Source organism: Pseudomonas sp. IPO3749 (genome assembly GCF_013386605.1).
GTDB lineage: Bacteria > Pseudomonadota > Gammaproteobacteria > Pseudomonadales > Pseudomonadaceae > Aquipseudomonas > Aquipseudomonas azotoformans_A.
In genome coordinates this window covers 1-57,671 of record NZ_JACARN010000061.1, presented here as the reverse complement: position 1 = coordinate 57,671, position 57,671 = coordinate 1, and the positions used below count along the sequence as shown (strand labels likewise).

The 57,671-nt window shown below is 61.1% G+C and carries 46 protein-coding genes and 2 tRNA genes (1 of these 48 running past the window's edge); 16 read left to right on the top strand and 32 right to left on the bottom strand.

Going from position 1 to position 57,671, the window contains the following annotated elements; all coding sequences use genetic code 11:
- A protein-coding gene (locus HX812_RS23175) for an aldehyde dehydrogenase family protein (protein ID WP_038851231.1) crosses the window boundary here: on the bottom strand, nt 1-822 show its 5' portion. 669 nt of this gene lie to the left of the window's left edge; only the first 822 of its 1,491 coding nucleotides appear in the window; it begins with the start codon at nt 820-822; its stop codon lies off the left edge, out of view.
- A gap of 154 nt (nt 823-976) precedes the next feature.
- Between HX812_RS23175 and HX812_RS23170 the strand changes: the two genes are divergently transcribed.
- The 3 genes from HX812_RS23170 to nadE all read left to right on the top strand — a co-directional run bounded on the left by HX812_RS23170 (nt 977) and on the right by nadE (nt 4,022).
- On the top strand, nt 977-1,873 hold the full coding sequence (locus HX812_RS23170; protein WP_038851232.1) for a LysR family transcriptional regulator: 897 nt from the start codon (nt 977-979) through the stop codon (nt 1,871-1,873).
- Nucleotides 1,874-1,976: 103 nt separating this feature from the next.
- Nucleotides 1,977-3,191 (top strand): nicotinate phosphoribosyltransferase, encoded by a 1,215-nt coding sequence (gene pncB, locus HX812_RS23165; protein ID WP_016976927.1) that lies wholly within the window; start codon nt 1,977-1,979, stop codon nt 3,189-3,191.
- A gap of 3 nt (nt 3,192-3,194) precedes the next feature.
- A complete protein-coding gene (gene nadE, locus HX812_RS23160; RefSeq protein ID WP_038851234.1) occupies nt 3,195-4,022 on the top strand; it encodes an ammonia-dependent NAD(+) synthetase in 828 nt (275 codons plus the stop codon).
- Between the two features lie 137 nt (nt 4,023-4,159).
- On the opposite strand, the gene azu is transcribed toward nadE, so the two are convergent.
- The gene (gene azu, locus HX812_RS23155) at nt 4,160-4,606 is read right to left on the bottom strand and encodes an azurin (protein WP_010213586.1); all 447 of its coding nucleotides are present in this window, start codon (nt 4,604-4,606) and stop codon (nt 4,160-4,162) included.
- A 332-nt stretch (nt 4,607-4,938) separates the two neighbouring features.
- Between azu and HX812_RS23150 the strand changes: the two genes are divergently transcribed.
- Complete coding sequence (locus HX812_RS23150) at nt 4,939-5,121, top strand: hypothetical protein (protein WP_033897398.1); 183 nt, start codon at nt 4,939-4,941, stop codon at nt 5,119-5,121.
- A gap of 46 nt (nt 5,122-5,167) precedes the next feature.
- On the opposite strand, the gene HX812_RS23145 is transcribed toward HX812_RS23150, so the two are convergent.
- The 6 genes from HX812_RS23145 to HX812_RS23120 form a co-directional block, all read right to left on the bottom strand.
- Entirely contained in the window at nt 5,168-6,058 is an 891-nt protein-coding gene (locus HX812_RS23145) for a transglutaminase family protein (protein ID WP_038851235.1), read from the bottom strand.
- The gene (locus HX812_RS23140; RefSeq protein ID WP_038851237.1) at nt 6,058-8,544 is read right to left on the bottom strand and encodes a circularly permuted type 2 ATP-grasp protein; all 2,487 of its coding nucleotides are present in this window, start codon (nt 8,542-8,544) and stop codon (nt 6,058-6,060) included. The genes HX812_RS23145 and HX812_RS23140 overlap by 1 nt, the downstream gene beginning before the upstream one ends.
- A 148-nt stretch (nt 8,545-8,692) precedes the next feature.
- Nucleotides 8,693-11,983 (bottom strand): DUF2126 domain-containing protein, encoded by a 3,291-nt coding sequence (locus HX812_RS23135; protein WP_038851238.1) that lies wholly within the window; start codon nt 11,981-11,983, stop codon nt 8,693-8,695.
- A 187-nt stretch (nt 11,984-12,170) separates the two neighbouring features.
- Nucleotides 12,171-12,620, bottom strand: coding sequence for a hypothetical protein (locus tag HX812_RS23130; protein WP_038851240.1), 450 nt, complete (start codon nt 12,618-12,620; stop codon nt 12,171-12,173).
- On the bottom strand, nt 12,617-13,537 hold the full coding sequence (locus HX812_RS23125; RefSeq protein ID WP_038851242.1) for a hypothetical protein: 921 nt from the start codon (nt 13,535-13,537) through the stop codon (nt 12,617-12,619). Before HX812_RS23125 ends, HX812_RS23130 begins: the two co-directional genes overlap by 4 nt.
- Before the next feature lie 108 nt (nt 13,538-13,645).
- Nucleotides 13,646-15,949 (bottom strand): YgiQ family radical SAM protein, encoded by a 2,304-nt coding sequence (locus HX812_RS23120; protein WP_038851243.1) that lies wholly within the window; start codon nt 15,947-15,949, stop codon nt 13,646-13,648.
- 212 nt (nt 15,950-16,161) lie between these two features.
- Between HX812_RS23120 and HX812_RS23115 the strand changes: the two genes are divergently transcribed.
- Complete coding sequence (locus HX812_RS23115; protein ID WP_038851244.1) at nt 16,162-20,133, top strand: dermonecrotic toxin domain-containing protein; 3,972 nt, start codon at nt 16,162-16,164, stop codon at nt 20,131-20,133.
- A 6-nt stretch (nt 20,134-20,139) separates the two neighbouring features.
- Here HX812_RS23115 and dnaB read toward each other — a convergent pair whose 3' ends face one another.
- The 7 genes from dnaB to rnr form a co-directional block, all read right to left on the bottom strand.
- The gene (gene dnaB, locus HX812_RS23110) at nt 20,140-21,537 is read right to left on the bottom strand and encodes a replicative DNA helicase (protein ID WP_016976916.1); all 1,398 of its coding nucleotides are present in this window, start codon (nt 21,535-21,537) and stop codon (nt 20,140-20,142) included.
- Nucleotides 21,538-21,647: 110 nt separating this feature from the next.
- A complete protein-coding gene (gene rplI, locus HX812_RS23105) occupies nt 21,648-22,094 on the bottom strand; it encodes a 50S ribosomal protein L9 (RefSeq protein ID WP_003171376.1) in 447 nt (148 codons plus the stop codon).
- Nucleotides 22,095-22,112: 18 nt separating this feature from the next.
- Nucleotides 22,113-23,006 carry a hypothetical protein gene (locus HX812_RS23100; RefSeq protein ID WP_038851246.1) on the bottom strand — a complete coding sequence of 298 codons (894 nt, stop codon included), beginning with the start codon at nt 23,004-23,006 and terminating at the stop codon, nt 22,113-22,115.
- 36 nt (nt 23,007-23,042) lie between these two features.
- Entirely contained in the window at nt 23,043-23,273 is a 231-nt protein-coding gene (gene rpsR, locus HX812_RS23095) for a 30S ribosomal protein S18 (RefSeq protein WP_002551829.1), read from the bottom strand.
- Between the two features lie 28 nt (nt 23,274-23,301).
- Nucleotides 23,302-23,724 carry a 30S ribosomal protein S6 gene (rpsF, locus tag HX812_RS23090; RefSeq protein WP_003236224.1) on the bottom strand — a complete coding sequence of 141 codons (423 nt, stop codon included), beginning with the start codon at nt 23,722-23,724 and terminating at the stop codon, nt 23,302-23,304.
- Nucleotides 23,725-24,037: 313 nt separating this feature from the next.
- Entirely contained in the window at nt 24,038-24,793 is a 756-nt protein-coding gene (gene rlmB / locus HX812_RS23085) for a 23S rRNA (guanosine(2251)-2'-O)-methyltransferase RlmB (RefSeq protein ID WP_038851248.1), read from the bottom strand.
- Nucleotides 24,790-27,417: a ribonuclease R gene (rnr, locus tag HX812_RS23080; protein ID WP_038851249.1), complete on the bottom strand. Its 2,628-nt coding sequence runs from the start codon at nt 27,415-27,417 to the stop codon at nt 24,790-24,792. Before rnr ends, rlmB begins: the two co-directional genes overlap by 4 nt.
- A gap of 224 nt (nt 27,418-27,641) precedes the next feature.
- Here rnr and HX812_RS23075 point away from each other — a divergent pair.
- From HX812_RS23075 to HX812_RS23060, 4 genes are all read left to right on the top strand, one after another.
- Nucleotides 27,642-27,728, top strand: a tRNA-Leu gene (locus HX812_RS23075).
- Between the two features lie 152 nt (nt 27,729-27,880).
- Nucleotides 27,881-27,967: transfer RNA gene (locus HX812_RS23070), tRNA-Leu, on the top strand.
- Nucleotides 27,968-28,126: 159 nt separating this feature from the next.
- Nucleotides 28,127-29,152 (top strand): iron ABC transporter substrate-binding protein, encoded by a 1,026-nt coding sequence (locus HX812_RS23065; protein ID WP_038851251.1) that lies wholly within the window; start codon nt 28,127-28,129, stop codon nt 29,150-29,152.
- Entirely contained in the window at nt 29,152-30,717 is a 1,566-nt protein-coding gene (locus HX812_RS23060) for an iron ABC transporter permease (RefSeq protein ID WP_038851253.1), read from the top strand. Before HX812_RS23065 ends, HX812_RS23060 begins: the two co-directional genes overlap by 1 nt.
- 93 nt (nt 30,718-30,810) lie before the next feature.
- On the opposite strand, the gene HX812_RS23055 is transcribed toward HX812_RS23060, so the two are convergent.
- From HX812_RS23055 to HX812_RS23000, 12 genes are all read right to left on the bottom strand, one after another.
- A complete protein-coding gene (locus HX812_RS23055; RefSeq protein ID WP_038850726.1) occupies nt 30,811-32,745 on the bottom strand; it encodes a methyl-accepting chemotaxis protein in 1,935 nt (644 codons plus the stop codon).
- A 139-nt stretch (nt 32,746-32,884) separates the two neighbouring features.
- A complete protein-coding gene (locus HX812_RS23050) occupies nt 32,885-34,174 on the bottom strand; it encodes an adenylosuccinate synthase (RefSeq protein ID WP_003217505.1) in 1,290 nt (429 codons plus the stop codon).
- Between the two features lie 54 nt (nt 34,175-34,228).
- On the bottom strand, nt 34,229-35,416 hold the full coding sequence (locus HX812_RS23045) for an ATP phosphoribosyltransferase regulatory subunit (RefSeq protein WP_038850728.1): 1,188 nt from the start codon (nt 35,414-35,416) through the stop codon (nt 34,229-34,231).
- A 294-nt stretch (nt 35,417-35,710) separates the two neighbouring features.
- Nucleotides 35,711-36,577, bottom strand: coding sequence for a protease modulator HflC (hflC, locus tag HX812_RS23040; protein WP_010213607.1), 867 nt, complete (start codon nt 36,575-36,577; stop codon nt 35,711-35,713).
- On the bottom strand, nt 36,577-37,752 hold the full coding sequence (hflK, locus tag HX812_RS23035) for an FtsH protease activity modulator HflK (RefSeq protein ID WP_028615515.1): 1,176 nt from the start codon (nt 37,750-37,752) through the stop codon (nt 36,577-36,579). Before hflK ends, hflC begins: the two co-directional genes overlap by 1 nt.
- A 96-nt stretch (nt 37,753-37,848) precedes the next feature.
- Complete coding sequence (gene hflX, locus HX812_RS23030) at nt 37,849-39,150, bottom strand: ribosome rescue GTPase HflX (protein ID WP_016976905.1); 1,302 nt, start codon at nt 39,148-39,150, stop codon at nt 37,849-37,851.
- A gap of 12 nt (nt 39,151-39,162) precedes the next feature.
- A complete protein-coding gene (gene hfq / locus HX812_RS23025) occupies nt 39,163-39,423 on the bottom strand; it encodes an RNA chaperone Hfq (protein ID WP_016976904.1) in 261 nt (86 codons plus the stop codon).
- A 94-nt stretch (nt 39,424-39,517) separates the two neighbouring features.
- On the bottom strand, nt 39,518-40,489 hold the full coding sequence (gene miaA, locus HX812_RS23020) for a tRNA (adenosine(37)-N6)-dimethylallyltransferase MiaA (protein WP_038850729.1): 972 nt from the start codon (nt 40,487-40,489) through the stop codon (nt 39,518-39,520).
- Entirely contained in the window at nt 40,489-42,405 is a 1,917-nt protein-coding gene (gene mutL / locus HX812_RS23015) for a DNA mismatch repair endonuclease MutL (RefSeq protein ID WP_016976902.1), read from the bottom strand. Before mutL ends, miaA begins: the two co-directional genes overlap by 1 nt.
- Nucleotides 42,405-43,826 (bottom strand): N-acetylmuramoyl-L-alanine amidase, encoded by a 1,422-nt coding sequence (locus HX812_RS23010; RefSeq protein ID WP_033898464.1) that lies wholly within the window; start codon nt 43,824-43,826, stop codon nt 42,405-42,407. The genes mutL and HX812_RS23010 overlap by 1 nt, the downstream gene beginning before the upstream one ends.
- 15 nt (nt 43,827-43,841) lie before the next feature.
- Nucleotides 43,842-44,312: a tRNA (adenosine(37)-N6)-threonylcarbamoyltransferase complex ATPase subunit type 1 TsaE gene (gene tsaE, locus HX812_RS23005; protein ID WP_016976901.1), complete on the bottom strand. Its 471-nt coding sequence runs from the start codon at nt 44,310-44,312 to the stop codon at nt 43,842-43,844.
- A complete protein-coding gene (locus HX812_RS23000) occupies nt 44,300-45,160 on the bottom strand; it encodes an NAD(P)H-hydrate dehydratase (RefSeq protein WP_038850730.1) in 861 nt (286 codons plus the stop codon). The genes tsaE and HX812_RS23000 overlap by 13 nt, the downstream gene beginning before the upstream one ends.
- Nucleotides 45,161-45,223: 63 nt before the next feature.
- On the opposite strand from HX812_RS23000, the gene queG reads away from it, so the two are divergent.
- On the top strand, nt 45,224-46,288 hold the full coding sequence (gene queG / locus HX812_RS22995; RefSeq protein WP_038850731.1) for a tRNA epoxyqueuosine(34) reductase QueG: 1,065 nt from the start codon (nt 45,224-45,226) through the stop codon (nt 46,286-46,288).
- Here queG and HX812_RS22990 read toward each other — a convergent pair.
- A complete protein-coding gene (locus HX812_RS22990) occupies nt 46,285-46,899 on the bottom strand; it encodes a trimeric intracellular cation channel family protein (protein WP_028615507.1) in 615 nt (204 codons plus the stop codon). The genes queG and HX812_RS22990 overlap by 4 nt on opposite strands.
- A gap of 63 nt (nt 46,900-46,962) precedes the next feature.
- Complete coding sequence (gene orn, locus HX812_RS22985) at nt 46,963-47,505, bottom strand: oligoribonuclease (protein ID WP_003171343.1); 543 nt, start codon at nt 47,503-47,505, stop codon at nt 46,963-46,965.
- A gap of 108 nt (nt 47,506-47,613) precedes the next feature.
- On the opposite strand from orn, the gene rsgA reads away from it, so the two are divergent.
- Together rsgA and HX812_RS22975 are read left to right on the top strand one after the other, a co-directional pair.
- Nucleotides 47,614-48,645 carry a small ribosomal subunit biogenesis GTPase RsgA gene (gene rsgA / locus HX812_RS22980; RefSeq protein ID WP_033898469.1) on the top strand — a complete coding sequence of 344 codons (1,032 nt, stop codon included), beginning with the start codon at nt 47,614-47,616 and terminating at the stop codon, nt 48,643-48,645.
- Nucleotides 48,646-48,931: 286 nt separating this feature from the next.
- Complete coding sequence (locus HX812_RS22975; protein WP_038850732.1) at nt 48,932-49,327, top strand: type II toxin-antitoxin system PemK/MazF family toxin; 396 nt, start codon at nt 48,932-48,934, stop codon at nt 49,325-49,327.
- 62 nt (nt 49,328-49,389) lie between these two features.
- On the opposite strand, the gene motB is transcribed toward HX812_RS22975, so the two are convergent.
- Nucleotides 49,390-50,409: a flagellar motor protein MotB gene (gene motB / locus HX812_RS22970; RefSeq protein ID WP_038850733.1), complete on the bottom strand. Its 1,020-nt coding sequence runs from the start codon at nt 50,407-50,409 to the stop codon at nt 49,390-49,392.
- Nucleotides 50,410-50,412: 3 nt separating this feature from the next.
- A complete protein-coding gene (gene motA / locus HX812_RS22965) occupies nt 50,413-51,264 on the bottom strand; it encodes a flagellar motor stator protein MotA (RefSeq protein WP_016976894.1) in 852 nt (283 codons plus the stop codon).
- A gap of 166 nt (nt 51,265-51,430) precedes the next feature.
- On the opposite strand from motA, the gene HX812_RS22960 reads away from it, so the two are divergent.
- The 3 genes from HX812_RS22960 to asd are packed head-to-tail and all read left to right on the top strand — an operon-like array spanning nt 51,431 to nt 54,715.
- Entirely contained in the window at nt 51,431-52,966 is a 1,536-nt protein-coding gene (locus tag HX812_RS22960; RefSeq protein WP_038850734.1) for an HDOD domain-containing protein, read from the top strand.
- 57 nt (nt 52,967-53,023) lie between these two features.
- Complete coding sequence (locus tag HX812_RS22955) at nt 53,024-53,839, top strand: rhodanese-like domain-containing protein (protein WP_038850736.1); 816 nt, start codon at nt 53,024-53,026, stop codon at nt 53,837-53,839.
- A 15-nt stretch (nt 53,840-53,854) separates the two neighbouring features.
- Nucleotides 53,855-54,715, top strand: a complete 861-nt coding sequence (gene asd, locus HX812_RS22950) for an archaetidylserine decarboxylase (RefSeq protein WP_038850737.1) — start codon at nt 53,855-53,857, stop codon at nt 54,713-54,715.
- A gap of 49 nt (nt 54,716-54,764) precedes the next feature.
- On the opposite strand, the gene serB is transcribed toward asd, so the two are convergent.
- Complete coding sequence (serB, locus tag HX812_RS22945) at nt 54,765-55,979, bottom strand: phosphoserine phosphatase SerB (protein WP_038850738.1); 1,215 nt, start codon at nt 55,977-55,979, stop codon at nt 54,765-54,767.
- A 133-nt stretch (nt 55,980-56,112) separates the two neighbouring features.
- On the opposite strand from serB, the gene HX812_RS22940 reads away from it, so the two are divergent.
- Nucleotides 56,113-57,618 carry an AhpA/YtjB family protein gene (locus HX812_RS22940; RefSeq protein ID WP_038850741.1) on the top strand — a complete coding sequence of 502 codons (1,506 nt, stop codon included), beginning with the start codon at nt 56,113-56,115 and terminating at the stop codon, nt 57,616-57,618.
- The last annotated feature ends 53 nt before the right edge of the window (nt 57,619-57,671 follow it).

Below are 57,671 nucleotides of genomic sequence, written 5' to 3'. Positions count from 1 at the left end.
GATGGCGCGCACGGCCATGTCCAGGTCGGCACTTGGGCCGAGGATCATCGCGTTGTTGCCGCCCAGCTCCAGGATGCTGCGGGCAAAACGCGCGGCGACTTTCGGCGCCACTTCACGACCCATGCGGGTGCTGCCGGTGGCACTGATCAGGGCGACACGCGGGTCGTCCACCAGTGCAGCACCGGCATCGCGGCCGCCGATGATCACTTGGCTCAGGTATTCCGGGGCGCCGTCGAATTTTTTCAGCACGCGCTCGAACAATGCCTGGCAGGCCAGGGCGGTGAGTGGGGTTTTTTCCGAGGGCTTCCAGATCACGGCGTTACCGCACACCAGCGCCAGGGTGGTGTTCCACGCCCACACGGCGACCGGGAAGTTGAACGCGCTGATCACACCGACCACGCCCAGTGGATGCCAGGTTTCACGCATGTGGTGGCCTGGGCGTTCGGAGGCGATGGTCAAGCCGTACAACTGGCGCGACAGGCCAACGGCGAAGTCGCAGATGTCGATCATTTCCTGCACTTCGCCCAGGCCTTCCTGGGTGATCTTGCCGGCTTCCCAAGACACCAGCTCGCCCAGGTCGGCCTTGTATTCGCGCAACACGTCACCGAACTGGCGCACCAGTTCGCCACGGCGCGGGGCCGGCACTTTGCGCCAGGCTTCGAATGCATGCTCGGCGCGACTGACCTGTTGCTCCACCTCGGCGGCACCTTCCCAGTGCACACTGCCGATACGGCTGCCATCGATCGGCGAATGCACGGGCTGCTTGCCCGACTGGTACAGCGCCGGGTTTACCCCGAGACGATCAAGCAATGCGGCAACCATGGGTCACTCCTTCAATCTACAAACAGAAAAATTGCGCCGCCACCGACACGGCGATCCAGGCCTTATTTGTAGCTGGCCCAAGACTTGCCAACAAACGACGATTAGGCGAGATATCATTCCGTTTATTCATGCAAAGCATAAAAAGAGGCACGCCGTGCTGAACAAAAGACATTTGCCCTCGATCACCGCCCTGCAGTGCTTCGAAGCCGCCACCCGCCACCTGAGCTTCACCCGCGCCGCCGAGGAACTGAACCTCACGCAGAGCGCGGTGAGCAAGCAGGTGGCACAGTTGGAAGAGTTGCTGCAGCACTTGCTGTTCCGCCGCGTACGCCGGCGCTTGCAGATGACCCCGGCGGGTGATTTGTACCTGGTGGAAGTACGCAAGATCCTCACGCAGGTGGAGATGTCCACCCACTACCTGCGCTCCTACGGCGGCGAAACCGAAGTGCTGCGCGTCTCCACGCCCTACACCTTCGGCGCGCGCTGGCTGGTGCCGCGCCTCAAGGGCTGGCGGCTGCGTCATCCGCAGATCCACTTGGACCTGTGCAACGAGCAAGAGCCGGATGAGTTGCTGCAAGGCAAGGCCGACATGGCGTTCTACTTCGGCCAGGGTTCACGCCCCGGCACCGAGAGCCTGAAGCTGTTCAGCGAAGAGCTTGTACCGGTGTGCGCACCCGAGAGCTTGCCAGCGCAGCCCTTCACCGACCCCACGCAACTGAGCAACCTGGTGCTGCTGCAAAACGCCTCACGCCCCCAGGGCTGGCATGACTGGTTCGCCAGCCAGGGCTACCAGACCGAGCACAGCTATCATGGGCCGCGTTTCGACACCTTTTATATGTGCATTCGTGCAGCCCAAGTCGGCTGTGGTGTGGCGCTGCTACCGCGATTCCTGGTGGAAGAGGAACTGGCCGACGGCAAGCTGGTGATCCCCTGGCAGCATGCAATGCCGAGCCAGGATGCCTATTACCTGGCCTACCCCGAGCATTCGGCGGAGGTGCCCAAGGTGCGCGATTTTGTGAAGTGGATGATGGAGCAGGTGGATGCCGACTGAAAAAACACTGGCAAACCGACCCACGTCTATGCGCCACTAGCCCCCTTCCTTAATTGTGCGTAAAGGCCGGCGCCCATCGCCGACCCGTCTGGAGATTCCCGTTATGAGCGAGAGTGTGTTTGCCGATCGCATCGTGCAGAACTTGCTCGACACCGACTTCTACAAGCTGACCATGATGCAGGCGGTGCTGCACAACTACCCCAACGTGGAAGTTGAATGGGAGTTCCGTTGCCGTAACAGCGAAGACCTGCGCCCGTACCTGGCGGAGATCCGCTACCAGATCGAACGCCTCGCCGAGCTGAGCCTGAGCCCCGACCAGTTGGGTTTCCTGGAACGCATCAGCTTCATGAAGCCGGACTTTTTGCGCTTTCTCGGGCTGTTCCGCTTCAACCTGCGCTATGTGCAGACCGGTATCGAGAACGGCGAACTGTTCATCCGCCTGCGCGGGCCGTGGCTGCATGTGATCCTGTTTGAAGTGCCGATGCTGGCCATCGTCAGCGAAGTGCGTAACCGCTACCGCTACCAGACCGTGATCCTCGAACAGGCCCGCGAGCAGCTGTACCGCAAGTTCGACTGGCTGACCGCCAATGCCAGCAGCGATGAACTGTCGGAGCTGCAAGTGGCCGACTTCGGCACGCGCCGGCGCTTCTCGTACCGGGTGCAGGAAGAAGTGGTCAGCGTGCTCAAGCACGACTTCCCCGGCCGTTTTGTCGGCACCAGCAACGTGCACCTGGCCCGCGAGTTGGACATGAAACCGCTGGGCACCATGGCCCACGAATGGATCATGGCCCACCAGCAATTGGGCCCGCGCCTGATCGACAGCCAGATCGCAGCACTCGACTGCTGGGTCCGCGAATACCGTGGCCTGCTGGGCATCGCCCTGACCGATTGCATCACCACCGACGCGTTCCTGGGCGACTTCGACCTGTATTTCGCCAAGCTGTTCGACGGCCTGCGCCATGACTCCGGCGATCCCGTGCAATGGGCAGAAAAAGCCATCGCCCACTACCACAAACTCGGCATCGAGCCGATGAGCAAGACGTTGGTGTTCTCCGACAGCCTGTCACTGCCCAAGGCCCTGGAGATTTTCCGTGCGCTGCGCGGTCGCATTAATGTGAGCTTCGGTATCGGCACCAACCTGACCTGCGACATTCCAGGTGTGGAACCGATGAGCATCGTGCTTAAAATGACCGCCTGCAATGGCCAGCCCGTCGCGAAGATCTCCGATGAAGCGGGCAAGACCCACTGCACCGATCCGAATTTCGTCGCCTATTTGCGTCATGTTTTCAAAGTACCTGCCATCTCTAGCAAGGAGTGAATCATGCAAGCCGTACAGCGTGAGATTGCTGAACAGCTCAAGGTCCAAGCGCCGTTCCACGACCAGGCCGCCCTTGAGGCCGAGGTTGCCCGCCGCGTGACCTTTATCCAAGACTGCCTGCGCAATTCCGGGCTCAAGACGCTGGTGCTGGGCATCAGCGGTGGCGTTGACTCCCTGACCGCAGGCCTCTTGGCCCAACGCGCGATGCAGGAGCTACGCGCCAGCACCGGGGATGACGCTTACCGCTTTATCGCCGTGCGCTTGCCTTACGAAACCCAGTTCGACGAAATCGATGCCACTGCGTCAGTAGACTTTATCGAGCCGGACGAGCGCCACACCGTGAACATCGGCCCGGCCGTCAAAGCCCTGGCCAATGAAGTGGCGGCGTTTGAAGGCAAGGCCGCGGTGTCTCGCGATTTCGTGCTGGGCAACACCAAGGCGCGCATGCGCATGGTGGCGCAGTACACCATCGCGGGCGCAGCCGGTGGCCTGGTGATCGGCACCGACCATGCGGCGGAAGCGGTGATGGGCTTTTTCACCAAGTTCGGTGACGGCGCGTGCGACCTGGCACCGTTGAGCGGGCTGGTGAAAAACCAGGTACGTGCGATTGCGCGGCACTTCGGGGCGCCGGAATCGTTGGTGGAAAAAGTGCCTACGGCGGACCTGGAAGACCTGTCGCCGGGCAAGCCGGACGAAGCGTCACATGGCGTGACCTATGCCGAGATCGATGCGTTCCTGCACGGCGAGCCGGTGCGTGAGGAAGCGTTCAGGATCATTTGCGACACGTATCGCAAAACCGAGCACAAGCGGGTCATGCCGTTTGCGCCGTGAGGTGAACCCTGTAGGTTTGTGTTGATTTTTTAGACCGCCTTCGCGAGCAAGCCCGCTCCCACACTTGACCGTTTTCCAACATGGGAACGCGGTCGAATGTGGGAGCGGGCTTGCTCGCGAAGAACGATAACGCGGTCTTACTTAACAGTCACAGTGCCTTTCATCATCGAGATGTGGCCTGGGAACGAGCAGAAGAATGCGTAATCAGTCCCGGCGGCCAGCTTCGACACGTCGAAGGTCACCGAGTCTTTCTCGCCGGCACCGATGATCTTGGTGTGGGCGATGATGCGGTCGTCACCCGGCTTCAGGTAGTCCTTGTCGATGCCCGCGGCCATGCCGTCGGTAGCAACCGGCTGCATGTTGGCGGCGCTGGTCAGCACCCAGTTGTGACCCATGACGTTTTTCGGCAGGTTGCCGGAGTGGGTCAGCTCGACGGTGAACGTCTTGCAGCTTTTGTCGATTTCAATGGCTTTGGTGTTGAAGGACATTTGGTCGGTGGAGTCGACAGTGACCTTGCACTCTGCAGCAAGCAACTGGCCGCTCGCCAGAGTCAGCAGGGAAACAGCAACGAGTTTGGCAAACATGTGAATCTCCAAGGCAGGGTTTAGAAAACGCGTATTGCGACAAGGGTGCCTGAACCAGGCAGGAATTCTTATGATCTGAATCAACAGATTGTATACAACTTTAGGCTATCAGACTTATCAACACAATCTACCAGCCAAAGTACAACCCCCTGGCTATGATCGGCTCATCACCCATCGGAGTCCGCGCCATGCACCTCAACCAACTGTTCAACGGCCTGCTGGCCGCCTACGCCTGCGGTAAGTGAAGGCCAAGCGCACCCTGAAGCTGCTACCATGTCGTCCCAAGGCAGCTGCGCGCCGCCACCCTCACCTTCGACCCTAGAGGATCGCCCATGGCCAAACCTAATTACTCCTTCGCCAAACGTCAGAGAGACTTGGCCAAGGAGCAGAAGAAAGAGGAAAAACTGCAACGCAAGAAAGCCGCTGCAGATGAAGAGGCCAATGGGCTGAACGCCGATGTTGATGGTGAAGAAACGAGCGACGAGACCGAAACACCAAAAGATCCGGCTGAATAAATTCCTTTGTGCTGAGCCGGCCTGCCCGGCTCGGCACAATCAACTGTTATTCCAGCGGCATCACCGTCACCCGCACCTCCGGGTCATGGCTCCCTCCCCCCAGAATCACCCCTCGCAACGGCGACACATCGGAAAAATCCCGGCCCCAGGCCAGGGTGATGTGCTCCAGCGCCGGCTGCACATTGTTCGTCGGATCAAAATCCACCCAGCCTGAGACCGGGCAATACACCGAGACCCACGCGTGGGATGCATCGGCGCCGATCAGCCGTGGCTGGCCGGGCGGTGGCTGGGTGAGCAGGTAGCCGCTGATATAGCGTGCCGCCAGGCCCCGCGAGCGCAGGCAGGCGAGCATCAGGTGGGCGAAGTCCTGGCACACGCCGCGGCGGCGCTCCAGCACTTCCACCAGCGGCGTGGCGACCTGGGTGGCCTCGGCATCGAAGGTGAATTCGCTGAAGATCTTTTCCATCAGCGCCTGCACGCCCAGCAGCAAGGGTTTGCCAGGAGGAAAACAGCTTTCGGAGAATTCGACGAAGGTTTTCTTCAAGTGCACGTAGGGCGATTCGAAACGGTAGCGGCAGGCTTCGATCAGCGCATCGGACATCGGCTGGCTGCTGTAGGTCAGGCTGTCGCGGGTCTGGTCCCAGGCGGGCGACAGCTGGAAGTCCAGCGCAGGCCGCGCCAGTACTTCCACGGTCAGCCCGGCATTCACCAGCAATTCATCATGGGGCCGCTCGAATGCCAGGCGCGTGATCGGGTTGCCAAACACGTCCAGCTCATCGCGGCGCGAGGTCGGTTCCGGGCTGATATCCAGTTGCTGCAGGCTGCAGCGCTGCCAGGCGCACGGCCGTGGCCACAGGTGCGCGAGCTGCTGGGCCAGGGACACCGGGCTGTCGTAGTGGTAGTGGGTATCGTGGAAAATCTGGTAGCGCGCACTCATCACACCGACACCGTTTGCTGGCTGACATCATCCACATGGGCAAAGTGACGCAAGGCCAGACGATCCGACACTTGCCCACTCTCATCGGCCACCGCTTGCAGCAGGTCGGCCAGGCCATCCAGCGCGGCACGTACGCTGGATTCGCCGAACAACGGGTTCTCCAGGCAACCCAGGTCGAATCGCGCCAGGCGCTCCACCAAGGGGCCCAGGCCGGTTTCCCGAGGCACACCAAAGTCATCGTTGAGGCGACGCAGGGTGCGGCTCACCAGCTTGAGTTGGAACAACACTGCGTGCGGGTTCTGCTCGTCCAGCAGCAGCAAATCGAGCACCGGGATCAACTGCGGCACCGCGAGGTAGCGCGAACGGTAGGTGATGCTGCTGTTGCCCAGTTCCAGCAACCACTCCAAACCGGCCTGATCGAACACCGCCACACCGCGCAGGAACGCCGCCAGGCTACTGCTCAAGAATTGCAGGCGCTCGATACGCCGGCCCATCATCAAAAAGCGCCAGCCTTCATCGCGGGTCATGTCGTCCAGGGCAAACCCGGACAACGCCGCCAACGACATCACCAGGCGATTGAGGAAATCCAGCAACTCGCCAAAATCCGGCGATTCGCTTTCCAGCTCCATGGCTTCGCGCTGCAGCTCCACAAGGGCCTGCCAGTTTTCCCGGGACAACTTGCCGCGCACTTGCGACGCCGCCCACTGCAAGCGTTGCAGGTTGGCGCGCAGGCTCGACGGCCAGTCATCACCGAGCAGCGCCGCCAGCAGGCGTTCGGGCAATTCGCCCTCCTCCGGCAGCAGGCGCAGGTTTTCGCCCAGCTCGACGGCCGCCTGCAACGCCAACGGGTCGTCACCGTCCACATAACGCGCCAGCACGATACGCAGCCAGCGCGCGCTGTCGTCGCAGCGCTCGCAGTAACGACCGAACCAGAACAGGTTTTCCACCACGCGGGACGGCAGATAAGGATCGCGGCGCACCAGGTCATGGGCGCCAATCGTGCGTTGCGCGCGCCACTGCTCATTACCCGGCGCACGCTCGCCAAGCACCCAGGTGTCCTTGCTCGCACCGCCGCGTTGCATCGACACCACTTCGGCGTCGGCCTCGGCGGCCACTCGCGTCAGGCCTCCGGGGAGTACGCGGTAACCCTCTTCGCTGGCCACGGCGTACACGCGCATGCCGATGGCGCGGTGTTGCAGGTGGTCATCCACGGTGTGCCACACCGGCGCCTGGGACAATTGGGCCAGCTCCTGGGCAACGTAGGCGTAAGGCCGCGCGCGCATGCGCTCAGCCAGGGCCTGGCGTTGTTCGTCGTTGAGGTCGCGGCCGAACACCGGCGCAAAACTCTGCGACGGAAACGCCGGTTTGATCAGCAACTCCGGCAGTTTCTCCAGCGCTTCGGCCAGCACCGGCGCCTCACCGCACCACCAGGTGGCAATGGACGGCAGAATCAGTTTTTCACCAAACAGGAATTCGTTGATCTTCGGCAGAAAGCCCAGCAAACCCGGAGATTCCAGCACGCCGCTGCCCAGGGCATTGGCCACCAGCACGTTGCCTTGGCGCACGGCATCCAGCAAACCCGGCACGCCGAGGGCCGAGTCGGTGCGCAGCTCCAGCGGGTCGCAGAAATCATCGTCGAGGCGACGCATGATCGCGTGCACCCGGCGCAGGCCACTGAGGGTTTTCAGGAACACGGTGCTGTCGCGCACGGTGAGGTCGCCACCCTCCACCAGCGGGTAGCCGAGCTGGCGGGCGAGGTAGAGGTGTTCGAAGTAACTTTCGTTGAACCGGCCGGGCGTGAGCAGCACGATCAGCGGCGGCTGGTCATCACCGGGCGCTTGGCGGGCCAGGGTTTCCTGCAAGGTGCGAAAGAAACCGGTGAGGTGCTGCACCTGCAGGTCACGGTAAAGATCCGGGAAGGCGCGGGACACGATGGTGCGGTTTTCCAGCGCATAGCCGGCACCGGATGGGGCCTGGGTACGGTCGGCGGTGACCCACCAGCGGCCGTCCGGCGTGCGCGCCAGGTCCACGGCGTACAGGTGCAGGAACGCACCGTCCGGCGGCTGGATGCCCTGGCACGGCCACAGGAAGTTGTTATGCCCGAACACCAGCTCCGCTGGCAGCAAGCCTTCCTTGATCAGCCGCTGCGGGCCGTACAGATCCGCCAGCACCGCATTGAGCAGGCGCGCACGCTGGGCGATACCCGCCGACAAGTGCTGCCATTCATCAGCCGCCAGCACATGGGGCAGCAAATCCAGCTCCCACGGGCGGTCGGCGCCCTTGGGGTCGGCGTAGACGTTATAGGTCACGCCGTTTTCCTGGATCTGCCGGGTCAACAGCGCCTGGCGCTGGGCCAGTTGCGCAGGCGTGCTGCGTTGCAGGTGATCCAGCAAGCGCCGCCAATGGGCACGCACTGCGCCGCTGTCATCCAGCAGTTCGTGATAAGTGCCCGCGGTCAGCGGGTAACGGTCGAGCAAGTCGGACATGGAACGCTCGGCAGAGGCAAGGGGGCTCAGGTTAACTCAACAAACACTGCAAATCCCCTGTAGGCCCCGGCTTTTGTGGTGAGCGGGCTTGCCCCGCGCGAGGCAAGCTCGCTCACCACAAAAGCTGGCGTCCACAGAGGGATCGCGTTCAGTCATTTTTATGGGGGAAGCGGCGCAGATCCAGGGTCATCGGCAGTTCATCGTTCACGATCACGCTCGGCACGTCGAGCTTCCCTGGGCTATGCCCCAACCGGAAAAACCGCGCCATGCGCCGGCTCTCTGCCTCATTGGCATTCACCGGCAAGCTGTCGTAATTGCGCCCGCCCGGATGGGCGACATGGTACTGGCAGCCGCCCAGCGAACGCTGCATCCAGGTGTCCAGCAGGTCGAACACCAGCGGCGCATGCACCGGGATGGTCGGTTGCAGGCAGTTGGCCGGTTGCCAGGCGCGGTAACGCACGCCGGCGACGAACTCACCGACTCGCCCGGTGGCTTGCAGCGGCACCGGGATGCCGTTGCAGGTCAGCAAGTAGCGTTGCGGTGGCAGCCCGGTCAATTTGACTTGCAGACGCTCAAGGGACGAATCCACGTAACGCACCGTGCCGCCCACTGCACCCTCTTCGCCCAGTACGTGCCAAGGTTCCAGGGCCTGGCGCAGCTCCAATTCGATCCCGCTGACGGCGTAGTCACCCACTTTGGGGAAACGGAATTCCAGGTGCGCGGCAAACCACTCGGCGCGCAGCGGGTAGCCAGCGGCGTTGAGTTCGACGATCACGTCGGCAAAATCTTGCTCGATGAAATGCGGCAACAGGAAACGGTCGTGCAGCTCGGTGCCCCAGCGCGCCAGCTTTGGCGGCGCGTAGGGTTCGCGCCAGAAACGCGCGACCAGCGCCCGTAGTAGCAACTGCTGGGTCAGGCTCATGCGCGCATGGGGCGGCATTTCAAACGCGCGCAGTTCCAGCAGGCCGAGGCGGCCGGTGGCGCCGTCCGGCGAGTAGAGTTTGTCGATGCAGAATTCGGCGCGATGGGTGTTGCCCGTCACGTCGATCAGCAGGTTGCGCAGCAGACGGTCCACCAACCACGGCGGGCATTCTTCGCCGGGCTCTGGCATTTGTGCGAAGGCGATTTCCAGCTCGTACAACGCGTCGTTGCGCGCCTCGTCCACCCGTGGAGCCTGGGAAGTCGGGCCGATGAACAAGCCGGAAAACAAGTAGGAAAGCGAGGGGTGGTTGTGCCAGTAGCTGATCAGACTGCGCAGCAGATCGGGTCGGCGCAGGAACGGTGAGTCCTTGGGCGTCGCGCCGCCCAACACGAAGTGGTTTCCGCCGCCGGTGCCGGTGTGGCGCCCGTCGATCATGAATTTCTCGGTGGTCAATCGCGTTTGCCGCGCCTCTTCGTAGAGGAATTCGGTGCGTTCCACCAATTCGTCCCAAGTGGCGGACGGCTGCACGTTGACCTCGATCACACCTGGGTCCGGCGTCACGCGGAAGTTGCTCAGGCGTGTATCGGCGGGTGGTTCATAGCCTTCCAGCAATACCGGGCAATGCAGCTCCTCGGCGGTGGCTTCGATGGCGGCCACCAGCTCCAGATAGTCTTCAACACGCTCCAGGGGCGGCATGAACAGATAGAGGCGCCCTTCCCGCGCTTCGGCGCACAGGGCGGTGCGAGTCAGCCAGTCGGCGGACTCGTCCACCTGGGGCACACGCTCATCGCTCGGCGCGGGCTCATCGTGGTTTTGCAGTTGCGCAGCGGACGGCAGCTCCGGCTGATCCTGGTTCGGGTCAGTCGGGTGCACAAAGGGGTACTCCGCCGCCGTCACCCACGGCTGCGAGGCCAATGGCAGGCGATAACCCAGCGGCGAATCCCCCGGCACCAGGCGGCAGTGGTTGTCACGCAGGTACCAGCGCCCACTTTGCCAACGGTCATTGGCCGCCGTGCGCGCCAACGGCAGCACTTGGCCGATGACTTTATCCAGGCCCTGGCTGAACACCTTGCGCAGGCGTTCGCGCTCCAAGTCGTCGCTGAGGCGCGGGTCCTGGGCGGTGACGTTCTGCGGCAGCGCGCCTTCGCGCCACAGGTAGTAGAAATTATCCTCGAAGGCCGGGAACACAAAACGCGCCGGTAACTTGAGGCGCTCTGCGACGCTGGCCAGGAAACGCCCGGCCAGCGCACCGTCCGCGCCGTAGTCCTCCTGCTCATCGGCAATCAACGCGCTGTTGTGCCAGATCGGCACACCATCGCGCCGCCAGTAGCAATTGAGCGACCAACGCGGCAATTGCTCGCCGGGGTACCACTTGCCCTGGCCGAAATGCACCAGGCCCTTGGGCGCGTAATGCTTGCGCATGCGCTGGAACAACTCGGCGGAGAGCCGACGTTTGTCCGGCCCGAGCGCGGCGGTGTTCCATTCGGCGCCGTCGGGATCGTCGATGGAGACGAAGGTGGGTTCGCCGCCCATGGTCAGGCGTACGTCGTCCTTGAGCAGGTCACCATCAATCTGACGACCCAAGGCCTGGATCGCCAGCCATTGTTCTTCGGTGTAGGGCTTGGTGACGCGCGGCGCCTCCCAGATCCGCTCAACCGACATTTCGTGGGTGAATTCACACTCGCAAGGTTCCACCAGCCCACTGATCGGTGCGGCGGACGATGGATCGGGACTACACGCCAACGGGATATGGCCTTCACCGGCGAACAACCCAGAGGTAGCGTCCAGGCCGATCCAGCCGGCGCCAGGCAAATACACTTCGCACCAGGCGTGCAGGTCGGTGAAGTCCACTTCGGTGCCGGAGGGCCCGTCGAGGGCTTTTACATCGGCGGTGAGTTGGATCAGGTAACCGGAGACGAAACGTGCTGCCAACCCCAGGTTACGCAGGATCTGCACCAGCAACCAAGCCGAGTCGCGACACGAGCCGGAGGCGTTTTCCAGAGTGAACTCAGGCGTTTGCACACCCGGTTCCATGCGAATCAAGTAGCCGATATCAGCCGCCAGGCGCTGGTTGAGGCCCACCAGAAAGTCCACGGCCGGCAGCGGCGTGCGGTCGATACCCGCCAGGTACGCGGCGAACCGGGGCGTCAGTGGCAAGGTTTCCAGGTACGGCGCCAGCTCGCGCTGCTCATCGGCGGCGTAGCTGAAGGGAATTTTCTCGGCGTAGGGTTCGAGGAAAAAGTCGAAGGGGTTGAATACGGCCATCTCAGCGACCAGGTCGACTTCGATGCGCAGCTCGTCAGTCTTTTCCGGGAACACCAACCGCGCCAGGTAATTGCCCTGGGGGTCCTGCTGCCAGTTGATGAAATGCTGCTCGGGCAGCACTTTCAGCGCATAGGACAGAATCCGCGTGCGGCTATGGGCCGCCGGGCGCAAGCGCACGATCTGTGGGCCGAGTTCGACAGCGCGGTCGTAGCGGTAATGCGTAACGTGGTGCAACGCGACATGAATCGACACGGCGGCCTCCTGCGAGCCAGGGCATGGAAACAAAGCGCGCAAGACTTATGCCAGAGCGGCGGTCATTGCGCTTTATCGTAAGACCCGGTGCAGTACAGCACCAAAACAGCGCCAACGGCGGTGCCATGGTGCAAGTGACGCACATATTTGTGGCGTCGGTGTGAAGGTGGGTGGGGAATCTACCCAATCACAGGGATTTGTGGCGGGCAATCACGGCTTCACGCAGGAGGCGCACTTTGTGCAGCTTCTGGCGCATTTCGCGGTGGCGCTGGCTGTTGAGCAGTAGCAGCCCGATTAACGGGAACAGCAAGCCCAAGCCAAACATGAACCGGTGCGGCTGATCACTGAAGGTGGGCAATACACCCAGAAAACAGAGCCCCAGTAGCCCTACCAGTGGCCATACCCACTGCGGATGTCCACGGGCAATCATGAAGTTGCAATGCACAACGACCAAGGTAAGTGCTATGCCTCCCAAGAAGGAATACTTGGCGTTGTCCTCCATGGAAAGGCCGGGTAAATAACTGTCGAAAAACTGCGGCACCGCAAATACCAAGGTAAAAATGGAGGCGAATATCGCCCCCATGAACACCGGAAAATAGGCCGATAGAAAGCTGCGGATACTGGGAAATTCACTCATTGCTCGGCTTCCTCATACAACCCCACAGCAATCGTGCGCACGTTCCCCGAAACCGCGCTGCCGGTGAAACCGATGGCAGCGCCCAAGGCATCCTTGATTTGCGTCACAGTCGCGTGCTTGACCTCGGTGGGCGTAAACCGTTTTGGCAGCTCACCCGACAGTTGCTTCAACTTGATCATCTTCGACGTCAGGCGCGGATCGTTGATGCTCAATAGCTCCTTTGTGAGTTTGGCACGCTCCTGACGGTTCAAGCCACGGAGCACCTCTCTCACACTTTTCCCGGTGGTCGCTTTGTTCAGCCGGACCAGTTTGAGCGTCGCCAGCGACGATGCACCTACCCCGACCAACGAGGCGGCATCCAGCGCAATCATGGTGTATTGGTACCACTCTTCGCTGTCGAGCTGATCATTCTTGGCAGGGTTGCGGACTTCATTGACGGTGCGATAGCCGCTGGCGAAACATTGCACTGAACTGGCGGCGGCGGCGGTGTAGCCGAGTGCCACGACCACCGAACTGGCCCCCGCCGAAAACGGAACCGCGACCGAACCACTGAGCACCACAATCCATCCGATCACCGCTCCAGCACATGACAAGGTGGTATTGACCGCTTCGCCCACTAATCGCGATTCGCGCGGGTTGTCTTGCACCTGCTGGGCGAATTGCGTGGGTGCGATGTACTTCTGCGCCTCACGCAGGATCAACCGCTTGGGCGCGATGCTGCAGATGGGTTGGAATTCGCGCAGGGTCACCACGTTGAAATCGGCGTCGATGTACACGACACCCGCGCCGACGATGGCGGGATCGGCGTCGATGGCTGCAAACAGGCGCGGCAGGTTGATCTGGCTTTCGATGCGCTGGCGCGCCATGAATTGGGAGCGGTTGGAGTCCATGCCGATGCCGGCCAGGGGGTTAGCCATGTTTTTCTTCCTTGAACTGAATGGGCGCCACCTTAACAAACCGCCCACCCAGCGCCTAGAAAGCAAAACGCCAGCACGAGGCTGGCGTTTTGCATGTTCAGGCTGCGATCAACGCGGCACCACCGGCTTGCGCGCAGGCTTGCCGCCCTTGCCCTTGGCCGCATCGCTGCGTTCCTTGGCGGCTTGCTTGTTGCGCGCCTGGGCGGCGGCCTTGGCTTGCTCGCGCTTGTCCCACGGGTTGCTGCCGTCGCTGCCACGTGGCGGCAGGCCGGTGTGCTGGGTGAGGATCTTGGTGGTGGTTTCTTTCGCGACCTTATGGCTGCCAGCCGGCGTCGAGTTCTTGCGACGGGCGCTCTGGTAGCTGTCGGTGCTCGGCTGGTGCAGCGGGATCAGTTGGTCCTTGCCCGGCCCGATCAGGTCGGCACGGCCCATGCGAGTCAGCGCTTCACGCAGCATCGGCCAGCCTTTCGGGTCGTGGTAGCGCAGGAAGGCCTTGTGCAGACGGCGCTGGTCTTCGCTCTTGACGATGGTCACCGCGTCGCTCTTGTAGGTGACCTTGCGCAGCGGGTTCTTACCCGAGTGGTACATCGCGGTGGCGGTGGCCATCGGCGACGGGTAGAACGCCTGCACCTGGTCGGCACGGAAGCCGTTACCCTTGAGCCACAGGGCCAGGTTCATCATGTCTTCATCGGTGGTACCGGGGTGGGCGGCGATGAAGTAAGGAATCAGGTACTGCTCCTTGCCCGCTTCCTTGGTGTACTTCTCGAACATGCGCTTGAACTTGTCATAGCTGCCAATGCCCGGCTTCATCATCTGGTTGAGCGGACCTTCCTCGGTGTGTTCCGGGGCGATCTTGAGGTAGCCACCGACGTGGTGGGTGACCAGCTCTTTCACATACTCCGGCGACTCGACGGCCAGGTCATAACGCAGGCCGGAGGCGATCAGGATTTTCTTCACGCCCGGCAACGCACGGGCGCTGCGGTACAGCTGGATCAACGACGAGTGATCGGTGTTCAGGTTCGGGCAGATGCCGGGGAACACGCACGACGGCTTACGGCACGCGGATTCGATTTCCGGGCTCTTGCAGGCGATGCGGTACATGTTCGCGGTAGGGCCGCCGAGGTCGGAGATCACGCCGGTAAAGCCTGGCACTTTGTCGCGGATCTCTTCGATCTCGCGGATGATCGACTCTTCGGAGCGGTTCTGGATGATGCGGCCTTCGTGCTCGGTGATCGAGCAGAAGGTGCAGCCGCCGAAGCAGCCACGCATGATGTTCACCGAGAAACGGATCATGTCGTAGGCCGGGATCTTTTCCTTGCCATACGCCGGGTGCGGGACGCGGGCGTAAGGCATGCCGAACACGTAGTCCATTTCTTCGGTGGTCATGGGAATGGGCGGCGGGTTGAACCACACGTCCACTTCACCGTGCTTCTGCACCAGGGCACGGGCGTTGCCTGGGTTGGTTTCCAGGTGCAACACGCGGTTGGCGTGGGCGTAGAGCACCGCGTCGCCACGGACCTTTTCCACCGACGGCAGGCGGATCACGGTCTTGTCGCGGGTCATGCGCGGGCTGGCCAGGATCTGTACGACCTTGGCCTCTTCTGGGTCATCCACCGGACCTTTTTCCTGCTCGATGGCGCAGGCCTGGGTGTCCTGGGTATTCACGTAGGGGTTGATGATCTTGTCGATCTTGCCCGGACGGTCGATACGCGTGGAGTCCACTTCGTACCAGCCCACTGGCGTGTCACGGCGAATGAACGCGGTGCCGCGCACGTCGGTAATGTCTTCGATCTTGTGGCCCCACGACAGGCGCTGGGCAACCTCGACAATCGCACGCTCGGCGTTGCCGTACAGCAGGATGTCGGCGGTGGCGTCGATCAGGATCGAGTTGCGCACGCGGTCCTGCCAGTAGTCGTAGTGGGCGATGCGACGCAAGGAGGCTTCGATGCCGCCGAGTACGATCGGCACGTTCTTGTAGGCTTCCTTGCAACGCTGGCTGTACACCAGGCTGGCGCGGTCCGGGCGTTTGCCGGCCATGCCGCCAGGGGTGTAGGCGTCGTCGGAACGGATTTTCTTGTCGGCGGTGTAGCGGTTGATCATCGAGTCCATGTTGCCGGCCGCGACGCCGAAGAACAGGTTCGGCTCGCCGAGCTTCATGAAGTCGTCTTTGGACTGCCAGTTCGGCTGGGCAATGATCCCGACGCGAAAGCCCTGGGACTCCAGCAGCCGGCCGATGATCGCCATGCCGAACGACGGATGGTCAACGTACGCATCACCGGTGACGATGATGATGTCGCAGGAATCCCAGCCAAGCTGATCCATCTCCTCCCTGCTCATCGGCAGGAATGGCGCTGGGCCGAAACATTCGGCCCAGTACTTGGGATAGTCAAATAACGGCTTGGCTGTTTGCATGACGGTGACCGGTGTTGAGATGGAAAATCGCGGGCGCGGAATATAGCACAAATTTTGACCAATTCCGACGGTAATGGTCGGCTTTGCGCGAGGCGCCTGAAAGCGGCGTCTTATACCTGATTTTGCGGGGCGCCAGACGCTATCGGGTTAGCAGTTGGCAAATACATCCATGGGTAGTCTGCCGTATATCGACCCCCACCCTGGATACAGCGATGAACGGAACCCCAGCACCGGCCCTATCAGTTCATGCGGGCTTCATCAAAACTCAACTACCTGCGTGGCTAACCCGCGCACCCGAGACCGTGCGCAAGGCATTGCGCAGCAGCTTGATAGAAAGCAATCGATCAAGGCATGAACTCAAAACCTTCCTGAACCAGCTGAAAAACCCGGCCGACTTCGCTCGCCCACTTTTGAAAAGCGCCCTGAAACGCAAATTCCGCGGGCTATTGAATGATGAAACGGCGCTGCTGGTACGCGAATGGAAACACCATCATTTACTTGGGCTAATCAAAACTCATGCTCGAACCACCGAGCACACCCTGCTGGACGCTGCCCTGCAAAACTTTGAAACCTCGGAAGCTGACAATGGCGGCATGGAGAAGGGCTCCGCGCTGTACATGTTCATTCAAGGCACGCGGGTGCGCAATCCTATATTGCCTACCTGGTTTGCGGGGCTCTGTCGTGACTTGGATATTGGCCGCCTGTATCAGGCACACCTCGACCAGGTACTGGGGCCGACGTATTCGCTCCGTATGACCAGCAAGGTCCAGAAACTCTTCGTTGAACAAGCGAAAAATGCATTCACGGTGGCGCTGCACCTGGCGTTTATGCACAACATTCTGTCGCAAGCTCAATACGGCTGCCTGCTGGTACTCGCGCAGGACGGAAAACATCCGGACCTGACGTGCAGCCACCTGACCCTAGATAACGTTGTGTTACCCGACGTACTGGTGATTGAGTTCCGGAGCGACATCACGCTACAGCTCCTCTACACCCCGGACGACCCCCTCGCCCCCATACGCCTGCACCCCTCGCTTGATGACCTGGAAAGCAAACTGGCAGAGCGCCTGGATACAAACCCCGAGTACCTGGCCTTTTTCAAGCGCCGGGTGCCCTTGCAACGCCAGGAAACGTTGTTGGAGATAAGGCCTGCCTGGGTGGACTGGATCTCGGTAGGCGCCACCGGCAAACACGTGCCTATCAGCCTGGAGCTGACGGTCAGTTGCACGCCGATTAAGGTCCATTTGTTTCTGGCGATAACACGTCGCAGGATCGAGCAGATAAAAGCGGACGGCCGCGAATTGGCAGTGCCCACAGCGGATATTGACGTGGTCAGCCGACAAAAACGCCTGCAATCCTATATCGACCTCGGCAAATCCCTGCTTTTTTTTGCGGCTTCGTTCGTCCCGATTGTGGGAGAAGTGCTATTGGCGGTCAGCGCAGCGCAGTTGCTCGGCACTATCTACAGTGGCTTTGCCGCCTGGGGCCGAGGCGATAGCGACGAGGCACTCAATGACTTGATGGACGTGGTGGACAATGTCGCGCTGGCCGTCGCCACCGCCGGCGCGGTCAAGACGGTCGGTTTTACCGCCAGGCTGGTCAAAGTCAAGCTGCGCCAGGGAGAAGAACGCCTATGGAAGCCGGACCTGACCCCTTATCGCCATCTGGACAAAACTTTGCCGGGCGGCGTGCCCGCAGACGCGCAGGGCCTCTACCTCCACGACCAACAACACTACCTGAAACTTGATGATCACCTGCACAGGGTGACGCACGACCCACATAGTAAGCAGTGGCAGTTGCAACACCCCAGCGACCCTCACGCCCATACCCCGCCCTTAGTGAGCAACGGTGTTGGCGGCTGGCGCATGGCCCATGAAACTTCGCATGACTGGGATGAACTCAAGCTGATCAAGCGCCTGGGGCCTGACGCCACGAACATCAGCCAGCCCCAGGCGGAAACGCTCCTGCTGGTCAGCGGTGTGGACAGTACGACCTTGCGCCAAGCCCATCAGGAAGGGCTACGCCCGCCTCCCGTGCTGCGCGATACGTTAAAACGCTTCAACCTGGATCAGGAAATCCAGGACTTCGACATCGCCCGGGCCGAAGGCGCGACCGTAACGCCCATTTCGCCATACATTCAGATGCACTTGGTGTGCTCATTGCCTGAGTGGCCTGCAAGTCGCAGCGTGAAAGTAGTCGATGAGCAGGGCACTACACTGGTCAGCCATGGCACAGGGCGTACCGAAATAAAGGTGCCACTGGCACGCTTCAGAAAGGGAGAGCTGTTGTTTCACCTGGAAGAGCAAATGCCCAGCAGAGAATTCAACGAGCTTCTGCCACCCTCTCCAGCGGGCTACCTGAGCAAGGTAGAAAACCTGTCGCAGCGCCTGGTCACAAGCGCACACCAACACCGAGCACGACTATTCGCCTGGCTGACCCTGACGCTGGACACACCCGTCACGGCCATTGAGCAGCAAATCGGCCGGTTCGTGCCCGATGCATCCACCAGCCACCTGCAGGAAATGGCAGCGGTACTCAGCCCTGAACAACAACTTACACTGCAACGAGAAAAGAGCCTGGCACCAGAACAGCTCTGGGAAGCCGACCAGTATGTGCAGCAGACGCGGGCCAGCCGGGCGCGAGGCAGCCTGCACCTGCATTGCGCGCCCACCGACGATACCCCCGTGATGGTGCTGTCGACGCTCAGCCACATGCCCGGCTGGCCCGAAGGACGTCGCATTGAAGTACGTGACAAGAACACCACCGGCCGTGTGCTGGGCAGCAGTGGTGCCGAGGACGCCAGCCCAGGCTACGTGGTGACGCGTGAAGGCGAACAGTATTGTCTGCGCGACATGCAAGGCAAGGCGCTGCACAAACCGACCGACCTGCTCAGCGCTATTGCCCAGACGCTATCGGCCGACGAGCTCGATGACATGCTACGCCCATCGGGCGCCTCCAGCCTGCGCCACGCTATCCGTAGGACCAATTTGCAGGTGATGGCCCGCAAGCGGGCCGCCAAGCGCGCGACGCTGACCCGCAGTGCGTCCTTTCCAACAGGGCGCACGCTTGACCCCTTGTTTGCCGAATCAACAGCACCCGAAGGTTTGTCACTACGCAGTGATGGCATCTACCAGACCCCCATCCTGCCTGATGGCAGCTATCGCTACTATGTGCTGGAAAATGCGCGGCATTACCAGGTACAGGCTGACAGCCAGGGCTGGCGCCTGGTGGATGCGCGCAGCCGTTTCAGGGCCTATCAACCCTACATCCGCAAAAAGCCCGAAGGTGGCTGGGCGCTAGAAGACAGCCTCGTTGAACATCCAGGCGCAGACCTGAAGAGCACACCCAGTTCCAGCGAAGAATTCGTGTCGGCCGAGTCTGACAACGATTACGAGTCAGCGGACGAAGGCAAAACGGTGTACACGGCGCGAGAGTTGCGCCATATGCGTTCGAGCAAAAGCTTCCAGCACAATCAGAACTACCTGCGCGTATTTGATCGCGCCAACAACGGCCGCTATCCGCTGCGCGATATAGAGGGCCGGCCAATGCGTATCCGGTTTATCCAGTCCATCGGCACCTCCCTCAGGACCGGCGAGCGATTTAGCAAGAGCCTGGTCATGCCATTTATCCAATGGGAGGGGTTTGAGAAAGTCGCGGCGCTGTATGACGACAGGCTTGAAGTGATCCCATTTACCCAAGCCCACCAAAAATTCCCGGAGGAGTCGAGCCTGCTGGGCCAGGCAACAGTTGTTACCACTCGTGATATTCGCAAGGGCGAAGCGTTGGGCGTATATGGCGGGGAACTGTTGCCCTACTTCGTCGCCGACAACCGCGAGGATCCTTATCTGTTCGATGTGTTCGTATCGAATCGCAAGGGCCAGTGGGGTGCCTCAACGTCCAAGCAACTGAGCCCAAGCCTGGTGCTGTCAGGCGACAACACACTCTCGCGGATCAACACCCTGTTCGAGTACCAAGAAGGCCAGCCGGTCAGGCAGGCCAAAGCAGGCTACAACGTGGTCGAGGCAGGTTTTGAAGTGGACACCCAAGTTGGCACACAACCCATGGTGAGGCTGCGGCTCACCGCATTTTTTGCCGCCGAAGACCTCGCCCCCGGTACTGAGTTGCGATGGAACTACGGCTATAGCGAAGAAGCCATCAGGCGGCTGTTTGGTCCAGCGGATTAACCCGCCTTACTCGTCGTCGTCGAAGTTGTAGCTGCCCGGCGCGAGGTTCTCGAAGCGGGTGTACTTACCGATGAAGGCCAGGCGGATAAAACCGATGGGGCCGTTCCGCTGCTTGCCGATGATGATCTCGGCGATGCCCTTGTGCTCGGTCTCGGGGTGGTACACCTCGTCGCGGTACACGAACATGATGACGTCGGCATCCTGCTCGATCGCTCCGGATTCCCGCAAGTCGGAGTTCACCGGGCGTTTGTTGGGACGTTGTTCCAGGGAACGGTTGAGCTGGGACAGTGCCACCACCGGGCAGTTGAATTCCTTGGCCAGGGCTTTCAAGGACCGGGAGATCTCGGAAATCTCGTTGGTCCGGCTGTCACCGCTGGAGCCCGGGATCTGCATCAACTGCAGGTAGTCGATCATGATCAGTGCGATGTCACCGTGTTCACGCACCAGGCGACGGGTACGTGCACGCATCTCCGAAGGGCTGATGCCCGCGGTGTCGTCGATGAACAACTTACGGTCATTGAGCAGGTTGACCGCTGAGGTCAGGCGCGGCCAGTCGTCGTCTTCCAGCTGGCCGGAACGCACCTTGGTCTGATCGATACGGCCCAGGGACGAGAGCATCCGCATGATCAGCGATTCACCTGGCATCTCCAGGGAGTACACCAGGACGGTCTTGTCGCTACGCAACACGGCGTTTTCCACCAGGTTCATCGCAAAGGTGGTCTTACCCATGGATGGACGACCGGCGACGATGATCAAGTCTGACGGCTGCAGGCCGCTGGTTTTCTCGTCCAGGTCGGCATAACCGGTGGAAATACCGGTGATGGCCGCGTCGGTGTTGAACAGCGTGTCGATACGGTCGATGGCCTTGGTCAACAGCTCGTTGACGCCGACCGGGCCGCCGGTTTTCGGGCGGGCCTCGGCGATCTGGAAGATCTGGCGCTCGGCTTCGTCAAGGATCTCTTCGGCGGTACGCCCTTCCGGGTTGAAGGCGCTGTCGGCGATCTCGGTGCTGATGCCGATCAACTGGCGCAGCGTGGCCCGCTGGCGGACGATCTGGGCATACGCCTTGATGTTGGCGACGGACGGCGTGTTTTTCGCCAGTTCGCCGAGGTAGCCGAGGCCGCCGACCTGGGAGGTCTGGCCTTCCTTGTCCAGCTGCTCGGCCAGGGTCACCACGTCGATGGGTGAGTTCTGGTCGGCCAGCTTGGCGATGGCGCGGAAGATCAGGCGGTGGTCATGGCGATAGAAGTCACCGTCCGAGACTTGATCCAGCACGCGTTCCCAGGCGTTGTTGTCCAGCATCAAACCACCGAGTACAGCCTGTTCGGCCTCGATGGAATGCGGCGGCACCTTCAGGGCAGCGGTTTGCAGATCGTATTGCTCAGGAGCTGAAATATCGTTCATGGCCACTTGGAATTAGGGGTGTGTAGAAAAACAAAAGGCACGACCTGTAAACAGGATCGTGCCCGATGTTAACTGCCTGGCACGCGAGGTGCCAGTCAGTTAGGTATTGCTTAAGCTGCTACCACGACAACGCGTACGGTGGCTTCAACTTCGGCGTGCAGGTGCACGGCTACGTCGAATTCGCCTACGTTGCGGATGGTGCCGTTCGGCAGACGAACTTCGCTCTTCTGCACTTCAACGCCGGAGGCGGTCAGTGCATCAGCGATGTCGTGGGTGCCGATCGAACCGAACAGCTTGCCTTCGTCACCGGCGGTGGCAGTGATAGTCACTTCCAGCTCAGCCAGTTGGGCAGCGCGAGTTTCGGCCGAAGCTTTTTTGTCTGCTGCTGCTTTTTCCAGCTCAGCACGACGCTCTTCAAACGCAGCCAGGTTGGCAGCGGTTGCAGCGGTGGCTTTGCCGTATGGCAGCAGGTAGTTACGACCGTAACCGGCCTTAACGTTCACTTTGTCGCCCAGGTTGCCCAGGTTGGCGACTTTTTCCAGAAGGATCAGTTGCATGTGAAAATCCTCTAACTTTTAACCTTCACCGTTCGCGTTATCGGCGTCTTTCGACGCCAGACGACCGCGAAAATCAATCAGGCCGTCGACAATGGCCAAGACCACGAGTAACGGATAGATCAGTTGCATGAACACCAGCATCGTTACGTACATCCCCACCAGCCAGAACTTGGCCAGGCGCTTCTGCGCGACCAGCCCGTGAATCAGGGCCAGTCCGGAAAACACCAGCGGTACGCTGCAAAACAGCACTAGCAAGGTGGCTTGTGAACCGAAGTACGGTCCGACCATCATGAGTGCCAGCAGCAACATCGCCGGGCCCACGGGGATTCTGATACTGCGAAATTCGCGACCAAAACCACCCGGGTTGTACAACAACGCCTGCCAATATCGCCCAAGCATCAGGCTCAGCAAACTGACGATCTGCATCATTACCGCCATCAGGCCGATCAGGGCCGGTGCAATCAGTGTTGCCAGTCGCGCTCGCTCTTCTACCGAAAGCTGCTGGTAGAGTTCCCCGAGGGCCATCGGCAGGATCTTGGCGATCTCTTGCGACAGCGCCTCGATTTGCGGGCGGAAAGCCGCGTCAATCAACACCGAAAACACCAACCCCAATGCCACGCTGACCAGCAGCGTGCGGACCCAGGACTCACTTGCGCGCAAAACCAACGCAAGGCTCGACGACCCCAGCAGCACCAAAAGCACTTTGGGTTCGCCCAGTTGCAGCCACCAGATCAAGGCAGCCACGACTCCCAGGGCCAGGATACCCAGGGCATCCTGCAAACCGCGCCGCAGGAGCACAAGGCACCCAGCGGCAGCAGCCAACCAATACAACAACGGCAATGCTGCACATCCAGCCACTACGAGAGTGGCCTGCACACGACCGCGCATGATGAACTCAGCTAAGGCGCGCATGCATTCAATCCCTTACTACTTGTCGACTGCCCGGTCTCAGCGGCCGTGGCTGTCGGTGTAGGCCAGCAGGGCCAGGAAGCGGGCGCGCTTGATAGCGGTGGCCAGCTGACGCTGATAACGTGCTTTGGTACCGGTGATACGGCTTGGAACGATTTTGCCGGTCTCGGATACGTAGGCTTTCAGAGTGTTGAGATCTTTGTAATCGATCTCTTTCACGTCTTCAGCGGTGAAGCGGCAGAATTTACGACGACGGAAGAAACGTGCCATTTGATAGGCTCCTTAAAAGGTCCGTGGATTACTCGTCAGCGTTATCGCTGTTGTCGCTGTCATCACTATCAGCGCTATCAGCGCCTTCGTGCTCAGGACGGTCGCGACGCTCACGGCGCTCACTGCGGTTTTCTTCAGCCTTGAGCATCTCGGATTGGCCGGTAACGGCTTCTTCGCGACGGATGACCAGGTTACGGATCACAGCATCGTTGTAGCGGAAGTTGTCTTCCAGCTCGGCCAGGGCCTTGCCAGTGCACTCAACGTTCAGCATCACGTAGTGAGCCTTGTGAACATTGTTGATTGCGTAGGCCAGTTGACGACGGCCCCAATCTTCCAGACGGTGGATTTTGCCGCCGTCTTCTTCGATCAGCTTGGTGTAACGCTCAACCATGCCGCCGACTTGCTCGCTTTGATCCGGGTGGACCAAAAAGATGATTTCGTAATGACGCATGAATGCTCCTTACGGGTTGTAGCCTGCCGCTCAAAAACGGTCAGACAAGGAGTGAATGACACTTATGGATCTTGCCGCAGGGAGGCACATCGGTGCCCGCCAGGAAGGCAAGGGGCGCAATTGTAGAGAAGGGGGAGGAAGCGTGCAAGGTGATTGGTGATTATTTGAACAATCACCCTCTCAGGCCAAACACAAAACCAATGTGGGAGCGGGCTTGCTCGCGAAAGCGGTGTATCAGTCACCCAAAATGCTGACTGAAGTACCGTATTCGCGAGCAAGCCCGCTCCCACATTTTGACCTGCGCCAAACTTGATTACTTCTTCGGTTTGGCCTTCGCACCGCGCTGGCGCTGGGCTTCAAACAGGCACACGCCGGTGGCAACCGACACGTTGAGGCTGCTGACGCTACCGGCCATCGGCAGATGCACCAGGTAATCGCAATGTTCGCGGGTCAGGCGACGCATGCCTTTGCCCTCGGCGCCCATGATCAGGATGGTCGGGCCGGTGAGGTCCTGGTCATAAATGCTGACCTCGGCCTCGCCTGCCGTGCCCACGACCCACAGGCCACGCTGCTGGAGTTTCTCCAGGGTGCGCGCCAGGTTGGTCACGGCCACCAGCGGAATCACTTCCGCCGCGCCGCAGGCGACCTTACGCACAACCGGCGTCAGGGTCGCGGACTTGTCTTTAGGCACGATCACCGCCAGCGCGCCGGCAGCGTCCGCCGAGCGCAGGCAAGCGCCGAGGTTGTGCGGGTCGGTCACGCCGTCCAGCACCAGCAGCAACGGCGCACCTTCGGTGCGATCGAGCAGCTCGTCGAGCATCGCCTCGCCCCAGACCTGGCTCGGGCTGACGTCCGCAACGACGCCCTGGTGGACGCCTTCGACCCACACGTCCATTTCGCGACGCTCGGCCTGGCCGATGGCAACCTTGTTTTGGGTCGCCAACTCGACCAGCGCTTGCACGCGCGGCTCGCTGCGGCCTTCGGCCAGCCACACTTGCTTGACGCGTTTCGGGTGGTGACGCAGCAGTGCTTCTACGGCGTGGACGCCGTAGATTTTTTCCAGACTCATGACTTGGCCTTAGGTTTGCGCGACCCGCCGCTCTTGGCAGGGCCCGAACCCGCTTTTGGCGGGCCTTTACGGTGCTTACTTGGCTTGCTCGACGGATTTTCCGCCCCGCGGGACTTTCCCCCAGACGCCGCTTTACCACCGCTTTTGGCTTCGTTGAGCAACTGCTGCTTCAACTCGCGGCTCTTGCGCAGCTCGGCGTTTTTCGCCGCCGCATCGCTTGGACGGTAGGCTTCGGGGGCCTTTTCCTTCGCGGACGGACGACGACCGGCCTTGGCAGGTGCAGGCTCGGCGGTCGCTGCTTTAGCGGGCGCTGCCTTGCCTTTGCTGGTCGGTTCGCTGCCGCGTTTTTTACGGCTGCCCGGCGATTCGGCTGGTTTGTCGGACATGCCGAAGTCGATCTTGCGCTCGTCGAGATCGACGCGCATGACCTGCACTTCCACGGTATCGCCAAGACGGAAGCTGCGACCGGTGCGCTCGCCCGCCAGGCGGTGGTGCACAGGGTCGAAGTGGTAGTAGTCACCCGGCAACGCGGTGACGTGCACCAGGCCTTCGACGTAGATGTCGGTCAGCTCGACAAACAGACCAAAGCCGGTCACGGCCGTGATCACACCAGGGAAAGTCTCGCCTACGCGGTCTTTCATGAACTCGCACTTGAGCCAGTTCACCACGTCGCGGGTGGCTTCGTCGGCGCGGCGCTCACTCATGGAGCACTGCTCGCCCAGCTGTTCCAGGGCCGCTTCGTCGTACGGATAGATCCGTGCTTTCGGAATGGTCATGGCACCGGCGCGCTTGACGTGCGGGGTGTTCTGCTTGGAGTGGATCACGCTGCGGATCGCGCGGTGCGTGAGCAGGTCCGGGTAACGGCGAATCGGCGAAGTGAAGTGGGTGTACGCCTCGTAATTCAGGCCGAAGTGGCCTTGATTATCAGCGCTGTACACCGCCTGGCTCAGGGAGCGCAGCATGACGGTCTGGATCACGTGGTAATCCGGACGGTCCTTGATGCTCGCGAGCAGAGCCTGGTAGTCCTTCGGCGTCGGGCCGTCCTTGCCTTTGTGCAGGGACAGGCCGAGCTCGCCGAGGAAGGCGCGCAGTTTTTCCAGACGTTCCGGCGGCGGGCCGTCGTGCACGCGGTACAACGCAGGAATCTCATGCTTCTTCAGGAATTCAGCGGTGGCCACGTTGGCCGCCAGCATGCATTCCTCGATGAGCTTGTGCGCATCGTTACGCGTGGTCGGGGTGATTGCGGCGATCTTGCGCTCGGAACCGAAGACAATCCGGGTTTCCTGAGTTTCAAAGTCGATCGCGCCACGTACGTGACGAGCGCCCAGCAATACTTTGTACAGCGCATAGAGCTGCTTGAGGTGCGGCACCACGCCAGCGTATTCGCCACGCAGGGCCTTGGCTTCGCTGGTCTTCGGCGTTTCCAGGATGGTGCTGACCTTGTTGTAGGTCAGGCGCGCCTGGGAATGGATCACCGCTTCGTAGAACTGGTAGTCGGTCATTTCGCCGGTTTTCGAGATGGTCATCTCGCACACCATGGCCAAACGGTCGACTTTCGGGTTCAGGGAGCACAGGCCGTTGGACAGCTGCTCAGGCAGCATCGGAATCACGCGCTCAGGGAAGTACACGGAGTTGCCGCGCACCTGAGCTTCGTTGTCCAAGGCCGAACCGATCTTCACGTAGCTGGACACGTCGGCAATCGCGACGAACAACTTCCAGCCACCGGAGAACAGGCGCAGCTTGCCAGGCTTGGCTTCGCAGTAGACCGCATCGTCGAAGTCGCGGGCATCTTCGCCGTCGATGGTGACGAACGGCAGATGGCGCAGGTCGATGCGTTTTTCTTTGTCTTTCTCTTCCACTTCAGGCTTGAGCTTGCCGGCTTCTTTGAGCACAGCCTCAGGCCAGACGTGGGGAATATCGTAGGTGCGCAGCGCAACGTCGATTTCCATGCCCGGCGCCATGTAGTTGCCGACCACTTCAACGATATCGCCCTGGGGCTGGAAACGTGCCGTTGGCCAGTGGGTGATCTTCACCTCGACGAACTGACCGACTTTGGCGGCGCCATTACGGCCCGGAGTGATCAGCACTTCCTGCTGGACCTTCGGGTTATCCGGCACCACAAAGCCGATGCCGCCTTCTTCGAAGTAACGGCCGACGATGGACTCGTGGGCACGGGACACCACTTCGACGATCACGCCTTCACGGCGACCGCGACGGTCCAGGCCGGAAACGCGCGCCAGGGCACGGTCGCCATCGAACACCAGGCGCATTTGCGCCGGGCTCATGAACAGGTCATCGCTGCCGTCGTCGGGGATCAGGAAGCCGAAACCATCACGATGGCCGGCAATGCGGCCCAGAATCAGGTCGAGCTTATCCACAGGCGCGTAAGTGCCACGGCGGGTGTAGATCAGTTGAGCATCACGTTCCATGGCACGCAAACGGCGGCGCAGGGCTTCGAGCTGGTCTTCGGTGGTCAGACCGAATTCTTCGACCAGCTGCTCGCGGCTAGCAGGCGAACCCCGATCGGCGAGATGCGCCAGGATCAGTTCGCGGCTAGGAATAGGGTTTTCATATTTTTCCGCTTCACGAGCGGCCTCGGGATCGAGGGACTGCCAATCGGCCATTAGAGAGTTTTCACCTTGTCTATATGCGGGTTAGTTTGGCATACGCGTATTGAAACGGGAAATTTCAGACGCCAACAAGCCTTTTAAAGCCCTTTGCAGCCCCCGGCGGGCACCTTGCACGACCATTGGCGAAATTTTCCAGGCTTTTTTCGTGGCAGGGCTTTACAGCTTAAAATCCCCTCCGTATAGTGCGCGCCATCGACGACGGCAACGTTGTTGATGCTGCCCAGGTGGTGAAATTGGTAGACACGCCAGCTTCAGGTGCTGGTGATCGCAAGGTCGTGGAAGTTCGAGTCTTCTCCTGGGCACCAAATTCAGATCAAACCCGCGAAAGCGGGTTTTTTCGTTTCAGGTCTTTGATTTTTAACGGAAAACTTGATTTATTTTTTCGAATCAGGGGTTTACAGATCAAAAAGCCCTCCGTATAGTTCGTCCCATCAACAGCGCAAGCGCTGCTGATAATGCCCAGGTGGTGAAATTGGTAGACACGCCAGCTTCAGGTGCTGGTGATCGCAAGGTCGTGGAAGTTCGAGTCTTCTCCTGGGCACCAAATTCAGATCAAACCCGCGAAAGCGGGTTTTTTCGTTTCCGGGCTTTAAAAACCTCATCTCGGAAACTTTCCCAGCGATTTGCCCCCTCGCCCGCACCTGAGAAACTTTATCGTTTATCCTTGTAAGTATTTGTTGCATACAAGTGAGGAACAACCCGGATGATGATCCGCGATACCCATCTCAAGACATCCCTTCTGCGCGGCCTGACCATCACTCTGCTCGGCCTGACCCTGCTCTCGCCCACCGCGTATTCCGCCGACAAGGTTTCCCTGACCCTGTACAACGGCCAGCATAAAGAAGTCGGCGATGAACTCGCCAAGGCCTTCGAAGCCAAGACCGGCATTCACGTCAACGTGCGCAAAGGCAGCAGCAATCAGCTCGCCAGCCAGGTCGTGGAAGAAGGCGACCGCTCGCCTGCCGACGTGATCTACACCGAAGAATCGCCACCGTTGAACAAACTCGGCGAACAAGGCCTGCTGGCCAAGATCGACGCCAGCACCCTCGACGTATTGCCCAAGGATTACGTCGGCGCCAACGGCGACTGGATGGGCGTGACCGCACGCACCCGCGTCGTGGCGTTCAACCCGAAATTGATCGCTGAAAAAGACCTGCCCAAATCGGTACTGGATTTCGCCGGCCCCGAGTGGCAAGGCAAGGTCGGCTTCGTACCTACCAGCGGCGCGTTCCAGGAACAGGCCGTGGCGATCATCAAGCTTCACGGGCGTGAAGCCGCCGAAGAATGGCTGACCGGCCTGCGCGCTTTCGGCAAGGTCTACAGCAACAACATGGTCGCCCTCAAAGCCGTTGAAAATGGCGAAGTGGCCACCGTGTTGGTGAACAACTACTACTGGTTCGCCCTGAAGAAAGAAAAAACGAACCTGGACTCCCAACTGCATTACTTCACCGATGGCGATGCCGGTGGCTTGATCACCGTGTCTTCGGCGGCGGCGCTGAAATCCAGCAAGCATCCGAAAGAAGCCCAGCAACTGCTGGCGTTCATGGCCAGTGAAGAGGGTCAGCGCGTCATCACCAACACCTCGGCCGAATACCCGCTGCGCAAAGGCATGGAATCCAACCGTGGCCTCAAGCCTTTCAGCGAACTGCAACCGCCGAAAGTCACCCCCGCCGACCTGGGCAACGCCGAAGAAGCCTTGGATCTGGAACGTGACGTTGGCTTGAACTGATGAACCCATCGCTACCCGCCCCCGCCCTGTGCGGGGGGTTGCGCCCAAGGCGCAAGCGCCCGTCGATCTGGTTGTTGCTGCCCGTTCTGTTGCTGGTCGGCTTGAGTCTGCTGCCGCTGGCTTATGTGGGGCTCAAGGCGTGGCAAGCCGGCTGGGCGGAGGCGGTGCACCTGCTCTGGCGGCCGTATGTGTTCGGGTTGCTGCGCAATACCTTGGCGTTGATGGTCGGGGTGACGGTGACGTGTGGCGTGATCGGCCTGTCCCTGGCCTGGCTGCTGGAGCGCAGCAACCTGCCGGGGCGACGCATCTGGGGCGTGATCCTGTGCCTGCCGTTTGCAGTACCGGCGTTTGTCAGCAGCTTTACCTGGGTATCGCTGAGCGCCAGTTTCGAAGGGCTTGGCGGGGCGATCCTGGTGATGAGCCTGTCGAAATACCCGCTGGTGTTTCTGCCGGTGGCAGCGACGCTGCGCAATCTTGACCCCTCCCTGGAAGAGTCGGCCCGCACCCTGGGGCTGAATCGCTGGGGCGTGTTCTTTCGCATCACTTTGCCGCTGTTGTGGCCCTCACTGCTGGCCGGGGCATTGTTGATTGCGCTGCATATGCTGGTGGAGTTTGGCGCACTGTCGATCATCGGTTTGCAGACCTTTACCACCGCGATCTACCAACAGTTCGAGCTTGAGTTCAGCAATGCGAATGCCGCAATGCTCTCGGCAGTGTTGCTGGTGATGTGCCTGACGCTGCTGTGGCTGGAGCTGCGTGTGCGCGGCAAGGGCCGGCATGTGCGTATCGGCCAGGGCGCGGCGCGGCATGCGGAGCAGGTTCGCTTGGGTCAGTGGGCACCATTGGGCCAGGTGTATTGCCTGGCGCTGGCGATCATCGGCAGCGGGATTCCGCTGGGGATGCTCGGTTATTGGCTGGCAGTGGGATCTTCTGCCGCCTTCCCGGTAGCAGAGATCGGTGAAGCGTTGCTGTCCTCATTGGCGCTGTCCTTGGGCGGCGCCGCGCTCTGCCTGGTATTGGCTGTACCGGTCGGACTGCTGGTGGTGCGCTACAAAGGCCAGTTGGCGATCTGGGCCGAACGCCTGCCGTATCTGCTGCACGCCCTGCCCGGCTTGGTGATTGCGCTGACGCTGGTGTACTTCGCCCTGCACTATGTGCCGGCGCTGTACCAGACCTCGGCATTGTTGTTGATTGCTTATGCGCTGCTGTTTTTGCCGCTGGCCCAGGCGCCGATCCGTACCGCGCTGAACAAGGCTGCGCCGCAGCTTGAAGAGGCTGCACGCACGTTGGGCGCCTCGTCGTTCAGTGCGTTTTGCCGGGTGACCTTACCGATTATTTTCCCGGCATTGGGGGCGGCGTTTGCGCTGGTGTTTCTGGATGCGATGAAGGAATTGACGGCGACGTTGCTGCTTAGCCCAACGGGGCTGAATACCTTGGCGACGGCGGTGTGGGCGCATACCTCGAATGTGGAGTTTGCGGCGGCAGCGCCATATGCAGCGTTGCTGATTCTGGTGTCGGGTTTGCCGGTGTATCTGCTAACGACTCGGATGTATCTGAGCCGTTAAGATCGCTTTCGCGAGCAAGCCCGCTCCCACATTTTGAAAAGCATTCCAAATGTGGGAGCGGGCTTGCTCGCGAAGGGGCCGGCACTGACGGCACTAAGCCCTGAACTGCCCCAGGCTCGCCTTCAACTGCGCCGCCAGCCCATCCAGAACCTTGCCACTGGCGGTGGTCTCCACCACCGCCTGCGCCGCACGCTCGGCCTGGGCATGGATCACCTCGACTCGACCCCGCACCGCATGAGCACCCTGGGCTTGATGCTCGGCCGCGCGTGTCGCCAAGCCAATCGCCGCGTGCACCTGCTCCACCGAAGCCTGCACCGTCTGCTGCAAGCGCACGCTGTCGCGCAGCACCAGCAAACCTTCATTAGCCTGACGCCCGGCCTTGCCGATGGTTTCCACCGCCTCCCGCGCGCCCTGCTGCAACGCCACGATATGCGCCTGGATATCGCCGGTGGAGCTTTGGGTCTTGCTCGCCAGCGCCCGCACCTCATCGGCCACTACGGCAAAACCACGCCCGGTTTCACCGGCACGCGCCGCCTCGATCGCGGCATTGAGGGCGAGCAAATTGGTCTGCTCGGCAATGCCGTGAATCACGGTCAGCACTACCTCGATCTGCTGGCTTTGCTGGGCCAGGCGCTCGATGACGGTGGAACCCGCTTGTACTTGGCCCGCCAGCGCCTCGATCAAACTGCCGACCTCAGCCGAGGTGCGCGAGTTTTCATCCGTCGCCTGGCGAATATCCACCACTTGCTGCAACGCCGCCTGCATCGCATGGCTTTCGGCCTGCGCCTCGTCGGCCATCTGCGACAACGCGCGCAAGCTTTCGGCCACCTCATCGCGCTGCAAGCCGGCCGCTGCGTCGGCACCGGCATTGCGCAAGGTCATCGCGCCGATTTCCACGCCAGTGCGCTGGGCCACATCCCCCGCCTCGCGAACGATGGGCTGCAACTTATCCACAAAGCGATTGACCGCCGACGCCATGTCGCCAATTTCATCCTTGCTGCTGATTTGCACACGCTTGGTGAGGTCACCCTCGCCTGCAGCCAAGTCGTCCATGGCCGCGATCAGCAGCTTCAGGCGATTGACCACACGGCGCCCGAGCACGATGGCGATCAACAGCAACACGCCCAAACCGACCAGCGCCAAGCCCATGCCGATGCGCCAGCGCAAGGTGCCGGCGGCGTCCTGGACGGCGCTGGTGGTGTTGGCGGTCATCTGTGTAGCGGTGGCTTGCGCGGATTGCAGGCGCGCGCCCATGGCGGCAGCGCTATCGGCCGCCGCGCCCTTGAGGCTGTCGCCCACCAGTTGGTCACCACTGGCGATCAGTGCGGCGAAACGCTTATCCAGCGCGGCCAGATCCGTCTCCACTGCAGCAGTGGAAACCCCCATGCGCACCTTGCCAATCTCCACGCCGTTGGGGCTGATGGACGCCTCGACATAGAACACCGAAGGATCATCTTTGGCCGCATCCAACACTTTATCCAGGGCGCGGTCACCCTTGCCTTTTTCCAACAGTGCCTGGTTGATCGGATTTTCACGGTTGAGGTAGCGGGTCAAGTGCTCACCCGCCGCGTCGTCATAGACCACGAACAGCACGTTGGGATTGCGCTGGGCACGCCGGGCAAATTCCGACAGCGTCGGCACGTCACTGTCCCACATGGCGCGGGGTGCCACCGAGGCCAGCAGCTGCGCCATGTCATTGGCGGAGTCTTTCAGGTCTTTTTCCAGGGTCGCACGCAGTTGCTTCTGCTCTTCCTGCAGGCGGGTTGAAAGCCCCGCTGTCAGGCGTTGACGGGTACTGCTCGACAAGCTGTCCAGACTGGACGTGACTTCTTTACCGGCTTGGGCCAATTCACCCGACAGTTTCTGGCTGTCGATACCCAGGCGATTACCCAAATCAGCTTCCAACGCGGTGACGGTGCTTCGCGTCAGGGCGACGGCCACCAGCACTTGCACCAAAAGGGCGATACCTAGGGTAACGAACACTGGCCGCAACAGACGGCTTTGTAACAATGAGAGAACGGCAGACATCGGGAATCCCTCCACCACGGGTGCCATTAATTTGATAGCACCGCGAAAGAAAGAACCAAAGCAAGGGTCGTGCCGTCCAGGCGACAGAAACGACAAAGGGCTCCCGAAGGAGCCCTTTGCTTTTTACATCAACAGCTTATTAAGCGAACGGGTGACGCAGAACGATGGTTTCGTTGCGGTCCGGACCTGTCGAAATAATGTCAATCGGCGCACCGATCAGCTCTTCGACACGCTTGATGTAGGCACGGGCGTTAGCCGGCAGCTCTTCCAGGGTCTTGGCGCCCACGGTCGATTCGGTCCAGCCCGGCACTTCTTCGTACACAGGCTGCAGGCCCACGTAGCTGTCGGCGTCGGTCGGAGCAACGTCCTTGCCTTCGGCATCTTTGTAGCCGATGCAGATGTTGATGGTTTCCAGGCCGTCGAGGACGTCCAGCTTGGTCAGGCAGATGCCCGAGATGCTGTTCACATCGATAGCGCGACGCAGGATAACGGCGTCGAACCAGCCACAACGACGGGCGCGGCCAGTAGTTGCGCCGAATTCGTGACCTTGCTTGGCCAGGTGAGCGCCGACGTCGTCGAACAGCTCAGTCGGGAACGGGCCCGAACCTACGCGAGTGGTGTAGGCCTTGGTGATGCCCAGGATGTAGTCCAGGAACATCGGGCCAACGCCGGAACCGGTCGCAACGCCACCCGCGGTGGTGTTGGAGCTGGTCACGTACGGGTAGGTGCCGTGGTCGATGTCCAGCAGGGAGCCTTGGGCACCTTCGAACATGATGTCTTTGCCAGCGCGACGCAGGTCGTGCAGCTCGGCGGTCACGTCCAGCATCAGCGGCTTGAGCAGCTCTGCGTATTCCTTGCACTCGGCCAGGGTTTTCTCGAACTCGATGGCTGGCTCTTTGTAGTAACCGACCAGCATGAAGTTGTGGTAATCCACCAGTTCACGAAGCTTGTCTTCAAAGCGCGGCATGTTGAGCAGGTCGCCCACACGCAGGCCACGACGCGCAACCTTGTCTTCGTACGCCGGGCCGATGCCGCGACCGGTGGTACCGATCTTCAGCTCGCCACGGGCCTTTTCACGGGCCTGGTCCAGCGCAACGTGGAAGGACAGGATCAGCGGGCAGGACGGGCTGATACGCAGGCGCTCGCGCACCGGTACGCCTTTCTCTTCCAGCTTGGTGATCTCACGCAGCAAGGCGTCAGGTGCAACCACCACGCCGTTGCCGATCAGGCACTGCACGCCTTCGCGCAGCACGCCCGATGGGATCAGGTGCAAGACGGTTTTTTCGCCATCGATGACCAGGGTGTGGCCAGCGTTGTGGCCACCTTGGTAGCGCACTACGGCGGCAGCATGTTCGGTCAGCAGATCAACGATCTTGCCTTTGCCCTCATCACCCCATTGGGTGCCCAGGACTACGACATTCTTACCCATAACACTTGTCCTCATTCGCGCAAACTTGGTGCCGGCGATGGCCGGCAGGAAAACTCAAGAAGCCAGTGGCGATACTTGCCAAAGCCCGTTCTGCAGAATCAATTGCCGGTCGCAGTCCGCATCACGGGCGGCGGCCAATGGTTGCCCAGGCAAGGCCTGGACGACACGCTGACCCTCACTGCGCAACTGGCAAACCTGCTGCCAGAGTGCTGCGTCCGTACTGTCGGGCATCCAGATGCCACCAGACGGCAGCTCGACCTCAGCACGCCCCAGGGTCACCAGGGTTTTCAAATCGGTGGAGAAACCAGTGGCCGGACGCGCACGACCAAAGTCGGCGCCGATATCGTCATAACGACCACCTTGGGCGATGGCTTGGCCAACACCCGGTACAAAGACGGCAAACACCACACCGGTGTGGTAGTGGTAGCCACGCAACTCACCCAGGTCAAAGTACAGCGGCAGCTCCGGGAAGCGCGCCGACAACTGCTCGGCAATCGCGAGCACGTCGTCCAGTGCAGCCAGGACCGGCGCCGGCGCCTTGGCCAGGCGCTCACGGGCAGCCACCAGCACTTCACGGCCGCCGCACAGGTTCACCAATGCACGCAGCATGTCGGCCAAGTCGGCAGGCACGCCAGCGGTCAGGGCAATCACTTCATCGATGGCCTTGCGTTGCAGGGCATCGAACAGTTGTTGTTCCACTTCACCAGACAAACCGGCCGCACGGGCCAGGCCACGGTAGATACCGACGTGACCCAGGTCCATGTGGACATCCGGCACGTCGGCCAGTTGCAGCATGGCCAGCATCAAGCTGATCACTTCAACGTCGCTGCTCGGGCTGGCATCGCCGTACAATTCGGCGCCCAACTGGATCGGGCTACGGGACGACGACAAGGCACGCGGCTGTGCATGCAGCACACTGCCGGCGTAGCACAGGCGGCTCGGACCTTCGCGGCGCAGGGTGTGCGCATCGATGCGCGCCACTTGCGGCGTGATGTCGGCACGGAAACCCATTTGCCGGCCCGATTGCGGGTCGATAACCTTGAAGGTGCGCAGATCCAGGTCCTGGCCCGCGCCGGTCAGCAGGGATTCCAGGTACTCGATATGGGGAGTCACGACAAATTCGTAACCCCAGCTCTGGAACAGATCCAACACCTGGCGACGCGCTACTTCGATGCGCGCAGCTTCTGGTGGCAGTACTTCTTCGATGCCATCTGGCAGCAGCCAGCGGTCTACCGTTGCCATTACGCCATTCCCCTTTGATCCGGGCGGCCAGCCCTCGGCCGAGCCTTGAGTGAAGCAGAAAATACCCGCCCCCTGCATAAACCACGCGCAAGAGCGACGTGACGAACGGCCTGTAATCGGCCTCGTCGGGCACTTTCCTCGAAAAACCTGTCACGCCTGCCGAATCAAACATGCAGACGCAAAAAAGCCGGGAATTTCCCGGCTGCCGCATCATACACCCGTTTTCTGAAAGGATCACCCCGCCAGGCGTTTTAGCCGCCCGACGGGAGTGAAACCTACAGAATCACAGGCTGGTTACTTGGACTTTTCCAGGTAGCGGAAGAAGTCGCTGCTTGGGTCCAGCACCATGACGTCGGTTTTGTTCGCGAAGCTTTCACGGTAGGCGCGCAGGCTACGGTAGAACGCGTAGAACTCCTGGTCCTGGCCGTAGGCCTTGGCGTAGATCGCCGCGGCTTGAGCATCGCCATCACCACGAGCCTCTTCAGACTCGCGATAAGCTTCGGCCAACAGTACACGGCGCTGACGGTCGGCATCCGCACGGATACCTTCTGCCAGCTCGTTACCCTTGGCGCGGTGCTCACGGGCTTCACGCTCACGCTCGGTGCTCATACGCTCGAACACGCTGCGGTTCACTTCCTTCGGCAGGTCGATCGCCTTGACCCGGACATCAACCACTTCAATGCCCAGTTCTTTCTCTGCCATCGTGTTCAGCGAACGCGTGATGTCAGCCATCAACGCGTCACGCTCACCGGATACCACCTCGTGCAGGGTGCGCTTACCAAACTGGTCACGCAGGCCCGATTCCAGACGGCGCGACAAACGCTCGTCGGCAATTTGCTTGAGGCCGGAGGTCGCGGTGTAGAAGCGCTCGGCATCCTTGACGCGCCACTTGGCGTAGGCGTCAACCATCACGGCTTTCTTTTCCAGGGTCAGGAAGCGCTGTGTCGGTGCATCCAGGGTCATCAGGCGGGCGTCGAACTTGCGCACCTGGTTGACGTAGGGGACTTTCACATGCAGGCCCGGCTGGACATCCGCCTGGACCACGCGACCGAATTGCAGCAGCACCGCACGCTCGGTCTGAGCCACGATGTAGAAGCAGTTCCAGGCAGCGATGACCACGACGACGCCCACAATCAGGGCGGTCAGCGATTTATTGCTCATCAACGACTCTCCCTGGTACGTGTTTGCTGTTGCAGCAAGTCAGCGGCCGCACGGGCGCTCGCTTCGTTGGCAGCGGCATTGGAACCGGTGGACGGTGCGCTGGTGCTGCTACGACCACCTTCGATCATCTTGTCCAGCGGCAGGTACAGCAGGTTGTTCTGCCCACCCTTGCTGCCGGTCACGAGAACCTTGCTGGTGTTGCTGAAGACTTCCTGCATGGTGTCCAGGTACAGACGCTCACGCGTAACTTCCGGCGCCTTGCGGTACTCGGCGACCAGCTTGGTAAAGCGATCCGCCTCACCCTTGGCGCGGGAGACCACTTCGTCGCGGTAACCGTTGGCATCCTCGAGGATGCGCTGGGCCTGACCACGGGCTTCCGGCACGACACCGTTGGCGTAGGTTTCAGCCTGGTTACGCGAACGCTGCTCGTCTTCACGGGCACGGATCACATCATCGAAGGCTTCCTGCACTTCACGCGGTGCAGCTGCGCTCTGTACGTTCACCTGGGTAACGGTGATACCGGTGCGATAGGTATCGAGGAACCGTTGCAGGCGCTCCTTGATCTCGCTGGCCATCAATTCACGACCTTCGGTCAGCACCTGGTCCATCGCAGTCGAACCGACGACGTGGCGAAGGGCACTTTCGGTGGCGTGTTGCAGGCTGATTTCCGGCTGATCAACGTTCAGCACGAAGTCCTGCAGGTTGCTGATCTTGTACTGCACGGTCAGCGGCACTTCGACGATGTTCTCGTCTTCGGTCAGCATCTGGCCTTGCTTGGTGTAGGCACGCTCACGCGTGACGTTTTCCATGTACTTCTTGTCGATCGGCGGGAAGTAGATGTTCAGGCCAGGGCCGACAGTCTCGTAGTACTTGCCGAAGCGCAGCACCACGGCTTGCTCCTGCTCGTCCACCACGTAGACAGCGCTGTACAGCCATACGGCCGCCAGCACGACAAGCCCCAGGCCCAGCAGGCCATAGCCGCCGCCCTTGCTTGTGCGACCGCCGTCGTCACCACCGCGTTTTTTTCCACCACCGAACAACCCATTCAGGCTTTCCTGCAGCTTTCGGAAGGCCTCGTCGAGATCTGGTGGCCCCTTGCGGTCGCCATTATTGCGGCGTTTACCACCCCAAGGATCCTGATTATTCGAGTTGCCACCCGGCTCATTCCAAGCCATAGCGCTCTCCATCTGATAAAGCAAAGACGCACCCACGGCGCGCCGACCAATGCTACAGAATGCCTGCCACTGCGGCACAACCGCTTTAGGAGGCTTTTATTGCAAAGTGTGTTGTTCGATGAACTCTGTCGGTACAACGCCCTCACGGCTGACCAGCCGATTGAGCTCCGAGCGCGGCAATCGAACGGCCAGCAAGCTGACACCTTCTTCGTCGTGTTCTTCTTTCTGTACCGCGCCCAACTCGAAAAACTGTGCACGCAGTCGAGCAAAACGCTGGGGCAAGCGCAAGGTGCCAACGAACAAATCGCCGCCGAGCAACTCGGCAATGGCCTGTTCAAGCAACTCAAGACCACTGCCATCACGCGCCGACAGCCAGACCCGCTGGGGCTTGCCGTTCTCATCGCGCTGGATTTGTGGCTCAACGCCTTCAAGCAAATCGAGTTTGTTATAGACCTCGAGGATCGGCAAGTCCTGGGCGCCAATCTCGCCCAGTACCAGCATCACCTGTTCAATCTGCAACATGCGATCCGGTTCAGCCGCATCGATCACGTGCAACAGCAGGTCGGAATTGCTCGACTCTTCGAGCGTAGACCGAAATGCCTCGACCAGCTTGTGCGGCAAGTGACGAATGAAGCCCACGGTGTCGGCCAGGACAATCGGCCCCAGGTCGTCCAGATCCAGACGGCGCAGGGTCGGGTCGAGGGTGGCGAACAGTTGGTCGGCCGCGTACACGTCCGATTTCGTCACATTATTGAAGAGTGTGGATTTGCCGGCGTTGGTATAGCCCACCAGGGACACGGTCGGGATATCCGCACGGGTACGCCCACGGCGCGATTGCTCACGCTGGCTGCGCACTTTCTCGAGGCGACCCTTGATCTGGCGCAGGCGAACCCGCAACAGGCGTCGGTCGGTCTCGAGCTGGGTTTCACCCGGCCCGCGCATGCCGATGCCGCCACCTTGACGTTCAAGGTGAGTCCAGCCGCGGACCAGGCGGGTGCTCATGTGGTCAAGCTGGGCCAGTTCAACCTGGAGCTTGCCTTCATGGGTACGGGCGCGCTGGGCAAAAATATCGAGAATCAGACCGGTACGGTCAATCACGCGACACTCGAAGACACGTTCGAGGTTACGTTCCTGACTGGGCGTGAGGACGTGATTGAAGATCACCAGATCGGCTTCTTCGGCATGGACCAGGTCGCGCAGTTCCTCGACCTTGCCGCTGCCAATCAGGAATTTGGCGGTTGGCCGATGACGCGGCACGTTAAAAAACGCAACGGTCTCGGCGCCGGCCGAATTTGCCAACTCCTGAAACTCCTGCGGATCTTCGCGCGCCTCAGGGTCCTGTCCATCCAAGTGAACGAGGATTACCCGCTCACCACCACCGTGGCGCTCAAAGAACAAAGGAGACTCCTATCAGGCGTTACCTGGCTCAGCGTCAGCTGCTTCATCACCGGCGGCGCTAGGCAGACGGATTGGACGAACAGGAACGACTGTCGAGATAGCGTGCTTGTAGACCATCTGGCTGACGGTATTTTTCAGCAGGATCACGAACTGGTCGAACGACTCGATCGTGCCTTGCAGCTTGATACCGTTGACCAGGTAGATGGAAACCCCCACTTTCTCTTTACGTAAAGTATTCAAGTAAGGGTCTTGTAGCGAATGCCCTTTTGACATGTGCCGCACTCCTTTAAGGATCAATAATAAAAAATCGGAAAATAGATAGCTTATGGCCGTCACACCCCCAAGGATAGACGGCAATTGCAAGGACTCAGCTCAATATGGAGACCGATCCCAAGTATTTCAAGGCGCGTGACAGATTGTCGCTGTCCAGGCTGTCCAGCCAGTGCAAATCGCTCCAGCTGCGCAACCAGGTGAACTGGCGTTTCGCCAATTGGCGCGTGGCAATGATGCCGCGTTCCTGCATTTCGGCTGACGTCAGCTTGCCATCCAGATGATCCCAGACTTGGCGATAGCCTACAGCACGTATCGAAGGTAACCCTGGATGCAGGTCACCTCTGGAACGCAGAGCTACGACCTCGTCCACAAACCCCTGTTCCAACATAATTGTGAATCTTTGTGCAATTCGATCATGCAGCACCTGGCGATTTGCCGGAGCGATGGCCAGATTCGCCACAGTATAGGGCAATTGTGACGCGCCAGATGCGCCTGCGTCAGCACTTTGCGCACTTTGTTTCAGGCGATGTTCAGTCATGGTCTGCCCGCTCACGCGCCAGACTTCCAGGGCGCGAGTGAGGCGCTGGGGGTCATTGGGGTGAATGCGCGCGGCGGACACCGGGTCCACGGCGGCCAACTGGTCGTGCAAGGCTTGCCAGCCAAGGCGTGCAGCCTCTTCTTCGAGTTCGGCGCGCACCTGGGCGTCGGCCGGCGGCATATCCGCCAGGCCTTCCTGCAAAGCCTTGTAATAGAGCATCGTACCGCCCACCAGCAGCGGAATATTGCCCCGCGCAGTAATGTCGGCCATGGCCGCTAGGGCGTCGGTGCGAAAATCCGCCGCCGAATAGCTCTCTGACGGGTCGATGATGTCAATCAGCTTATGCGGATATTGGGCCAACAGCTCCTTGGAAGGCTTGGCCGTGCCGATATCCATCTCCCGGTAAACCAGGGCAGAGTCGACACTGATCAGCTCGCACGGCAGCACCTTGGTCAGCTCGATGGCCAGGTCGGTCTTGCCGGCGGCCGTGGGGCCCATCAGGAAGATCGCGGGGGGCAAGGCACTCATCAACGGCCGCGCAAGAACAGTTTGTCCAGATCGTCCAGGCCCATCTGGGTCCAGGTCGGTCGGCCATGGTTGCATTGCCCGCTGCGCTCGGTGTTTTCCATGTCGCGTAGCAGGCCGTTCATTTCCGGCAGGGCCAGGCGGCGATTGGCGCGGATGGCGCCGTGGCAGGCCATGGTGCCGAGCAACTCGTTGATGTGCGCCTGGATACGGTCACTGGTGCCGTATTCCATCAGGTCCGCCAGCACGTCGGCGACCAGACGGTTGGCCTCGGCCTGCTTGAGCAGCGCAGGAATCTGGCGGATGGCCAGGGTTTCCGGGCCCAGGCGCTGCAATTCAAAGCCCAGCTTCTGGAACACACCGTGGTGTTCCTCGGCACAATCGGCCTCACGCTGACTGACCGCCAGGGACTCCGGCACCAGCAGCGGCTGGCCGCTGAGACCTTCGCTGGCCATGGCGATCTTGAGGCGTTCGTACATGATCCGCTCGTGGGCGGCGTGCATGTCCACCAACACCAGGCCATGGGCGTTTTCCGCCAGAATGTAGATACCCTTGAGCTGCGCCAACGCGTAGCCCAGCGGCGGAATATCCCCGCCGCCTTCCGGCAAGGCCACAGGCGCGCCCGTTTCGGCACCTGGCAACGGCGCGAAAAACTCGCGATAAGCCGCTTGGGCTTCAGCCACAGGTACTGCTGATTGCGGGCGCGGCGTGTATTGGTATTGATAACCCGAGCCGGCGCCAGCATTCGGCGCGGTATAGGCAGGTTGCGACTGCGGCGATTGCAGCAGGTTGGCCGCCAGGCTCATTTCGCCCTGAGGGCCGAACTCACCGGCTTGCGGGCCACTCGGACGGACCACGGCCGTCACAATCGGCGCAGACAACTGATCATCCGGGCGCACATCACCCAGGGTGCGGTGCAGAGTGCCGTACAGGAAATCATGCACCATGCGCCCATCACGGAAGCGCACTTCGTGCTTGGTCGGGTGCACGTTGACGTCCACCACCGACGGGTCGACCTCGAAGAACAACACAAACGTGGGGTGACGCCCGTTGAACAGCACATCGCGATAGGCCTGGCGCACCGCGTGGGCCACCAGTTTGTCGCGCACCGCACGGCCGTTCACAAAGAAGTACTGCAAGTCCGCCTGGCTGCGGGAGAAGGTCGGCAAACCGACCCAACCCCACAGCCGCAGGCCATTGCGCTCGATTTCAATCGGCAGCGCCTGCTCCAGGAAACCCGGCCCGCAAATCGCTGACACCCGGCGAGCACGCGCGGCGTCATCGTGGGCTTCGTGCAGGCTGAGAATGGTCTTGCCGTTATGCCGCAGGTGGAATGCCACATCGAAGCGGGCCAGGGCCAGGCGCTTGATGACTTCCTGCAGGTGATCGAATTCGGTTTTCTCGGCCTTGAGGAATTTGCGCCGCGCCGGGGTGTTGAAGAACAGGTCGCGCACTTCCACCGACGTACCGACAGGATGGGCTGCCGGCTGGACCCGAGGCGCCATGTCGCGACCTTCGGTTTCCACCTGCCAGGCCTGCTCGGCGCTGCGGGTACGGGACGTCAGGGTCAGGCGCGCCACGGAGCTGATGGACGCCAGCGCCTCACCGCGAAAGCCCAGGCTCATCACCCGCTCAAGGTCTTCCAGGTCGCGAATCTTGCTGGTGGCGTGACGGGCCAGGGCCAGCGGCAGGTCGTCGGACGAGATGCCGCTGCCATCATCCCGCACGCGCAGCAGCTTGACGCCGCCCTGTTCCACGTCGACATCAATGCGCTTGGCGCCGGAGTCGATACTGTTTTCCAGCAGCTCCTTGATCACCGAGGCCGGACGCTCCACCACCTCACCGGCCGCAATCTGGTTGGCAAGGCGCGGGCTGAGCAGTTCGATGCGTGAGCCGTTATCCAGGATCGAGTCGCTCATTACTGCGCCGCCAATTCGGTGCCAGGGATGGTCAACACCTGGCCGACTTTCAATTCATCGGTCTTCAGGTTGTTGGCGCTGCGCAAGGTAGCGGCCGACACCTGGAAACGCACAGCCAGCATGGCCAGGGTGTCGCCGGGCTGTACGCGATGGTCGCGCGGGCCCTGGGCGATTTTCCCGGAGTCACGCAGCCAGGCGATGTAGGTGCCCGGTGGCGGATTCTGCTGGAAGAACTGGCGCACACCGGCACTGATGGAACGCGCCAGCGCTTGCTGGTGGCTGGCGCTGGCCAGCTTCGAGGCCTCGTTGGAGTTGGAGATAAACCCGGTCTCCACCAGGATCGATGGGATATCCGGCGACTTCAACACCATGAATCCTGCTTGTTCCACGCGCTGTTTGTGCAGCGAGGTGACCCGGCCGATGTTACTCAGGACCTTCTGGCCCACGTTCAAGCTGGACGTCAGCGAAGCGGTCATCGACAGGTCGAGCAGTACGCCGGCGAGCATTTTGTCTTTGTCATCAAGGGAGACGTTACCCGCCCCGCCGATCAAGTCGGAACGGTTTTCACTGTCGGCCAGCCAGCGGGCGGTCTCAGACGTCGCGCCGCGATCCGACAGGGCAAACACCGAGGCACCAAAGGCTGCGGTAGAAGGCGCGGCGTCGGCATGGATCGACACGAACAGGTCGGCGCCTTTCTTGCGGGCAATTTCGGTACGGCCGCGCAACGGAATGAAGTAGTCGCCGGTACGGGTCAGCTCAGCGCGGTAGCCTTTCATCGCGTTGATCTGGCGCTGCAGTTCACGGGCAATCGCCAGCACCACGTCTTTTTCATGCTGACCGCGCGAACCGGAAGCGCCCGGGTCTTCGCCACCATGACCGGCGTCGATCACCACGATGATGTCACGCTTGCCGGCGGGAGCCGGTGGCGGCGGAGGCAGCTTGACCTGCGGTTGCGACGGGTTGACCGGCACCGCCGGGACAGTCGCGACGCTTGGAGGCGGTGCAGGCGGCGGATTGGCATCGGCGGCATTGTCGAACAGGTCGACCACCAGTCGGTTGCCGTACTGGGCGTTGGGCGCCAAGGAGAAGCTTTTCGGGGTCACGACCTTTTTCAGGTCGATCACCACACGCAGGTCGGTCGGCGTGCGTTGGGCCGAGCGCATGGCGGTAATCGGGGTATTGGCGGTGGACACTTTCAACGGCGCAGCCAGGGTCGCGCCGTTGATGTCGATCACCAGGCGATCAGGCGCCGTCAGGGTAAAGACGCTGTGCTGGACCGGGCCAGACAGGTCGAACACCAGTCGCGTGTTATCCGGCGCTCGCCACAGGCGAACACTTTTCACCTGTGAAGCAGCCAGAGCATTGACAGTCATTGCCGCAAGCAACACCCCCACGACAGCAACCAACGCGCGAAAGCGCATACCTAACCCCACCAATTATTTGAATTCCAATGCCAAAGCGGCGCACCACGACTGGCCGCGCGCGCTCTGGGGCAACAACTTCAACTGACGTCCATGCTCATGCGGCGTAATGGTAATGGTCATGTCAGGCTTTGGCAAAAAGCCTGTGCCTTTATCTGGCCACTCGATCAGGCACAACGCATCTTCATCGAAGTAATCCCGGATCCCCATATATTCGAGCTCTTCGGGGTCAACCAGACGATAAAGGTCAAAGTGGAAGGCGCGCACTGCACCAATCTCGTAGGGTTCTACCAGGGTGAACGTAGGGCTTTTTACTGCCCCTGTATGGCCCAACCCTCGGATAATCCCTCGGGATAGCGTGGTCTTGCCCGCCCCCAAGTCACCTTCCAGAAAGATCAGCCCTGCACCCGCCGTCACCTGCGCAATGCGTTGCCCGAACGCAACCATGGCTTCTTCATCGGCCAGGAAAAGGATTACTTCAGACACGGCGATTGCTCCTCCAGCAATTGACGAATGGCGGGTATCAAGTCGCTGGCAGCCAAGCCGCGACCAAAGGTGCCCTGGCGATCACCCGCCGTGGCATGCAACCAAACTGCCAGGCAGCTTGCCTCATAAGCCGGCATGCCTTGGGCCAGCAACGCGCCCACCAGCCCGGCCAGGACATCACCGAGCCCCGCCGTTGCCATCGCCGGATGGCCTTGGTCACAGCGTGAAACACGTCCGTCCGGACTGGCAATCAAACTGCCAGCCCCCTTGAGGATAGCCACTGCATTGAATTTCTGAGTCAACGCGCGCGCCACCTTAAGACGATCGGCCTGAACCTCGGCTGTCGAAAGGCCCAACAACCGCGCAGCCTCCCCCGGATGCGGGGTGATCACGCTGTTGGCTGGCAAGCTGATGCCGCCATTGGCGAGCTGATTCAAGGCGTCGGCATCCCAGACTTGCGGCTGCCTGGCGTTGGCAGCGACGGACAGCAGGCTTTTGCCCCAGGACGCCTCACCCAGCCCAGGCCCGATCACAATGACCGAGATCTTTTCCAACAAGCCCATCAGTTGGTTGGCCGAGCTGACGCCGACGGTCATGACTTCCGGCAAGCGGGCCAAAGCGGCTGGCACGTGTTCTGGGCGCGTCGCCAGGGACACCATGCCCGCGCCACTGCGCAAGGCACTTTCGGCGCTCAGCAAGGCGGCGCCGCCAAAGCCGTGGTCACCGCCAATGACCAACAGGTGGCCAAACTGGCCTTTATGGGCGTCCGGGGAGCGGGCCGCCAGTTGCGGCAAATGGCCGTGCAACAGGGGCTGTACGTCGGTTATCGCGTGTTTTGTCTGCGGCATGCGTCTTCAAGCTCCGATGTCTGGCAGAATTATACGCATCTAACCTGTGGTTTCCCGTGTCTCATGCCTGCTATTACGTCCGATCTGCCCGCCCTCGCCCAATCGATCAAAGACTGGGGCCGCGAGCTGGGCTTTCAACAAGTCGGCATCAGCGGCCTGGACCTGGCCGAGCATGAGCAGCACCTGCAACGCTGGCTCGACGCGGGCTATCACGGCGAGATGGACTACATGGGCGCCCATGGCAGCAAACGCTCCCACCCCGATGAACTGGTGCCGGGCACCTTGCGCGTGGTGTCGCTGCGCATGGATTACCTGCCGGGCGACACGCAAATGGCCCAATTGCTGGCCAAGCCGGAAAAAGCCTATATCTCGCGGTACGCCCTGGGCCGCGATTATCACAAGCTGATCCGCAAGCGCGTGCAGCAACTGGCCGACCGCATCCAGGCGCAGATCGGCCCATTCGGTTTCCGTGCCTTTGTCGACAGTGCGCCGGTGCTGGAAAAAGCCATCGCCGAAAAAGCCGGGCTGGGCTGGATCGGTAAAAACACCCTGGTCCTCAATCGCAAGGCCGGCAGCTATTTCTTCCTCAGCGAGCTGTTTGTCGACTTGCCACTGCCGATCGACGCGCCCCACAGTACCGAACATTGCGGCCGCTGCACGGCTTGCCTGGACATCTGCCCCACCAATGCCTTCGTCGGTCCTTACGTGCTGGACGCGCGACGCTGCATTTCCTACCTGACCATCGAGCTGAAAAACGCGATCCCCGAGGACCTGCGTCCCCTGATCGGCAACCGTGTGTTCGGCTGCGATGATTGTCAGATCGTGTGCCCGTGGAATCGTTTCGCCCGCTCTACCGCCGAAAGCGATTTCAAACCGCGCCACAACCTGGATAACGCGGAGCTGGCCGAACTGTTTATGTGGGACGAGGATAAATTCCTCAGCAGTACCGAAGGCTCACCGCTGCGTCGTGCCGGCTACGAGCGCTGGCTGCGCAACCTGGCGGTGGGCCTGGGCAATGCGCCGTCGAGTATTCCGGTGCTGGAAGCCTTGAAGGCGCGCCGGGATTACCCGTCGGAGCTGGTGCGCGAACACGTGGAATGGGCGCTGAACCAGCACGCTACGCGCTAGTGCACGTCGTCGTTGTAGACGAACTTGGGCATTTCCCAGTGAAAACGGATCGCCAGCAGGCGTAATAGAAAGCCGCTGAACAGGGTCAACAGGATCGACTGCTCGCTGGGCAGTTCCAGATAAAGGCAGAGCATGTAGAACCAGGCGGCGAGGAACGACACGCTGGCGTACAGCTCACGACGGAAGATCAGCGGGATGTCGTTGCAGAAGATGTCGCGCAGGATGCCACCGAAAACTCCAGTGATCACACCACTGACCGACGCCACCAGCATGCCGTGGCCCATCTCCAACGCGGTCATGCAGCCGATCAGGGTGAAGGCCACCAGGCCCACGGCGTCCAGTGCCAGGAACAGCGAGCGCAGGCGGCGCATCAGCGGTGCAATAAAGATCGTCACCAGTGCGGCAATAGAGGTCAGCACCAGGTATTCCGGGTGCTTGACCCAGGTCAGTGGGTAATGCCCGAGCAGCACGTCACGCACCGAACCACCGCCCAACGCTGTGACGCAGGCGATCAGCACTACGCCAAACCAGTCCATGCCGCGTCGCCCGGCCGACAGCGCGCCGGTCATGGCTTCGGCGGTGATGGCGATGAGGTAGAGCATCAGCAGCATGAGGGCGATCCTTGCATTGAGGCCGGCAGTCTAATCATTTGCTGACGGCACCAAAAGGGGGCGTCACGCTTTGATGAAATGCTTGCGGTAATGCTGCAACTCGGCAATCGACTCGCGAATATCATCCAGCGCCAAATGCGTGCTGCCTTTATGGAAGCTGTCTTTGACTTCCGGCGCCCAGCGCGCGGCCAGCTCTTTGAGTGTCGACACATCCAGGTTGCGGTAATGGAAGTAGCTTTCCAGCCCTTTCATGTGGGTATAAAGGAAGCGACGGTCCTGGCAGATGCTGTTGCCGCAGATCGGCGACTTGCCCTTGGGCACCCATTTTTCCAGGAAGGCGATAGTCTCGGCTTCGGCTTCGGCCATGCTGATGCGGCTGTCGCGCACGCGCTGGGTCAGGCCGGAGTTGCCGTGGGTGCGGGTGTTCCACTCGTCCATGGTGGCGAGGACGGCATCGCTGTGGTGGATGGCGATCACCGGACCTTCGGCCAAGGTGTTGAGGTTGCTGTCGGTGACAATCGTCGCCATCTCGATGATGACGTCGGTGTCGGGGTTCAGACCGGTCATTTCCAGATCGATCCAAATCAGGTTCTGTGGGTTTTGCATGGCTTGATTCTCTTGGCACCTTGGCGTAGCTGCGCAGTTTAGCAGGCGGGGGCGTGCTAGACTCGCGACCGTTTTACCCAACCTTTGCATTATCGACACGGAACACCCATGGCCAAACGCCAGCTCAACCGTCGCCAAAACTGGCGCATCGAAAAGATTCAAGGTGAACGCGCCGCTCGCGCCGCCAAACGTGAATCCTCCGCCGTGGAAGCGCTTGAAGGCGGCGACCTGGGCCCTGAACAAACAGGCCTGGTGATCGCGCACTTTGGTGTGCAGGTCGAAGTCGAGGCGCTCGAAGGCGAACTCGCAGGCCAAGTGTTCCGTTGCCACTTGCGCGCCAACCTGCCTGCGCTGGTGACCGGCGACCAAGTGGTCTGGCGTGCCGGCAACCAGGGCATCGGCGTGATTGTCGCCCAGCTGCCACGCACCACCGAACTGCGCCGCCCCGACAGCCGTGGCCAGCTCAAGCCGGTGGCGGCCAACGTCGACATGATCGTCATCGTGTTCGCGCCACTGCCCGAGCCCCATGCCAACCTGATCGACCGCTACCTGGTCGCTGCCGAGCATGCTGGCATCCGCCCGCTGTTGCTGCTGAACAAATTCGACCTGATCGACGAGCAGAACGCCCCGGCACTGAATGCCCTGTTGGCGGTGTACCGCACGCTCGGCTACCCGGTGCTGGAAGTCTCGGCGCATCACGGCAATGGCATGGAACAGCTGCAACAGCAGTTGGACGGCCGCATCAGCGTGTTTGTCGGCCAGTCGGGCGTGGGTAAATCCTCGCTGGTCAACAGCCTGCTGCCGGAAGTCGAAACCCGCGTGGGCCCGCTGTCGGAACTGTCCGGCCAGGGCACTCACACCACCACCACCGCGCGTCTGTTCCACTTCCCCGGCGGCGGTGAGTTGATCGACTCCCCCGGCATCCGAGAATTCGGCCTCGGCCACGTCAGCCGCAGCGATGTGGAAGCAGGCTTCATCGAATTCAACGATCTGATCGGCACCTGCCGCTTCCGCGACTGCAAACACGACCGCGAGCCGGGCTGTGCATTGCTCAAAGCGCTGGAGGATGGGCGTGTGCAGCAGCAGCGGATGAATAGCTATCGGTCGATTATTGCGAGCTTGCCGGAGAGCAGTTACTGAGCCGCCATGCCTTGATACACATAAAGTAAGGCACAGGTCGGCCTAGTCCATTGATTTAACGGGGTTTGGCATCAAGAATTCAGAACAACTGGGCGGCCAGTCGACACGAGCCAGCTTGAATTCGGAATTTCTGATGCGCATAATTGCTCCGTCACCAGCGAAAGCTGGCAGGAGTCTGGATCCTTTTCGGGGTTGATCCAGCGGCGCAGAAGGGGCGAAGCAAGCTCCACTGCGTGTCGAATGAAGCCGCCTTCGGGCGGCTTTGCTTTTTGTGGGGAATTAACGATTGCCTCTCTACTATCACCCCAAACAAGGCGATGTGCTGCTCTGCGACTTCACGCGAGGCTTTGTTGCACCAGAAATGTTGAAGATCCGCAAAGTCGTAGTGATATCCCCGACGGCTACCCACAACCGCAAGCTCTGCACGGTAGTGCCGATCTCTTCTACCGCTCCCGAGATACAGCACGACTGGCATCATTTACTTCACACCAATCCACTTCTAACGGATGGCTACAAAGAGCTGTGGGTGAAGTGCGACATGATTTACACCGTCAGCTTCGAGCGGCTCGACAAACTCCACAGAAAGACCCGTTCCAAAGGGCGAGAGTACTTCGTACCGAGGTTATGTACCGACGACATGCAAGGCGTGATCAGCGGTGTGAAAGCCTATCTTCCGCTCTGACGGATACGAAAACGCCCCAATGAGTTGGGGCGTTTTCACCGACGAAGTTTGTCGAAAAGGGCCTACGACCCGGTACCCGGCACCGTAGGATCCTTCACCCCACCATCATCAAACAAGTTCAGCTTCTGACGCAGTTCATGCGCCGGCAACGGCTCCTGTCCTGGTGGATTCGCGTTCGGATCGGCCGGCACCTCTCCCGGCGCGCCTGCGCCTGGGGTAGGTTGCGGCGGCGGCGGTTGATCACCCTCAATCGCACGCTGAGCCTTTTTGGTCAGCACCACGATATCGATCCGGCGGTTGACCGGGTTGAACGGGTCTTGATGATCAAACAGCTGCGACGAAGCAAACCCCACCACCCGCGCCACTTGCGGGTCCGGATAACTGCCGGCAACCAGCGCGCGGCGCGCGGCGTTGGCACGGTTGGCAGAGAGTTCCCAGTTGCCGAAATCGCCCTGGCCCGCGTATGGCTTGGCGTCGGTGTGGCCGCTGATGCTGATCTTGTTCGGCACCGCCTTGATGGTGTCGGCCATGGCCAGCAGGATGTCTTCAAAGTACGGCTTCAGGCGCGCACTGCCGGAGTCGAACATCGGCCGGTTGGCCGCGTCGGTGATCTGGATGCGCAAGCCTTCGGGCGTGATTTCGAAGGAAATCTGGTCCTTGAATTTCAGCAGTTGCGGGTTTTCTTCGACCTTGGTCTGCAGCTCTTGCAGCAGCAGCTCAAGGCGCTCCTGCTCGACCTGCTCAGCCATGGACTCGACGGTGTCGCGCTCGATCGGGATTTTCTCCTGGGGCGACTCGGTCTTGATCTCCGGGTTGATGGTGCGCTCAGGCGCCAATTGCGGCGAGCCGCCCAGGTCGATCACGAAGGGCGTGCCGCTTTCCGAGAAACCAATTGGGTCTTTGAAGTAGCCGGCGATGGCGATCTTCTGTTCGGGCGTGGCGGTGGACATCAGCCACAGCACAAGGAAGAACGCCATCATCGCCGTCGCAAAGTCGGCGAAGGCGATTTTCCAGGCGCCGCCATGGTGCCCCGCAGCGAAGCGCTTGACGCGCTTGATGATTATCGGCTGGTTGTTTTCCATGGCTTAGCGACCGCGAACCGCTTGTTCCAGCTCGGCGAAGCTTGGGCGATGTTTCGGGTACAGCACCTTGCGGCCAAACTCCACTGCCAGGGACGGCGGCATGCCGGAAGCCGAGGCAACCAGGCTGGCCTTGATCGATTCATACAGGTTGATTTCTTCCTTGGCGTCATGGGCCAGGGACGTCGCCAGCGGGCCGAAGAAGCCGTAGGCCGCGAGAATACCGAAGAACGTACCCACCAGCGCCGCACCCACGTGCATGCCGATAGCGGCCTGGTCGCCCTCGCCCAGGGACGCCATGGTCACCACGATACCGAGTACCGCCGCGACGATACCAAAACCCGGCATACCGTCAGCGATGCCGGTCACGGCGTGGGAAGGATGCTCCAACTCTTCTTTAAGGCTGAACAACTCCATGTCGAACAGGCCTTCCAGCTCATGGGGGGCCATGTTGCCGGAGGACATGATGCGCAGGTAGTCGCAGATGTAGGCGGTCATGCGCTCGTCTTTGAGCACGGCCGGGTACTTGGCGAAAATCGGGCTGGCGGCGGCGTCTTCGATGTCGGCCTCGATGGCCATCATGCCTTCGCGGCGGCTCTTGTTGAGGATCTCGTAGACCAGCCCCAGCACCTCCAGATAGAAGGTGTGGGTGAAACGCGAACCGAACATGCCCAGCGATTTCTTGACCACGTGCATGGTCATGTAGCCGGGGTTTGCCTGCAAGAATGCGCCGAACGCCGCACCACCGATGATCAGCACTTCGAAGGGCTGGATCAACGCAGCAATTTTACCGTGGGACAGGACGTAGCCACCGAGCACGCTTGCGATGACGACGATGATGCCGATAATTTTAGCCATAGGGGATGAGTACTTGCGCCGTCGGGTTCATGGACATATTGGGTGTAGCAGAAAACTCTTGTTCTACTTATCGGCAAAACTGCGCCAGACTATAGCCCGTTAAGGCGAAAAGCCAGTTCGGCCCGCTCCGGGCGTGTAGACCGCAAGTGATGATCGCGCCCCTATCATGGCTAATGAAACGACAGTCCCAAGTGCAAAACCCAACTCTCTCGCCGCTTGGATCAAGCGCCTGGACGATGTGCTGCTGCCTGTGCCCCAGGCCAGCCACGACCGGGTGTGCAAAGGCATCCGCGACAGCCGCAGTTCATTGCGAGATATTGCCGATCTGATGCAAAGCAGTCCGGCGCTTGTGCTCAGCGTGATGCGCGAGGCCAACAGCCACACCCATGGCAGCCTGGCAGAACCGGCGGAAAACCTCGAAGTGGCGCTCAACCGCCTGGGCCTCAAGCGCGCCGAAGAACTGCTGGCGCGCCTGCCGTCGGTGCCGGCCAATGAGATCCCCGTGGCGTTGCGCCAACTGCTGTTGATCAGCCAGCACGCGTCGCAACAAGCCAACGGTTTGTTCGGCAGCCGCCTGGCGCGACTGTGGCAGGACATTCACTGGGGCAGCCTGCTGTTTCTGTCGCCGCTGTGGCCGATGGCGGTCGCCTACCCCAAGCTCCTGGAAGAATGGGAACTGCGGGTGATCCACAAGGGCCAATCGGCCCGCGAGGTCGAACAGGCACTGTTCGGCGTGCGCCTGCTGGACCTGTGCGTCGGCCTGACCGAAGCCTGGCACCTGCCGATCTGGGTGTCCCAGGGCTACAAGCTGCTGATGAGCGAGCAACGCCTGCTGGTCAAGGCGCTGCACATTGCCCGCGAAGACGACCCACTGCGCCACCAGCAATTGCTCGACGCCGAACCCAACCTGCGCCGCTGGTTGAACCAGCCGGCCAATACCGTGCTGCTGGCCAACGGCCTGGCGATGTCGGCCCAGGAGTCCTGGACCTGCCCGCACACCGAACGCTGGCAACTCCTCACAGCGCTGTACCTGCAACAGCCCCTGGGCGAGGTGCAGCAGCAGGTCCACCAGCAGGCCGTCACCAGCGCCCGCACCACCTTGATGCCTGACCTCTGGCACCCGGCGCTGTCGCTGATCTGGCCGTGGCATGTGCAGAAGATTCATCGCGGCCTGCTCCCAGCGCCGCCGCCCACCGCCGAGGCCCTGGCCGTGTGGCGCAAGCGCTGCACCGAACTGCTGGTGGAACCGAGCCGCTTTGCCAACGCCATGCACCTGACCACCTGCGCCAAGGAGGCCCTGGTGGCCAGTGGCATGCAGCGGGTCATGCTGTTGATGGCTGACCGCGCCATGAGCACCTTGCGTGTGCACCAGGTCGATGGCCTGCCAAAGGATGCGGCCAATTTGAGCCTGGATGTGGTCAACAGCACGCTCTTGCAGCGCCTGCTGGAAAAATCCGCCCAGGTGCGCCTCAACCCGGAAAACCACGCCCAGTTCTCGGCCCTGCTACCGCCGATCCTGCGTCGCCTGTTCACCGGCGAACACCTGTTGCTGCGCTCGCTGAGCTGTAATGGCAAGGTGGTGATGCTGATGGTGGCCGACCAGGGCGGCGGGCCGTTCTCGGAAACCACCGTGCAGGCCTTCGGTAAAACCGCCCAATGCATCGAGAAAGCCCTGCACTGCTTTACCAACCGCAGCGCCTGATGCTTGCGCTACAATCGCCGTCTTTTATCGCCAACATTTGTGCCCAGGAGACCTCACATGCCTGACTTCTCTGGCTTGCCGCTGGTGATCGAATCCAGCGACCTGCTTGGTCGCCTCGATACCGAACACCTGATACTGGTGGACCTCACCAGTGCCGCCCGCTACGCCGAAGGGCATATCCCCGGCGCGCATTTCGTTGACCCCAAGCGCACCCAACTGGGCCAGCCGCCGGCACCCGGCCTGCAGCCCAACAAGGCTGATCTTGAGAAGCTGTTCGGCGAACTGGGCCACACCCCGGACGCCACCTACGTGGTCTACGACGACGAAGGCGGCGGCTGGGCCGGGAGATTCATCTGGATGCTCGACGTGATCGGCCACCAGAAGTACCACTACCTGGACGGCGGCCTGCTGGCCTGGCTGGAAGAAAAGCACCCGGTTTCCACCAACGTGCCCGCCCCCGTCGGCGGCCCGGTCAGCCTCACGTTGCACGATGGCCCCACCGCCACCCGCGAATACCTGCAAAGCCGCCTGGGTGCCGCCGACCTGGGTATCTGGGACGCACGCGGTCCGCTGGAGTATTCCGGCGAGAAGGTCCTCGCCGCCAAAGGCGGGCACATCCCCGGCGCGGTGAACTTCGAATGGACCGCCGGCATGGACAAGGCGCGCAACCTGCGTATCCGCCGCGACATGCCGCAGATCCTCGAAGACCTCGGGTTGACCCGCGACAAAGAAATCATCACCCACTGCCAGACTCACCACCGCTCTGGCTTCACCTACCTGGTGGCCAAGGCGCTCGGTTATCCGCGAGTCAAAGGTTATGCCGGTTCCTGGGGCGAATGGGGCAACCACCCCGACACCCCCGTCGAGATTTAAGGTTTAAGGACAGTTATGAAAAAGCAGTTGTTTATCCTCAGCCAGTACTTGCTGCCGCACCACTTGCTGTCGCGCGTGGCCGGTTGCATCGCCGAGTGCCGCGTACGCTGGTTCAAGAATGCCTTCACCAGCTGGTTCGCCAAGCGTTATCAAGTGGACATGTCCCAGGCCCTGGTTGAAGACGTGACCGCCTATGAGCACTTCAACGCCTTCTTCACCCGCGCCCTGAAAGACGGCGCGCGCCCACTGGATCAAACCCCAGGCGCGGTGTTGAGCCCCGCCGATGGTGCGGTCAGCCAATTGGGCCCAATCGAGCATGGGCGGGTGTTCCAGGCCAAGGGTCACAGTTTCAGCGTGCTGGAATTGCTGGGCGGCGACTCGGCCGTGGCGGCGCCGTTCATGGGCGGCGATTTCGCCACCATCTACCTGTCGCCGAAGGACTACCACCGCGTGCACATGCCGCTGGCCGGCACGCTGCGCGAAATGGTCTACATTCCTGGCCGCATCTTCTCGGTCAATCAGACTACCGCCGAAAACGTACCTGAGCTGTTCGCGCGCAACGAGCGCGTTGCCTGCATTTTCGACACCGAACGCGGCCCGATGGCTGTGGTGTTGGTGGGCGCTATGATTGTGGCGTCGATTGAAACCGTATGGGCCGGGCTGGTAACGCCGCCGAAGCGCGAGCTGAAAACCTTCCGCTACGACGAGGCTGCACGCGCGCCGGTTCATCTGGAGAAAGGTGCGGAGCTGGGTCGGTTCAAGCTGGGTTCGACCGCGATTGTGCTGTTTGGGCCGGATCAGGTGAAGTGGGCTGAGGAGCTGGCCGCTGGCACCCCGGTACAGATGGGCCAAGGCATCGGTCTTCCGAGAGCCTGATTGAAGGTGGGAGCCTGGCCCGGCTCCCACATTTACCAGTTAGAGCGAGTTACAGCTGACCGTCGCGATCACGGAAGCCCAGCAGATACAGCACGCCATCCAAGCCCAACGTCGAAATCGCCTGCTTGGCCGACTGCTTCACCAACGGCTTGGCGCGGAACGCCACACCCAACCCGGCAATTGCCAGCATCGGCAGGTCATTCGCACCGTCGCCGACCGCAATGGTCTGTTCCAGACGCAAACCTTCCTTGTGCGCCAATTCCTTGAGCAGGTCCGCCTTGCGCTGAGCGTCGACAATCGGCTCGACCGCCACGCCGGTCACCTTGCCATCCACCACTTCCAGCTCGTTGGCGAACACGTAGTCGATGCCCAGCTTGGCCTGCAATTGCTTGGCGAAGTAGGTGAAGCCGCCAGACAGGATGGCGGTCTTGTAGCCCAGGCGCTTGAGTTCAGCGAACAGGGTTTCGGCGCCTTCGGTCAGGCGCAGGGAGGCGCCGATGGAGTCCAGCACGCTCACGTCCAGGCCTTTAAGCAGCGCGAGGCGCTCCTTGAAGCTGGCGCGGAAGTCCAGCTCACCGGCCATGGCGCGCTCGGTGATTTCGGAAACCTGCTCGCCCACGCCAGCCGCTTTGGCCAATTCGTCGATGACTTCGGCTTCGATCAGCGTGGAGTCCATGTCGAACACCGCCAGACGGCGGTTGCGGCGGAACAGCGAGTCCTCCTGGAAGGCGATGTCGACATTCAGCTCCTGGGCCACGCTGAGGAATTCGGCGCGCAGGGCTTGCGGGTCGGCCGGCTCACCGCGCACGGAGAACTCGATGCAGCCCTTGCCTTTGTCGGCCGGGGTGTCCAGCGGCATACGACCCGACAGACGGTCGATATGGTCGATATTCAGGCCGTACTGCGCGGTAATGGAGCTGACGCGTTGCAATTGTTCGGCGGTGACCTTGCGGGTCAGCAGCGTCACGATGTGGCGTTTCTTGCCCTGGCCGGCCACCCAGTGCTGGTAGTCCTCTTCGGACACCGGGGTGAAGCGCACCTGTTGATCCAGCTTGTACGCCGTAAACAGGATGTCCTTGAGTACCGAAGACGCCTGTTCAGTGCTCGGAATCTCGACCAGGATGCCGAACGACAAGGTGTCGTGGATCACCGCCTGGCCGATGTCGAGAATGTTCACACCACCCTGGGCCAGAACGCCGGTAATGGCTGCGGTCAGACCTGGGCGGTCTTCCCCCGTGATGTTAATCAGGACAATTTCGCGCAAGGCGCACCCCCAGGCTGGAAAAAAACCGCATTCTACCCACTTTCAGTGACCATCGGGCACAGCCAGCGCTTTGCCGGTTCTAGGGCTGTCGCTATACTGCGCGTCAACTTCACGGACCAAGAGCCGAGCGCAAGTGAACCGGCCCACGCCAGTAAAAACCGATAATTTCTTCCTGCTGATCTTCCGGGCACTGCGCCACCGCCGTGTACCGATTGCATTACGCATCGCCAGCCATAACGTGATCCTGGTCGCCCTGGCCCTGGTGATCTACGCCTGCGTGATGGGTTTGCAGTTCAAACAGGCCATGCACGAGCAAGCCGACGCCCTGGGCGAGAGCTTGACCACCCAGACCGCCACCTCGGCGACTGAGCTGCTGGTGTCCAACGACATCCTCAGCCTCAACGTGCTGCTCAACAACCTGACCAAGAACCCGCTGGTGGCCCACGCCGCCATCTACAGCGTGGACAACCGGATCATGGCCGAAGCCGGGCAGCGCCCGAAAAACGGCCTGCTGGGTGAAGCCGAAGGCTTGTACCAGAGCAACATTACGTTTCAGGATGTGAAGGCCGGTCAACTGCGTATCAGCCTGGACATGCAGCAATTCCAGCAGCCGATGACCATCAGCCTGCAAAGCATGGGCATCTTGAGCGCGATCCTGCTGGCGTTGGCGCTGGCCTTGAGCCTGCGCCTGGGCCGGCACATCTCCACGCCGCTGATGCAGTTGCGCATCTGGCTGCGCGATATCGACGAACACACCCCGGCCACTGACCGCCAGGATGAAATCGGCGACCTCGCCCGCCAGTTGCACGCCAGTTTCGCCCCGGAACCGGTGGTGCGCGAAGTAGAGCCCGAGCCTGAGTTCGATGAAACCGATTACGACGACGAGCCTGAGTTTGAAGTGCAGGACGCGCCGGTAGCGGGCCTGAAGCCTGCCACCCGCCAGGCGTTCAAAGCCGAAGAAGATGAGTTGGACGACGAAGACCCCTTCGCCGACCTGCGCGACACCTCGGCCAGCGCGCCGGCCGTCGCACCGAAACTGGCCCCGGTGAAGAATACCGAACCGCAGTTCAGCGCCGTATTGGCCGTGCAACTGGGCGCTCAGGACCAACTGCGTCGCCTGCCCCGCACACGCCTGACCGAGCTGCTGGAGCGCTACCGTGACTGCCTCGACCAAGCCGCGTCGCTGTACCAGAGCGAACTGCACACCCTGAACGATGGCAGCACCTTGATGCTGTTCCACAGCGAAGACAGCGGCGAAGACTACCTGACCAACGCCATCTGCTGCGGCGAGTTGCTGCGCGCCCTGGGCCATGCCCTGCAGATCGAAGTGGCCGACAGTGGCATCACCTTGCAACTGCAGTTGGGCCTGACGGTGAGCGACGACCTGTTTGGCATGACCCAGATCGACCTGCTGCTCACCGAAAGCGCCCAGGACGCCCTGGCGCTGTCGCAACACAGTCGCAACCTGCTGCTGGTGGAGCGCAAGATCAGTGAAGACACGCTGATCCGCCAACGCGCACGGATCCGCCCGATTGCCAGCCCCGAGGGTGCCAGTTGCGTGGAGCGGTTGATGGAGCCGTATCCGTCGATGCTGGAGCGGCAGTTGGCGCGGATGCACGAGACTCGCACCAAAGGTTAAGGTGAAACGGGCTTGTTGTAGCGGAGCGGGCTTCTGTGGTGAGCGGGCTTGCC

Bases quoted from the DNA above. Each gene is read 5' to 3' on its own strand.
- pncB (WP_016976927.1), top strand. From the start codon at position 1,977: ATGAGCGAGAGTGTGTTTGCCGATCGCATCGTGCAGAACTTGCTCGAC.
- nadE (WP_038851234.1), top strand. From the start codon at position 3,195: ATGCAAGCCGTACAGCGTGAGATTGCTGAACAGCTCAAGGTCCAAGCG.
- azu (WP_010213586.1), bottom strand. From the start codon at position 4,606: ATGTTTGCCAAACTCGTTGCTGTTTCCCTGCTGACTCTGGCGAGCGGC.
- HX812_RS23150 (WP_033897398.1), top strand. From the start codon at position 4,939: ATGGCCAAACCTAATTACTCCTTCGCCAAACGTCAGAGAGACTTGGCC.
- HX812_RS23145 (WP_038851235.1), bottom strand. From the start codon at position 6,058: ATGAGTGCGCGCTACCAGATTTTCCACGATACCCACTACCACTACGAC.
- HX812_RS23140 (WP_038851237.1), bottom strand. From the start codon at position 8,544: ATGTCCGACTTGCTCGACCGTTACCCGCTGACCGCGGGCACTTATCAC.
- HX812_RS23130 (WP_038851240.1), bottom strand. From the start codon at position 12,620: ATGAGTGAATTTCCCAGTATCCGCAGCTTTCTATCGGCCTATTTTCCG.
- HX812_RS23125 (WP_038851242.1), bottom strand. From the start codon at position 13,537: ATGGCTAACCCCCTGGCCGGCATCGGCATGGACTCCAACCGCTCCCAA.
- HX812_RS23120 (WP_038851243.1), bottom strand. From the start codon at position 15,949: ATGCAAACAGCCAAGCCGTTATTTGACTATCCCAAGTACTGGGCCGAA.
- HX812_RS23115 (WP_038851244.1), top strand. From the start codon at position 16,162: ATGAACGGAACCCCAGCACCGGCCCTATCAGTTCATGCGGGCTTCATC.
- dnaB (WP_016976916.1), bottom strand. From the start codon at position 21,537: ATGAACGATATTTCAGCTCCTGAGCAATACGATCTGCAAACCGCTGCC.
- rplI (WP_003171376.1), bottom strand. From the start codon at position 22,094: ATGCAACTGATCCTTCTGGAAAAAGTCGCCAACCTGGGCAACCTGGGC.
- HX812_RS23100 (WP_038851246.1), bottom strand. From the start codon at position 23,006: ATGCGCGCCTTAGCTGAGTTCATCATGCGCGGTCGTGTGCAGGCCACT.
- rpsR (WP_002551829.1), bottom strand. From the start codon at position 23,273: ATGGCACGTTTCTTCCGTCGTCGTAAATTCTGCCGCTTCACCGCTGAA.
- rpsF (WP_003236224.1), bottom strand. From the start codon at position 23,724: ATGCGTCATTACGAAATCATCTTTTTGGTCCACCCGGATCAAAGCGAG.
- rlmB (WP_038851248.1), bottom strand. From the start codon at position 24,793: ATGAGTCTGGAAAAAATCTACGGCGTCCACGCCGTAGAAGCACTGCTG.
- rnr (WP_038851249.1), bottom strand. From the start codon at position 27,417: ATGGCCGATTGGCAGTCCCTCGATCCCGAGGCCGCTCGTGAAGCGGAA.
- HX812_RS23065 (WP_038851251.1), top strand. From the start codon at position 28,127: ATGATGATCCGCGATACCCATCTCAAGACATCCCTTCTGCGCGGCCTG.
- HX812_RS23060 (WP_038851253.1), top strand. From the start codon at position 29,152: ATGAACCCATCGCTACCCGCCCCCGCCCTGTGCGGGGGGTTGCGCCCA.
- HX812_RS23055 (WP_038850726.1), bottom strand. From the start codon at position 32,745: ATGTCTGCCGTTCTCTCATTGTTACAAAGCCGTCTGTTGCGGCCAGTG.
- HX812_RS23050 (WP_003217505.1), bottom strand. From the start codon at position 34,174: ATGGGTAAGAATGTCGTAGTCCTGGGCACCCAATGGGGTGATGAGGGC.
- HX812_RS23045 (WP_038850728.1), bottom strand. From the start codon at position 35,416: ATGGCAACGGTAGACCGCTGGCTGCTGCCAGATGGCATCGAAGAAGTA.
- hflC (WP_010213607.1), bottom strand. From the start codon at position 36,577: ATGAGCAATAAATCGCTGACCGCCCTGATTGTGGGCGTCGTCGTGGTC.
- hflK (WP_028615515.1), bottom strand. From the start codon at position 37,752: ATGGCTTGGAATGAGCCGGGTGGCAACTCGAATAATCAGGATCCTTGG.
- hfq (WP_016976904.1), bottom strand. From the start codon at position 39,423: ATGTCAAAAGGGCATTCGCTACAAGACCCTTACTTGAATACTTTACGT.
- miaA (WP_038850729.1), bottom strand. From the start codon at position 40,489: ATGAGTGCCTTGCCCCCCGCGATCTTCCTGATGGGCCCCACGGCCGCC.
- mutL (WP_016976902.1), bottom strand. From the start codon at position 42,405: ATGAGCGACTCGATCCTGGATAACGGCTCACGCATCGAACTGCTCAGC.
- HX812_RS23010 (WP_033898464.1), bottom strand. From the start codon at position 43,826: ATGCGCTTTCGCGCGTTGGTTGCTGTCGTGGGGGTGTTGCTTGCGGCA.
- HX812_RS23000 (WP_038850730.1), bottom strand. From the start codon at position 45,160: ATGCCGCAGACAAAACACGCGATAACCGACGTACAGCCCCTGTTGCAC.
- queG (WP_038850731.1), top strand. From the start codon at position 45,224: ATGCCTGCTATTACGTCCGATCTGCCCGCCCTCGCCCAATCGATCAAA.
- HX812_RS22990 (WP_028615507.1), bottom strand. From the start codon at position 46,899: ATGCTGCTGATGCTCTACCTCATCGCCATCACCGCCGAAGCCATGACC.
- orn (WP_003171343.1), bottom strand. From the start codon at position 47,505: ATGCAAAACCCACAGAACCTGATTTGGATCGATCTGGAAATGACCGGT.
- rsgA (WP_033898469.1), top strand. From the start codon at position 47,614: ATGGCCAAACGCCAGCTCAACCGTCGCCAAAACTGGCGCATCGAAAAG.
- motB (WP_038850733.1), bottom strand. From the start codon at position 50,409: ATGGAAAACAACCAGCCGATAATCATCAAGCGCGTCAAGCGCTTCGCT.
- motA (WP_016976894.1), bottom strand. From the start codon at position 51,264: ATGGCTAAAATTATCGGCATCATCGTCGTCATCGCAAGCGTGCTCGGT.
- HX812_RS22960 (WP_038850734.1), top strand. From the start codon at position 51,431: ATGGCTAATGAAACGACAGTCCCAAGTGCAAAACCCAACTCTCTCGCC.
- HX812_RS22955 (WP_038850736.1), top strand. From the start codon at position 53,024: ATGCCTGACTTCTCTGGCTTGCCGCTGGTGATCGAATCCAGCGACCTG.
- asd (WP_038850737.1), top strand. From the start codon at position 53,855: ATGAAAAAGCAGTTGTTTATCCTCAGCCAGTACTTGCTGCCGCACCAC.